Raw genomic sequence first — 52,588 nt, 5'->3', positions numbered from 1 at the left:
GAAGCGGGCAAAGCGCGCCGAATACGAGAACATGCAAGCGCCCGCCGTCGGCGGCGTGCGGCTGCCGCGCGGCAACGGCGAGATCATCCGGCTCGCCCGCGGCGCCTCGCTGTCGGACTTCGCCGAGAAGATCGACGCGAACCCGGCCTCGCTGGTGCAGGCCCTGTTCAACCTCGGTGAGATGGTCACCGCGACCCAGTCGGTGAACGACGAGACCCTCGAGCTGCTCGGCAGCGAGATGAACTACGTCGTGCACGTGGTCAGCCCCGAGGACGAGGACCGCGAGCTGCTGGAATCGTTCGACCTCAGCTACGGCGAGGACGAAGGCGGCGAGGAAGACCTCGAGCAGCGGCCGCCGGTGGTGACCGTCATGGGTCACGTCGACCACGGTAAGACCCGACTGCTGGACACCATCCGTAAGGCCAACGTCCGTGAGGGCGAGGCCGGCGGTATCACCCAGCACATCGGCGCCTACCAGGTGATGACCCACCTCGGTGAGGACGATCGCCTGATCACCTTCATCGACACCCCGGGTCACGAGGCGTTCACCGCCATGCGTGCCCGTGGCGCCAAGGCCACCGACATCGCGATCCTGGTGGTCGCCGCCGACGACGGCGTCATGCCGCAGACGGTGGAGGCGATCAACCACGCCCAGGCGGCCGACGTGCCGATCGTGGTCGCGGTCAACAAGATCGACAAGGAAGGCGCGAACCCGGAGAAGATCCGGCAGCAGCTGACCGAGTACAACCTGGTGGCCGAGGAGTACGGCGGCGACACCATGTTCGTCGACATCTCCGCCAAGCAGGGCACCAATATCGACGCCCTGCTGGAAGCGGTGCTGCTCACCGCGGACGCGGCGCTGGACCTGCGGGCCAACCCGGATATGGACGCCCAGGGTGTCGCCATCGAAGCGCATCTGGACCGCGGTCGCGGCCCGGTCGCCACGGTGCTGATCCAGCGCGGCACGCTGCGCGTCGGCGATTCGATCGTGGCCGGCGACGCCTACGGTCGCGTGCGCCGGATGGTCGACGAGCACGGCGAGGACGTCGAGGCGGCGCTGCCGTCACGGCCGGTCCAGGTCGTCGGTTTCACCTCGGTGCCCGGCGCCGGTGACAACCTGCTCGTCGTCGACGAGGACCGCATCGCCCGGCAGATCGCCGACCGGCGCAACGCGCGCAAGCGCAACGCGCTGGCCGCACGCAGCCGCAAGCGGATCAGCCTGGAAGATCTGGATGCCGCGCTGAAGGAGACTTCGGAGCTGAACCTGATCCTCAAGGGCGACAACTCCGGTACCGTCGAGGCCCTCGAAGAGGCGCTGCTCGGTATCGAGGTCGACGACGAGGTGCGTCTGCGGGTCATCGACCGCGGTGTCGGTGGCGTCACCGAGACCAACGTCAACCTGGCCTCGGCGTCGAACGCGATCATCATCGGGTTCAACGTCCGGGCCGAGGGCAAGGCCACCGAGCTGGCCAACCGCGAGGGTGTCGACATCCGGTACTACTCGGTGATCTACCAGGCCATCGACGAGATCGAGAAGGCCCTCAAGGGCATGCTCAAGCCGATCTACGAAGAGGTCGAGCTGGGCCGCGCGGAGATCCGGGCCATCTTCCGGTCCTCGAAGGTCGGCAACATCGCCGGCTGCATGGTCACCTCGGGTTCGGTCAAGCGCAACGCCAAGGCGCGTCTGCTGCGCGACAACGTGGTCATCGCCGAGACCGTCACCATCTCCTCGCTCAAGCGGGAGAAGGACGACGCGACCGAGGTCCGCGAGGGCTTCGAATGCGGTATGACGCTCACCTACTCCGATATCAAGGAAGGCGACGTCATCGAGGCCTACGAGTTGCGCGAGAAGCCGCGCGACTGATCGTGACGAACACCGGGTGACCGGCGGATTCGACAATCCGCCGGTCACCCGGTCGCGTCGCTCGAAACTGGAGGTTGTGTGTACCTCGGTGCACTCGAGTTCGACATCCTGCTCGGAGACGTGCATTCGCTGAAAGAGAAGCGTTCGGTGATCCGGCCCATCCTGGCCGAGTTGCAGCGCTTCGGGGTGAGTGCCGCCGAGGGCGGGGAACATGATCGCTACCGCCGCTCGTTGCTCGGAGTAGCCATGGTCAGTGCCGGAATGGACCATCTGACCGAGGTGCTCGACAAGTGTGAACGGCATGTCGCGGCACGTCCGGAGTTACAGTTGCTGGCGGTACGCCGCCGGGTCTTCGGACCTGAAGATTGACCTAATTGTCAGTGAGGAAGGAGCGGCCATGGCGGATCAAGCCAGGGCACGCCGACTCGCCAAGCGGATCTCGGCGATCGTGGCCACCGCGATCGAATACGAGGTGAAGGATCCGCGGCTGCGGTTCGTGACCGTGACCGATGCGAAGGTGACCGGCGATCTACGGGACGCCACCGTGTACTACACGGTGATGGGCGAAACCGTCGACGCCGAACCGGATTACACCGCCGCGGCGGCGGGTCTGGAGAAGGCCAAGGGCGTGCTGCGCTCGAAGGTGGGTGCGGGCACCGGGGTGAAGTTCACTCCGACGCTGTCCTTCGTCCTCGATACCGTGCCGGATGCGGCGCGGCAGATGGAGGACCTGCTGGCCAAGGCCAGGGCGGCCGATGACGAGGTGGCGAAGGTGGCGGCCAACGCGACCCACGCCGGTGAGCCGGACCCGTATAAGGACTCCGATGAGGACTAGGCCGCGGCGGTCGTCGCGGGCCGATCGTCGTCAGCGCACCCCGCGCTCGCGGGGATGATCCGGACTCGCGGTAGGCGATGACGACAACTGGACAGCGGGCCGGAGCGGGCGGCCCGGCCCCTGAACCGGCGGACGGCTCGGATGACGCGCGCCCCGGTGCCGCCGATTTCACGGCGGCGGCGCGGGCCTTGGCGGCTGCCGCATCGGTCACCATCCTGTGCCATGTGCAGCCCGACGCCGACACCATCGGCAGCGGGCTAGCGCTGGCTCAGGTGCTGCATCGGCGTGGGGTCGACGTGCGGGTGTCGTTCGCTGAACCCGCGCAGCTGCCGGTATCGATGAGTTCACTGCCCGGCGCACAACACCTGGTGGCGCCGGCCGAGGTCCCCGATGCGGTGGACCTGCTCGTCGCCGTCGACTGCGGCAGTGCCGCGCGGCTGGGTGGGCTGGCCGACCGGCTCGCCGGCGCCCGCACCACGCTCGTCATCGACCATCACCGCTCCAACACCCGCTTCGGCACCATCAATCTGATCGACCCGTCGGCCGAATCCACCACGAGCGTGCTCACCAGGCTGTTCGACGCCTGGGGTGAACCCATCGACCGGCCCGTCGCGCACTGCCTGTACGCGGGTCTGGTGACCGATACCGGGTCGTTCCGCTGGGTCCGCCCCGGCACCCATGAACTGGCCGAACGGCTACTCGCCACCGGCATCGACGGCGCCGAGATCGCGCAAACCCTGCTCGACACCCATCCCTTCGGCTGGCTGCCGATGCTCTCGCGGGTGCTCGGCTCGGCCCGGCTGGCGCCGGAGGTGCACGGCGGCGTCGGCCTGGTGTACGCGTTCGTCCGGCGCGCCGATCTGGACGGGGTGACGCAAGAGGAAGCCGAGAGCGTCGTCGATATCGTGCGCACCACGGCCGAGGCCGGGGTGGCCGCGGTGTTCAAGGAATCTGCCGAGCCCGGCCGCTGGACGGTGTCGCTGCGCTCCAAGGACAGCGGCCCGGACCGCCACGACGGCCTCGACGTCTCCGCCGTCGCCTCCGCGCTCGGCGGCGGCGGGCACCGGTACGCCGCGGGTTATACCGCGCACGGAACACCGGAGGAGATCGTCGCCGAATTGCTGGCGGGGCTGGGGTGAGTGCGTCCGGCGATCCGGCGAATCCCGCGGCTGACGACGTGCCGGGCTCGCATACCGAAACCGCTGCGCGCCGGCCGGAGCGGGTGACCGATGACGGCGACGCCCCGCCGGATCAGGTGACCGATCCCGCCGACGCCGGTCCGCGACGCATCCTCGCCCTCGCCCTGCCCACGCTTGGTGTGCTGGTGGCCGAACCGCTTTATCTGCTGTTCGATCTCGCCGTAGTGGGGCGCTTGGGTGCGCTTGCGCTTGCGGGCCTGGCCGTCGGCGGATTGATTCTGGCGCAGGTGAGTTCGCAGCTGACCTTCCTCGCCTACGGCACCACGGCACGGGCGGCGCGCAGGCACGGGGCCGGTGACGAGCGCGGGGCGGTAGCCGAAGGCGTACAGGCCAGTTGGCTCGCGGTCGGCATCGGACTGGTGATCGTCGCGGTGGTGCAGCTGTTCGCCGTGCCGATCATCGGGGCGATCTCAGGGGGCGGCGATATCGCGGACGAGGCCCTGGCCTGGGTGCGTATCGCGCTGTTCGGGGTGCCGTTGATCCTGCTGTCGATGGCGGGCAACGGGTGGATGCGAGGGGTGCAGCAGACGCGGCGCCCGTTGACGTACGTCGTTGCCGGACTGGCGTTGTCGGCGGTGCTCTGCCCAGTGCTGGTGCACGGGCTCGTCGGTGCGCCGCGGATGGAATTGCCCGGTTCGGCGGTGGCGAATGTCGTCGGGCAGGCGGTGACCGCCGCCCTGTTCGTATCGGCGCTGGTGCGCGAACGGGTCGAGCTGCGGCCGCACCCGTCGGTGATGCGGGCGCAGCTGGTGCTCGGCCGCGATCTCATCGCCCGCAGCCTCGCCTTCCAGGCCTGCTTCGTTTCGGCGGCCGCGGTGGCCGCGCGGTTCGGTGCGGCGTCGGTCGCCGCGCATCAGCTGGTGTTGCAGCTGTGGAACTTCCTGGCCTTGACCTTGGATTCGCTGGCCATCGCGGCCCAAACGCTGGTCGGTGCGGCGCTCGGTGCGGGCAACGCCTCGGGCGCGCGGGGCCTGGCCCGCCGGATCACCGGGTGGTCGGAGATCTTCGCGCTCGGACTGGCCGCGCTCTTCGCCGCCGGCGCCGCGGTGATTCCGCCGCTGTTCACCGACGATCCCGCCGTGCTCGACCGCACCGGGGTGGTGTGGTGGTTCTTCGTTGCGTTGATTCCGGTGGCGGGCATCGTCTTCGCGCTCGACGGTGTGTTGCTGGGTGCCGGCGATGCCGCCTACCTGCGCACGACCACTCTCGGTGCGGCGCTGCTCGGCTTCCTGCCCGCCATCTGGTTGTCACTGGTCTTCGACTGGGGGATCGCCGGTATCTGGTCCGGTTTGGTGGCGTTCATGGTGTTGCGGCTGATTGCCGTCGTCTGGCGCGCGCTGTCCGGGCGCTGGGCGAGGGTCGGCGCCGAGGTGCCGCGTGCCGCACGCTGAGATCGACCCGCTGGAATCCGGCGTGATCCGGCGGCTTCCTGCCGTGCCGACCGGCCGCCGTGTTGCTGCCACGGTGGTCCCCGCACGCCCGCATCGCACCGGTATGCCAAGGTGGGTGTGGTGATACCCAAGTTGATGGCGGTGAGCGACATCCATGTCGGGCACCAGGGCAATCGTCCCGTCGTCGAACAGATCCGGCCCGACTCGCCGGAGGACTGGCTGATCGTCGCCGGTGATGTCGCGGAGAAGTCCGACGACATCCGGTGGGCGCTGGAACTGCTGCGCAGCCGCTTCAAGACCGTGATCTGGGTGCCGGGCAACCATGAACTGTGGACCACGGCCAAGGATCCGGTGCAGATGCACGGTCTCGCGCGCTACGAGTACCTGGTGTCGATCTGCCGGGACCTGGACGTGCTGACCCCGGAAGACCCGTTCCCGGTGTGGCGCGGTGCGGGCTCGGAGCCCTACGGCGGTGCGGTCACCTTGGCGCCGATGTTCCTGCTCTATGACTACTCGTTCCTGCCGGAAGGCACCAAAACCAAGGCCGAGGGGCTGGCGCTGGCCAGGGAACGCAATGTGGTGGCCACCGACGAGTTCCTGCTCTCACCCGACCCGTACCTGACCCGCGACGCCTGGTGCCACGCCCGCGTGCAGGTGACCCAGCGCAAACTCGATGCGCTGCCCGAGGGCACACCGCTGGTGCTGATCAATCATTTCCCGCTGGTCCGCGAACCCACCGATGTGCTGTTCTACCCCGAATTCGCGCTCTGGTGCGGCACCGACCTGACCGCCGACTGGCATATCCGCTACAACGTGGTCTGCTCGGTCTACGGGCATCTGCACATCCCGCGCACCACCTACTACGAGGGCGTGCGTTTCGAAGAGGTCTCGCTGGGTTATCCGCGGGAATGGCAGCGCCGCGGCATGCCCGAGCGTCTGCTGCGCCAGATCCTGCCCGAGCCGGAGTATCCGCCCGGCACGCTCAACTCCTGGGGCGGGCATTTCAAGGTCACCCCGGAGATGGAGGCAGCCGCCGCCGAGATGCGCAGCAAGGCGCAACGCCGCCGGGGGATCTAGCGCCGGGCTGCGACCGGAGCACCGTCCGCACCTACTAGGCTCGGTCGCGATGATCGAGAACATTCTGCCCGCCGGGGTCGCGTCGGCCGAGCTGCTGACGTACCCGGAGGGCCTGCGGGCGCATCCGGCCGAAGAGCATCTGATCGCGAAGTCGGTGGACAAGCGCCGTCGCGATTTCATCGGGGCGCGCCACTGTGCCCGGCTCGCGCTGGCGCAGCTGGGAGAGCCGGAGGTCGCGATCGGTAAGGGGGAGCGGGGGGCCCCGGTGTGGCCGCGTGGGATCGTCGGCAGTCTCACCCACTGCGACGGGTACCGCGCCGCCGCGCTGGCGCACAAGCTGCGTTTCCGCTCGATCGGCATCGACGCCGAACCGCACGACACCCTGCCCGAGGGCGTGCTCGATTCGGTGAGCCTGCCCGCGGAGCGGGAATGGTTGCGGGCCACCGGCTCCGACTTGCACCTGGATCGGCTGCTGTTCTGCGCCAAGGAGGCCACCTACAAGGCGTGGTTCCCGCTGACGGGGCGCTGGCTGGGTTTCGAGGACGCCCACATCACCTTCACCGTCGACGATTCCTCCGACAAGGCTTCGGGCACCTTCCGCAGCGACCTGCTGGTCCCCGGTCAGGTCACCGACGGCGGTATGCCGCTCACCTCGTTCGACGGCCGCTGGCAGATCGCCGACGGCCTCATCCTCACCGCGATCGTGCACGCCTGATGGCCGCCGACAAGCCGGTGCTCGGCCCGGACGGGCTCGGCGGTCTACTGATCGTCGACAAGGACGGCGGGCTGACCAGCCACGATGTCGTCGCCCGCTGCCGGAAGCTGTTGCGCACCAAGAAGGTCGGCCACGCGGGCACGCTCGACCCGATGGCGACCGGTGTGCTGGTGCTCGGGGTCGAACGCGCCACCAAACTGCTCGGCCTGCTCACCTTGACCACCAAGGCCTATACCGCGACCATCCGGCTCGGACAGGACACCACCACCGACGACGCCGAGGGCGAGATCGTCGCCACCGCACCGGCGGGCGCGGTCACCGATGCCGATATCGCCGCCGGGATCGCCGCGCTCACCGGCGAGATCCAGCAGATCCCCGCCACCGTCAGCGCCATCAAGGTCGACGGTGAACGCGCCTATGCCCGCCACCGTGCCGGCGAGGAGGTACGGCTGGCGGCCCGGCCGGTCACCGTGCACCGCTTCGACCTGCTGGCTCGGCGGGCCGCCGGAGATTTCGTCGACCTCGATGTGGTCGTGGAATGCTCCTCGGGTACCTACATCCGGGCGCTGGCCCGCGATCTGGGCGCCGCGCTCGGGGTCGGCGGTCACTTGACCGCGCTACGCCGTACCCGCGTCGGGCCGTTCACCCTGGACCATGCCCGCACCCTCGACCAGCTCGCTGACGATCCTGGCCTGAGCCTCGATATCGACGCCGCCGTCCGCACCGCGTTCCCGCACCGCAGCATCGATGAGGCCCAGGCCGAATCGCTGCGCGACGGCCGCTGGCTCGATCCGATCGGCCTGTCCGGGGTCTATGTGGCGCTGACCGAGGACGGCACCGCCATCGCGTTGCTGGAGGAGAAGGGCAAACGCGCCGCTCCCGTCATGGTGGTCCGTCCACGCGGACTGGTCTGACTCGCGCGGCGGTCGCCTCACGGTCAGCGCGGCGGCTGCGGTGCCCGGCCCAGCAGCGGTTCGAGGGCGCCCAGTAACGCGCCGACGCTCACCTGACGCATCTGCTCGCGGGTCAGGGAGCGGTTGTCCAGCCAGTCGATCGTCAGCACCCGCACGTACGTCAGCCAGGACATCAGCACCGCCGAGGTGGCCTCGCGGAGTCGGCCCTCGACACCGAGCACATCGAGCAACCGCCTGCGCAGTTCGCCCAGTTCACCGGAGATGATCGCCTGGATGGCCGGGTCGGTGGCGAGCACCCGGTTGGCGGCGATCACCGAATGGGCATTGGCCTCGAAGTAGTCGAAATGGGCGTCCAATCCGGCGGCCAGCTGTTCGGCGAAGGGTTTGCTCGCGTCGAGTTCGGTGGCCACCAGCAGGTCGGCGGCCGCCTGCTCGTAGACGGCGGCGAACAGTTCACGCTTGGTGGGGAAGTGCCGGTAGAGCAGGGCGCGTGACACTCCCGCCGCCGCGGCGACGTCGTCCATGAGCACCGCGTCGTAGGGCCGTTCGGCGAACAGGCGCGCACCGGCCTCCACCAGCAAGCGGCGGCGTTGCTCCGGGGCGAGGCGGCGGCGAGTGCTCATCCACACAGCTTAGTTGACGCGTGTCTACCAACGATCGTATGGTCGTAGTAGACGTACGTCTACTACGGCGCCGGGTGGAAAAGCACGTGGCGCGGCAACCGAATTCGCGCCGGCGACGGCATGCTGATCGGAGGGTCCCCATGACTCGCGCACTCACCTGGCTGACCTGGACGATGGGCGTCGCCTGTGTCGCCATCGGCTGCTATCACCTGGGCCTCGGCAAGGATTCGGTGCCCGATATGGAATGGAACGGCGTGACCGCCGACAGTCAGACCCGGTTCTTCGGCGCGATCTTCGTCGGCTACGGGCTGGCCTGGATCTGGGCGGTGCGTCAATCGCCGATCAACCTGTGGGCGGTGCGCTGGCTGGCCGGGATCTTCGCCCTCGGCGCGGTGGGGCGGTTGATCTCGCTGGCGGTGCACGGGTGGCCGCACTGGTTCCAGATCGTGCTCACCGTCATCGAGCTCGTGCTGCCGCCGGTGTTCTTCGCGTTGGCGGCAGCGGTCGAGCGCCGAGCCCAACCGGTGCCCGCGCCCGCGTGATCGGCGGTACCGTCTCCGTGCTCCTGGCGAGTCAGCGGTGCCGAGTTCGGGATCCACTGTTGTGCAGCGACTCTGCCCGGCGGGATGATGGAGCGATCGTGGACGCCGCTCGGTGACCTACCCGCGAGGCGGTAACTCCCGGCGACGGGCCCGCGATAGGCGGGATAACAACCGGTCGACCACAGGCGGTGACCATGCGCAGGATCACGCACACGGTATTCGGCCTCGCCGCCGCGGCGGCGTTGCTGACCGCCTGCGGCGATGACGGCGGCACGACCAGGCCTGCCACCGCTGTCGCTCCCGTAACCGCGCACCCCGGCGCCTCGGTGACCGTGCGCGACGGCACCGAGCGCAGCCCCGCCGTCGCCTCACCCGCGCCCCTGCGTATTCCGCCGATCAACAGCGCACCGGAACCCGCACGGCCACAACAGCCGCCGGGCACGCCGGCGCAACCGGCTCCGCCGCCGGCCCAGGCCGCCGGCACCGCTGTCATCCGCACCCAGACCCTTTCCGGTGTCGGGGTGCCCGGTGTGCCGGTCAACGTGCGCCTGGTCCAGCCCTGCGATCCGGCCACCCGCGATATCCCCGTCGGCACCACCACCGAAGTGCTGCGGCGCGACGGTATCACCGACGCCAGCGGCGTGATCAGCTTCGAGGTTCCGGTCGGCTGCTACTACTTCGGCATGGACCCACCGCCCGGCACCACGCCGGTGCCGGAGGGCATGCACAGCCTGTTCATCACTCGCGCCGGTGAAACCGTGGTCGGGACACTGCGTTTCGAAGATCCCGGCCTATCACCGCCGTGCGCCGCCGACACCATCGAGCGCGATCTCGGCGTCGGACCCGATTTGGCGAACGCGTCCGCGACAGTGAGCGACTGCGACGGCCAGTGGGCGATCATCGTGTGGGATACCCCTGGCGACAGCCAACGCCTGGTGCGCCACGACGGGACTACCTGGACCACCTACGTCGCCTTCCCCCATGAGATCTGCTGGTCGCAGGCGGTCGCCGACGGTGTGCCGTCCCGCTTCGAGCGCTACTTCCCGGACTGCTAGCGATGGCGGTGTCTCACTCCGCGTAGCGATCCCGCAATCTGCGGACCGCGTCGTCCATATGCTCGGCGAGCAGGGCATGGGCTGTGGTGGCGGGCGCCGACTTGATGGCTTCGCGGAGCTCGATGTGCTCGCGCGCCTGTTCGCGCAGGTCGGGGTAGGTGGTTTGGAGCGCACCCAGACACATCCGGGTCTCGATGAGCAGGGTGCGGGCGGCGCGCACCAGGCGCGGGCTGCCCGAACTCTCGACGAGGGCTTCGTGGAAAGCCTGGTCGGCATCGGAGACGGCGGTCGCCTCGCCCTGTTCGGCGTGCGCGAGCATGGCGGTGACGCTGGGTTCCAAGGCCTGATAGGCGATCTCGCGGCGGCCGTCGAGGATCAGCGTGAGCGCGCCGCCTTCGAGGGCGGACCGCGCGCGGTAGATGTCGACCAGATCGTCGAGGGTGAGGTCGACGACGAAGATGCCGCGATTGCGGATGCTGGTGGCCAGGCCCTCCGACACCAGCCGCTGCATGGCCTCGCGCACCGGCCCGCGCGATACCCCGAAGCGGGCGGCCAGCTCGGACTCACCGAGCTGATCGCCCGGCGCCAGCCCGCCACGCATGATCGCCTCACGCAACCGGTCGGCGATCATCTCGGCGGTCGACTGCCGGTTCACCGGCTCGAAATCAATGACGGGCATAACGAGACCTTTCGGTATCCGTCCGGGGCGTGCCGGTGAACAGTGCGCCGAATTCGGTGCTGCTGCGCAGTCCGCCGCTCAATCGCAGCCCCTCCCAGACCGTGACCTGATTCGCGGTGAGCACCGGTTTGCCCAGCGCCGCTTCCAGCTCGGGGAGCACGCCGAGGGTGTGCAGAGCGGTATCGGGGATCAGCAGTGCTTGCGCCTCGGGGTGATCGTTGCTCACCGCCAGGTCCAGGACCTGGCCGGCGGTCAGGGTGCCGACTTCGGCGGCGGTGCCGATCCCCGCGCTCGCCATCGCCGCCACGGTGATGCCCGCGTCGGCGAGGAACTCCATGAACAGCCGCGCTATCTCGTCCGGATAGCTGGCGGCCACCGCGACCGTGCGCACTCCGAGCGCTCGCGCCGCCTCGACGAACGCGATGCTGGTGCTGGAGGCCGGCACCCCCGCATACGCCGCCAACTGCCGTACCTGTTCGCGGGCGCCCTGTGGCCCGAACACGAAACTGCCCGAGGTGCACGCCCATACCAGCGCGGCCGGCCGGTGCCAGGCCAGCAGCCGGGCACCGTGGCGCAGCTTGTCCGCACTGCCCAGATCCAGTAGTTCCGGCACCGCATGCAGGTCGGTGCCGTAGATGTGGGCGACCTCGAGCCGCACGCCCAGCGCGCGGGCGGCCAGGACGTAATCGTCCTCGGCGGCGTGGTCGGGGTAGATGAAACCTACGGTCGACGTTCGCATCCGCCACCTCTTTCCGGCCGGAGATCGATCTCAGAACACATCGAGCAACCACTTTCCCGGGCCCATCATCGGCAGCTTCATCCGGCCGAGGCAGGCCCACATGGTGAGTTGATTCGCGGTCAACACCGGTTTGCCGAGCGCCATTTCGAGTGGCTCGATGATGTCGTAGGTCGGCAGGTTGGTACAGCTGACGAAGATCGCCTCGGCCTCGGGATGATCGGCGCCGAAGATGCGCTCGGCGATGGTGCGGTAGTTGACCTTCCAGATGCCGCCGCCGAGTCCGAGGTGATCCGAACGCGCCACCGTGCATCCGGCTTCGCCGAGGAATTCGTGCAGTTTGCCGGTCAGTACCTCGTCGTAGGGGGTGATGACCGAGATGCGCGAGACACCGAGATGCCGGATCGCCTCCATCAGCGCACCCGAGGTGGTGACCGCATCCTGCGCGCCGGCGCGGCAGATGATCTCGCGCAGCATCCGCTCGTGCGCCAGGCCCTTGATGAAGCTGCCCGAAGTGCACAGGTAGGCAACGACTTCGGGCTCCACGTGCAGCACATCGCGGGTGGCGGCGGTCAAATGTGCCGGGTTGGAGACCAATTCGGCCATGGCCAGCGATACCGGGACCGGCTCGTAGGGTGTGCGGGCCAGGTGCAGGCTCACCTCGAGCGGGGCCCAGCGCCACAGTTCGCGTTCGAGCGCGAGGTCGAACGGTGCGATAATGCCGATTCCCCGTTGTGCGACCGGGCCTTCGATATCGGGGAAACCGATGTCCACTGCGGCCCCTCTCGCGCTCAGCTGGGTAGACCTCCGAACCCGATCGGATTGTTGACAATCATACGATGTGATCGTACGGTGTCAATGTGAAAGAGGGCCCTATTGTCGCCGTCTTGCACAGTGACAGTGTGCCCGACTCGGAATTGATGGCCGGGGTCAGCGCCCGGGCCACAGTGCGCTACACGGAGGCATCCGGGCTGGCCGAGGCACTGCGCGGGGCAGAGGCGCTGTTCGTCTACGACTTCCTGACCCGGGCGGTGCCCGGCGCCTGGCACGCGGCCGACCGGCTGCGCTGGCTGCATATGGGCGCCACCGGCGTGGACCCGGTGATGTTCCCCGAGTTGAGAGCGAGCGAGGTCGTGGTCACCAATACCCGCGGCGTTTTCGATGCGGCCATCGCCGAATACGTGCTCGGCCAAATCCTCGCCTTCGCCAAAGACCTGCCCGAATCGGTCCGGCTGCAACAACGCCACGACTGGCGGCACCGCGAGTCCGAGCGAGTCGCGGGCGCCACCGTGCTGATCGTCGGCACCGGCGCCATCGGGCGCACCATCGCGCGGATGCTGCGTGCGGTGGGGATGCGCGTGCGCGGGGTCGGCAGGCGAGCTCGCGGTGACGACCCGGATTTCGGCAGCGTCGGAGTGGACCTGCACGCGGAACTGCCGTGGGCCGACTACGTCGTCGCGATCGCGCCGCTGACCGAGCAGACCAGGAAGATGTTCGACGCCAGGGCCTTCGCCGCGATGAAACCGCATGCCAGGTTTGTCAATGTCGGGCGCGGGGAACTAGTGGTTACCGACGATCTGGTCGCCGCCCTCGGTGACGGGACGATCGCCGGGGCGGCGCTGGATGTGGTGGATCCGGAGCCGCTGCCGCCGGGACATCCGCTGTGGGATATGCCGAATGTGCAGATCACCCCGCACAATTCGGGCGACGTCATCGGGTGGCGTACCGAGGTCGTCCGGGCGTTCACCGCGAATTTCGATCGGTGGATGGATGGCCGTCCGCTGCACAACGTGGTCGACAAGACGCTGGGGTACGTGCCCGGCTGAAGGAGGGCCAAGCCATGAGCTACCCCGATATCAACCGTCCCACCGATCCCGCCGCGATGACGGCGGTGGAACTGGTGTCCGCCTACACCGCGGGCGCGCTGTCACCGGTCGAGGCCACCGAGGCGATCCTGGCCGCGATCGCCGAACGCGACGGCGCACTCAACGCCTACTGCCTGGTCGATCCGGATCGCGCGCTGGTGCAGGCCAAGGAATCAGAAGGTCGCTGGCAGGCCGGGCATGCGCGCGGGCTGCTCGACGGCGTGCCGATCTCCATCAAAGATGTGTTCCTCACCGAGGGCTGGCCCACCCGGCGCGGTTCCACCTGCATCGATGCGGCCGGTCCGTGGCCGGTGGACAGCCCGGTGGCCGCGCGGCTGCGCGAGGACGGGATGGTGCTGCTGGGCAAGACCACCACGCCGGAGATCGCGTGGAAGGCGGTGACCGACAGCCCGCTCACCGGCGTCACCCGCAATCCGGTCGACCCCGCGCTCACCGCGGGCGGCTCCTCCGGCGGCAGCGCGGCCGCGGTCGCCGCCGGACTCGGCCCGGTCTCGGTGGGCACCGACGGCGGTGGCAGCGTGCGGATTCCCGCCTCGTTCTGCGGGATCGTCGGATTCAAGCCGACCCACGGGCGCATTCCGCTCTACCCGGCCAGCCCGTTCGGGCCGCTGGCCCATGCCGGGCCGATGGCGCGCACCGTGGAAGACGCCGCGCTGCTGATGGACATCCTGTCGCTGCCCGACCCTCGCGACCCCACCGCACTGGCCCCGACCCTGACCACCTTCCGTAGCCAGGTGCAGCGCGACGTGCGTGGTATCACCGTGGCGTGGTCGCCGACGCTCGGGTTCGCCGATGTCGACCCGGAGGTCGCGGCGATTGTGGAACGCGCGGTATCGCGCCTCGGCGAGGCCGAATTGCGGGTCGTGCCTGCCGATCCCGGCTTCGACGATCCGCGCGTGGCGTTCGAGGTGCTGTGGGCGGTGGGCGCGGCGGCCATGCTCGCATCGTTCCCGCCGGATGCGCGGGAGCAGGTCGACCCCGGTTTGCGGCAGGTGTGGGAGCGCGGCGAAACGGTGAGTGGGGTGGAGTATCTCGCCGCGCGTGAGGTCGCCGCGTCCGTCGGCATCGCGATGGGGTTGTTCCACACCGCCTACGACGTGCTGATCACGCCGACCATGCCGATCACCGCCTTCCCCGCGGGCCACGACGTCCCACCCGGGAGCGGGTTGACCGGCTGGCCACAGTGGACGCCGTTCACCTACCCGTTCAACCTCAGCCAGCAGCCCGCCATCAGTATCCCGGTGGGAACCACCGCCGACGGGTTGCCCGTCGGGTTGCAGATCGTCGGCCCACGTCATTCCGATGACCTCGTGCTCGCCGTCGCCCGCTACGCGGAGTACGTGCTCGGGTCTTGAGCGTCCGCCGCAGGGGCCCGAGTCCGCGCCGCGAACCGTTGCCGCGCTACGCCCTCGCGAACGCGAGCGTTTCCCCCTCGACGCCATAGCGCCATAGATCGTTGCAGGCGGCGGCGATCTCGGCGAGCCCGTCCTCGATGGTGGCGAAGACATTGCCGGGGACCCAGCCGAGGTCGCCGTTGATCAGCAGATTGTTGCGGCCGTAGAAGATCGCCAGATCGGTGGCGCCCTGGTTGTGGTGGGCGGTGGAGTCGGATTCGTAGCCGTAGGCGGGGTTGCCGATCTCCCAGGGCTCGAAGTCGAACAGGCAGACGTCGCCGGGAATGGGGGTGACGGTGGGGTTCTCGCGATGCGGTGCCGCGGTGATCCGCGGGACCAGGGTGTAGACCTCGTTGCGGGCGTATTTCGCGTGATACGCGTCGCCGGCCTGTGGCAACGCATCCCAGACCGCCGCGCAGGTCAGCGGAGCCTCGGCGTCGAGCAGCCGGGCTCGGCAGCCGACACCGGCCTTGGTGAGGGTGATGGTGATGTAGCGGTCCATGACGTCTGCTCTCTGATCGCGCGGCACGGGCTAGGGCTGGGCGGCGGCGGGAAGTTCGGCCAGCACCCGCGCCCAGATCTCGAGGGCGTCGTCGATCTGTTCCCGGCTCACCACCAGCGGTGGAATCATCCGCACCACATTCATGTGCGCACCGCAGGTGAGCAACAGCAGACCCTGTCGCACCGCGAGCTGCTGTGCCCTGGTGGCCGTCTCGCGGTCGGGTTCGCCTGCTGCCGTGACGAATTCCGCGCCGACGAGCAGGCCGAGCCCGCGCACATCGCCGATCACCTTGCTCTCCAGCTCGCGCATCCCGGCCAGCAGTTGGGCGCCGCGTTCGGCGGCGTTGTGCACCAGGCCCTCCGATTCGATGACCTCCAGCGTGGCGATGGCGGCGGCGCAGGCCACCGCGTTGCCGCCGTAGGTCCCGCCCTGCGACCCGGGCCAGGCCTTGGCCATCAGTTCGTGCGAGGCGGCGATCCCCGACAGCGGGAACCCGCTGGCCAAGCCCTTGGCGATGGTGATCACATCGGGGGCGACGTCGAAATGCTGGTGGCCGAAGAACTTTCCGGTCCGGCCGAACCCGGTCTGGATCTCGTCGAGCACCAGAATGATGCCGTGACGGTCGGCGCGCTCGCGCAGGCCACGGAAGAACGTGCGGTTGCCGGGAACGTAGCCGCCCTCGCCGAGCACCGGTTCGACGATGAAGGCCGCGGTCTCCTCCGGCGCGCTGAGCGTCGCGAACAGGTAGTCGAGTTCCCGCAGCGCGAAAGCCGTGGCCTCCTCCTCGGTCCAGCCGTAGCGGTAGGCCGTGGGGAACGGCGCCACGTGCACGCCCGCCATCAACGGGCTGAAGCCCGCGGAGAACCGGGTGCCCGAGGTGGTCATGGAGGCGGCGGCGACGGTGCGGCCGTGGAAACCGCCGTGGAAGACGATGACATTGGGCCGCCCGGTCGCCTGCCGCGCCAGCCGCAGCGCCGCCTCGATCGCCTCGCTGCCCGAGTTGGCGAAGAACAGCGAATCCAGCCCTTCGGGCAACACCGCACCCAGCCGCTCGGTGAGTTCGAGCAAGGGACGGTGCATGACGGTCGTGTACTGGCCGTGGATGAGCCGCGCGACCTGGTCCTGCGCAGCCGCGACCACATGAGGGTGGCAGTGACCGGTGCTGGTGACGCCGATGCCCGCGGTGAAATCCAGATAGCGGCGGCCGTCGGTGTCGTAGAGGTAGCAGCCCGTGCCGTGGTCGACGGTCACCGGAGTGGCTTGTTTGAGGATGGGCGATAACGCGGTCATGGTGCTCGGCCTCCCGGGCGTTGCGGGCCGGCGCCCGCGTCCGATGATCGTCGGGTTGTAGGATTGTTGACAATATGCATAACATGGTCGCCGGGGTCGCAGCAATGGATCGGGCGGCCTCGTTCGCGATGAGATCTCTTCCGCCCGAACAAGGGAGTTCGCGTCGATGCTCACCGAAGCAAGTACCGACCAGGCCCAACGCACTGCCGTCGGTTCGGTACCCACCGGCCTGTTCATCGGCGGCCAGTGGCGCGCGACCGTTGCCGAGCTGCCTGTGCTCGACCCCGCCACCGGCCAGGTCCTGTGCGTCGTCGCCGATGCCGGCCCCTCGGACGGCCTGGACGCTCTCACCGCCGCCGCGGACGCGCAGCCGGACTGGGCCCGCACTCCCGCCCGCGACCGCGCCGACCTGCTCATGCGCGCCCACCATGCCCTGCTCGACGACACCGAGCGCCTCGCCTTGATCATGACCCTGGAAATGGGCAAACCGCTGGCCGATGCTCGGGGCGAAATCGCCTACGCCGCAGAGTTCTTCCGCTGGTTCGCCGAAGAAGCCGTCCGCATCGAAGGCGGCTACCGGCCGGCGCCGCGCGGCGGCTCCCGATTCCTGGTGACGCGCCAGCCGGTCGGCCCGAGCCTGCTCATCACGCCGTGGAACTTCCCGATGGCCATGGGCACCCGCAAGATCGGCCCGGCGTTGGCTGCCGGCTGCACCTGTGTGATCAAACCGGCCGCGCAGACGCCCTTGTCGACCCTGGCGCTCGCCGAGATCCTGCGCGTGGCCGGCCTGCCCGACGGCGTGGTCAACGTGGTCACCACCTCCGATCCCGGCGCGGTGATGGCACCGATGATCCGGGACAGCCGCTCGCGCAAACTCTCGTTCACCGGATCCACCGCCGTGGGCAAGACACTGCTCGGGCAGTGCGCCGATACCGTCATGCGCACCTCGATGGAACTCGGTGGCAATGCCGCGTTCCTGGTCTTCGACGACGCCGATCTGGACGCCGCGGTCGAGGGCGCGATGGCGGCCAAGATGCGCAATATCGGGCAGGCCTGCACCGCAGCCAATCGCTTTCTGGTGCAGCGCAGTATCGCCGTCGAGTTCGCCGATCGGCTCACCGCGCGCATGGCCGCGCTGCCGATGGGCCCCGGAACCGAGCCGGGAGTCGTGGTCGGCCCACTGATCGACGAAGCCGCGGTCGCGAAGGTGCAGTCCCTGGTCGACGATGCCGTCGGACGCGGCGCGACGCTCCGCACCGGCGGTGCGCCGATCCAGGGCCCCGGCACCTTCTACCCAGCGACCGTCTTGACCGACGTGGGCGAGGACGCGCTGCTCACCCGCACCGAAATCTTCGGCCCGGTCGCGGCCATCTCGGTCTTCGACACCGAGGACGAAGCGATCACCCGCGCCAACGACACCCCCTACGGCCTCGTCGGCTACGTCTTCACCGAGAACCTGCGGCGCGGGCTGCGGGTGTGCGAGGCTGTGGAGACCGGCATGGTCGGCCTCAATCGCGGTGTGGTCTCCGATCCGGCCGCCCCGTTCGGCGGGGTCAAGGAATCCGGGCTCGGCCGCGAGGGCGGCACCTGCGGTATCGACGAATTCCTGGAAACCAAATACATCGGAGTCGACCTGTGACCTATCGGATCGCGACCATCCCCGGCGACGGCATCGGCGTAGACGTCACCGCGGAGGCGGTCGCGGTCGTCGACGCGGTGCTGCCGGGGGTCGAGTGGACCGAATTCGACTGGTCCTGCGAGCAGTACCTGCGCACCGGCGCGATGATGCCCGCCGACGGCGTGGACCGGTTGGCCGGATTCGACGCGATCCTGCTCGGTGCCGTCGGCTTTCCCGGTGTGCCGGACCATATTTCGCTGTGGGGCTTGCTGATTCCGCTGCGCCGCGCTTTCGGTCAGTACGTGAACCTGCGGCCGGTGCGGCTGCTGCCGGGCACCACCTCCGCGCTGCGCGATCGCAGCGCCGCCGATCTGGATCTGTTGATCGTGCGGGAGAACTCCGAGGGCGAGTACTCCGAGATCGGTGGTGTGCATCAGCGCGGGCGTCCCGGCGAATTCGTGCTCCAGGAATCGGTGTTCACCAGGGCCGGCTGCGAACGCATCATCCGCTACGCCTTCGACCGGGCCCGCGAGCGCGGCAAAGGGCTGTGCTCGGCGACCAAATCCAACGGCCTCATCCATTCGATGCCCTACTGGGACAGCATCGTCGAGCAGGTCGCGGCCGACTATCCGGAGGTGCCGGTGCGGCATATGCACGTCGATGCCCTCGCGGCGGAGATCGTGCTGCATCCGGACCGCCTCGACGTCATCGTCGGGTCGAATCTGTTCGGCGACATCCTCTCCGATCTGGCGGCCGCGGTCACCGGCGGACTCGGCCTGGCCCCCTCGGGCAATATCAACCCCGACGGCACGGCGCCGTCGATGTTCGAAGCCGTGCACGGCAGCGCTCCCGATATCGCCGGTCAGGGCATCGCGAACCCGGTCGCGCAGATCCTGGCGGCAGCGATGATGCTCGAGCATCTGGGCGAGCGGTCGGCCGCCGCCGCGATCGACCGGGCGGTCTGCGAGGTACTCGGCAGCGCCGCCGTACTGACGCCGGACCTGTGCGGCACCGCGACCACGAGCGAGCTCGGCGCGGCCATCGCCACGGCGGCCGCGGCCGCACTGGCGCGCGGGTAGGTCAGAGCGCGGTCAACCAGATGGCGTCGGCGGCCGGGGTGCCCAGATCCACCGCCTGATCGCCCGCACCCACCCGGATGGCGATGGTGCCGGCGAAATCGCGCCGCTCCACCACCGTGATCGGGGTGTCGAGGGCGATGCCGACCTCGTCGAAATAGCGCAGCATGGCCGGATCGGAATCGGAGATGCGCGCCACCCGGCCGCCTTCGCCGTCACCGAAATCGCTGAGCTGGCGGGCCGGGGGAGTGGGGACCGCGCCGTCGACCGACGGAATCGGATCACCGTGCGGATCGCGATCCGGGTACCCGAGTTTCGCGTCGATGCGAGCCATCAGCAGATCCGAGACCGCGTGCTCGAGCACCTCGGCCTCGTCGTGCACCTCGTCCCAGCCGTACCCGAGTTCGTTCACCAGGAACGTCTCGATCAACCGGTGCCTGCGCACCATCGCCACCGCGGCCAGCCTGCCGTGCTCGGTCAGGGTGATCGCGCCGTAACGGGCGTGCTCGACCAGACCCTGATCGGCCAGCTTGCGTACCGCCTCCGACACCGTCGAGGCCGACACTCCGATGCGCTCGGCGAGCAGCTTGGTCGACACCTTCTCCTGCGACCACTCCTGTGCGGTCCAGATGACCTTCAGGTAGTCCTGCGCCACCGACGACAGCACCGGTGCGATCGTGGTCGCACCGGCGTGGCTCGCGTCGGGGTTGCCGGTGAGGGCATCGGCCAGTTCCCGCCGGGTGGCGACATCTCGTTTACCGGGCACATCATCGAGCTTAGGCATAGGAGCAGCGATACACACATCACGCCATGCGCGAGAAACCCGCTATTCGCCGGCACCTCACCGCGGCTACACCGGGCCGGTGCGATGAGCATGCCGGAATACTGTTCGACACCGGATTTGCGTAGGCTGCGCACTGTGCAGAGATGGCGAAGTCTCGACGAAGTTCCCGCGGACTGGGGCCGGTGTGTGCTCACGATCGGCGTATTCGACGGGGTCCACCGTGGGCACGCCCAGCTGATCAGTCGCGCCGTCAAGTCGGCTGCCGCACGCGGGGTTCCGGCGGTGCTGATGACCTTCGACCCGCACCCGATGGAAGTGGTGCGGCCCGGTTCGCATCCCGCCCAGCTGACCACGCTGACCCGCCGCGCCGAGCTGGCCGAGGAACTCGGCGTCGACGTCTTCTGCGTCATGCCCTTCACCCAGGAATTCATGAAGCTGACCCCCGCCCGCTATGTGCACGACCTGCTGGTCGAGCGGCTGCATGTGGCCGAGGTCGTGGTCGGCGACAACTTCACCTTCGGCAAGAAGGCCGCGGGCACCGTGGAGACCATGCGCGAACTCGGCAAGCGCTTCGGCTTCGAGGTCGACGCGGTGACGCTGCTCGGCGAGCATGCCGTCACCTTCTCCTCCACCTACATCCGGGCCTGCGTCGACGCCGGTGACATGGCCGCGGCCGCCGAGGCGCTCGGGCGCCCGCACCGGGTCGAGGGCGTGGTGGTGCACGGTGACGGGCGCGGCCGCGAGCTCGGCTTCCCCACCGCCAATGTCGCACCGCCGATGCACGCGGCCATCCCGGCCGACGGCGTGTACGCGGGCTGGTTCACCGTGCTCGGACCCGGGCCGACCATCGGCACCGTCACCCCGGGTGAACGCGCCATGGCCGCCATCTCCGTCGGCACCAACCCCACCTTCTCCGGCCGCGCCCGCACCGTCGAGGCCTACGTGCTCGACGGCGAAGCCGACCTCTACGGCCAGCATGTGGCCGTCGACTTCGTCGAGCACCTGCGCGGCATGCAGAAGTTCGACTCGCTCGACGATCTGATCGAGGCCATGCGCCGCGACGTCGCGAACGCGCGCAAGGTGCTCGGCGGCACCGAGGCCTGAGCCGGCGAGCACCCGATTCGGTCCGGCGCGCCCGGTCGGGTAGGGTGGATCCTCGGGTTTGCTGCGGTCCGCGGTGGCACCCCACCGGTTCGCCGGATCCTCGAGCGCGGAACTGAGAAACAGGAGTGGATGCCCCATGGCGTTGACCACCGAGCAGAAGAAGGCGATTCTCGCCGAGTACGGCCTGCACGAGACCGACACCGGTTCGCCGGAGGCGCAGATCGCGCTGCTGTCCAAGCGCATCTCCGACATCACCGAGCACCTCAAGACGCACAAGCACGACCACCACACCCGCCACGGTCTGATGGCGCTGATCGGTCGCCGCAAGCGCCTGTCGAAGTACCTGGCCGACAAGGACATCACCCGTTACCGCTCGCTGATCGAGCGTCTCGGCCTGCGGCGGTAATTTCTTGCGGCGCCTGCGGCGCCGCGTGTTCGCGGCCCTTGTGTGTCTCGCGCTTCCGCTACCGCTGCTTGCCTCCGGCGTGCGCAGCGGCAGCGGAACCGCGAGACGGCCCGCGAACCGAGATGCTCGGTCTCGCTTCGCTCGAAAATGTGGGCGAACCCACCGTTGTCTATGGTCGCCGCCGCTGCTGTCAGCCCTGTTCCAAGGACCGACACGCTGTTCTGCTGGCCAGTCGACACCCCTGCCAACGTGGAGGCTTACAATCTCCCCGTTGGCTTTTTCGTGCCCGGGGGAGGAATAACCCCTGCACGACAACACAGCCGTATGCACCCGTCCTCGTGGCGTCGGTCTTCGGTAGTGGCTTTTCGGCCGGTGGTATACCGCCGGAGGGCTTCGATCGATGACCGCCTCCGCGTCGCCGTATCCAAGGGGATACCGGCCGGGTGTGCGCGTCGCAGCCAGGAGGGCTGCCGCGTGCCCCGTCAGGTACGGCTGACACAGCCGGATCGCGCCAATGGGCGCCGGGTCCGGCGAGACGAGAGGTTGAGAGAAGAAAAATGTCCGAAACCACCGAACGCGCGCACAGCACGGCCGTCGAGGTCGAGCCCGGGGTCTTCGAATCCGTCGCGCTGATCGACAACGGGAGCTACGGCACCCGCACCATTCGCTTCGAGACCGGCCGTCTGGCCCGTCAGGCCGCCGGCTCGGTCGTGGCCTACCTCGACGACGAGACCATGCTGCTGTCGGCCACCACCGCCGGTAAGCACCCCAAAGACCAGTTCGACTTCTTCCCGCTGACGGTCGACGTCGAAGAGCGGATGTATGCCGCCGGCCGCATCCCCGGTTCGTTCTTCCGCCGTGAGGGCCGTCCCTCCACCGACGCGATCCTCACCTGCCGCCTGATCGACCGGCCGCTGCGCCCGTCGTTCGTCGACGGCCTGCGCAACGAGATCCAGGTCGTGGTCACGGTGATGAGCCTTGACCCCAACGACCTCTACGACGTGGTCGCCATCAACGCGGCCTCGGCGTCCACCCAGATCGCCGGGCTGCCGTTCTCCGGCCCGGTCGGCGGCGTGCGCGTCGCCCTGATCGAGGGCCAGTGGGTCGCGTTCCCGACCGTCGAGCAGCTCGAGGGCGCGGTGTTCGACATGGTCGTGGCCGGTCGCGTGGTCGACTCCGGTGACGTCGCCATCATGATGGTCGAGGCCGAGGCCACCGACAAGGTCATCGAGCTGGTCGAGGGCGGCGCGCAGGCGCCCACCGAGGCCGTCGTGGCCGAGGGCCTCGAAGCCGCCAAGCCGTTCATCGCCCGGCTGTGCCGCGCCCAGGCCGATCTGGCCGCGCTGGCCGCCAAGCCGACCGGTGAGTTCCCGCTGTTCCCGCCGTACGAGGCCGATGTCTTCGAGGCCGTGGAGGGTACCGCCAAGCGGGAGCTGAACGAGGCGCTCAGCATCGCCGACAAGCAGGAGCGCGAGGCGAAGATCGACGAGATCAAGCTCGAGGTGCTCTCGCGTCTGGGCGAGGACTTCGTGGGCCGGGAGAAGGAGCTGGGCGCCGCGTTCCGTTCGGTGACCAAGAAGCTGGTGCGGCAGCGCATCCTCACCGAGGGCTTCCGCATCGACGGCCGTGGCCTCGCCGATATCCGCGCGCTGTCCGCCGAGGTCGCGGTTGTGCCGCGGGCGCACGGCTCGGCGCTGTTCGAGCGCGGTGAGACCCAGATCCTCGGCATCACCACCCTCGACATGGTCAAGATGGCCCAGCAGGTCGACTCGCTGGGCCCCGAGACCAGCAAGCGCTACATGCACCACTACAACTTCCCGCCGTTCTCCACCGGTGAGACCGGCCGCGTCGGCTCGCCCAAGCGCCGCGAGATCGGCCACGGCGCCCTCGCCGAGCGTGCGCTGATCCCGGTGCTGCCGAGCCAGGAGGAGTTCCCCTACGCCATCCGCCAGGTGTCGGAGGCGCTGGGTTCCAACGGCTCCACCTCGATGGGTTCGGTGTGTGCCTCCACCCTCGCGCTGCTCAACGCCGGTGTGCCGCTCAAGGCGCCGGTCGCCGGCATCGCCATGGGCCTGGTGTCGGACACCGTCACCAACGACAAGGGTGAGGACGAGGTCCGCTACGTCGCGCTGACCGACATCCTCGGCGCCGAAGACGCCTTCGGCGACATGGACTTCAAGGTCGCGGGCACCCGCGACTTCGTCACCGCGCTGCAGCTGGACACCAAGCTCGACGGCATCCCCTCCAAGGTGCTCGCCGGTGCGTTGAGCCAGGCGCACGACGCCCGCAACACCATCCTCGACGTGATGGCCGAGGCCATCGCCACCCCGGACGAGATGAGCCCCTACGCCCCGCGCGTCACCGCGATCAAGATCCCGGTCGACAAGATCGGCGAGGTGATCGGGCCCAAGGGCAAGGTGATCAACCAGATCACCGAGGAGACCGGCGCCAACATCTCCATCGAGGACGACGGCACCGTGTTCGTCGGCGCCACCGACGGCCCCTCGGCACAGGCCGCGATCGACCAGATCAACGCCATCGCCAACCCGCAGCTGCCCAAGGTGGGCGAGCGTTTCCTCGGCACGGTCGTCAAGACCACCGCCTTCGGCGCGTTCGTCTCGCTGCTGCCGGGCCGCGACGGTCTGGTGCACATCTCCAAGCTGGGTAACGGCAAGCGCGTGGCCAAGGTCGAAGACGTGGTCAACGTCGGCGACAAGCTGCGCGTGGAGATCGCCGATATCGACAACCGTGGCAAGATCTCGCTGATCCCGGTCGAGGAGAGCACCGAAGAGACCACCGGCGATGCGGATGCGCCCGCGGGCGAGTAGTACTTGACGGTGTGACGAAGCAGAACTCGGCAACCCCCTTGCTCCTGAACGGGCAAGGGGGTTCGTCATCGAATTGGCGGGTGAACAAAACGGAGACGGCGACTGGGACCGGAGTCCGGCGCACGGTGCTGCCCGGCGGTTTGCGGGTGGTGACCGAGCATCTGCCCGGGGTGCGTTCGGCCTCGATCGGCGTATGGGTCGGTGTCGGTTCGCGTGACGAGGGCCCGACCGTGGCCGGCGCGGCGCACTTCCTCGAGCACCTGCTGTTCAAGGCGACGCCCACCCGCACCGCGCTCGATATCGCCGAGGCGATGGACGCGGTGGGCGGTGAGTTGAACGCGTTCACCGCCAAGGAGCAGACCTGCTACTACGCCCATGTGCTCGACGAGGATCTGCCGCTGGCGGTGGAGCTGGTCTCCGATGTGGTGCTCAACGGACTGTGCCGGTCGGAGGATGTGGACATCGAGCGGCAGGTGGTGCTCGAAGAGATCTCCATGCGCGACGACGACCCGGAAGACCTGGTCGGCGACGCCTTCCTGACCGCGCTGTTCGGCGATCACCCGATCGGCCGTCCGGTGATCGGCTCGGTGGAGTCGATCGAGGGTATGCGTGCCGCGCAGTTGCGCTCGTTCCATCAGCGCCGCTACCGGCCCGACCGCATGGTGGTCGCGGTGGCAGGCAATGTAGAGCACGAACACACCGTGGAGTTGGTGCACCGGGCCTTCGCCGACCGGCTCGATCCGACCGCGGAGCCGATGCCTCGGCGCGAGGGCCGGTTCCGGACGCGGACGGCGCCGCAACTGCACTGGAGCCACCGCGACAGCGAACAGTCGCATCTGGTGTTCGGCGTGCGCGCCTTCGGCAGGCATGAGGGCGAGCGCCGCTGGCCGCTGTCGGTGCTCAACACCGTGATCGGCGGCGGGCTGAGTTCGCGGCTGTTCCAGCGCATCCGGGAGGAGCGCGGCCTGGCGTATTCGGTGTATTCCAGCGTGGACACCTTCGCCGACACCGGCGCCTTCTCGGTGTACCTCGGATGCCAGCCGGAGAACCTGGCCGAGGTCGCGGCGCTCGCACGCGGGGTGCTGGAAGAGGTCGCCGCCGATGGCATCACCGACGCCGAATGCGCCCGCGCCAAGGGCTCCCTGCGCGGTGGGCTGGTGCTCGGGCTCGAGGATTCCTCGTCCCGGATGAACCGCATCGGCCGCAGCGAACTCAGTTACGGCAACCACCGCAGCGTCTCCGAGACGCTGGCCCGCATCGACGCGGTGACCACCGAGGAAGTCAGCGATATCGCGCGCACGCTGCTGGCGCGGCCGTTCGGTGCGTCGGTGGCCGGGCCGTATCGGCGTACGCGGGATTTGCCGGCGGCGGTGCGGCGGCTCGTCGAGGGCTGATCTCGGACGGCCGCTGCGTCGATCCGCGCGGCCTGCGCTTGGATCGTCGCACCGGATCACCGAGCGGTTGCGTCGGCTGCGCTCTCGTTTGCGACGGCCCCAGACAGAATGGTTCGGGGCAGTGGCGGTGCCGGTCCTGTTTCCCCCGGCGGCCGGGTGCTTCTTGCTGATGGTGCAAGTCTTCGCCGCGGCCGGAGGTTGGCTATTGCGTGCCCTGAGCCCGGTTGGCCGCCTCGACGACCGAGGCCAGCAATCCGGGCAGCGCCTCGTCGAGGGCGTCGGTGCGCAACCGCTGGCAGGTCTGCCCGTCGATCACCAGCCGTTCGATGACCCCGGCCTCCCGCAGGATCTTGAAATGGTGGGTGGCGGTCGACTTGTTGATCACGTCGTAGAGCGCGCCGCAGCGCACCGCGGTGCCCGCATTGCTGAGCCGGCGCACCATCTCGAGGCGCACCGGATCCTGGAGCGCACCGAGCACAACGGGCAGTGCCGCCACGGGGTGGACCTCGGTGCCGGTGACCGCTGTGGTGTCCGTCATGAGCTACCTCACTGGGGGGTTTGATGATCGTCGTACCGTGCGTTATGGTCGATTCGGTTCGATCATTATCAAACTTACCTGATCGGGGTTTCGATGGCAGCGACAACGGCAGTGCCCGCCCAGGAGCGGGCCGCGCAGTCGTGGGCATACGCTCTGGTGCTGGCCGCCAGTGGCGTCGCGCTCGGGGTGTCGGGGGTGCCCGCACCGCTGTATGGCATCTATGAGCGGGAATGGCATCTGTCGCCGCTCACCACCACCATCGTGTTCGCCGTCTACGCGGTCGCGGCACTGGGCGCGGTGCTGGTCTCCGGCCGGATCTCCGACGTCGTCGGGCGCAAGCCGGTGCTGCTCGGCGCGTTCGCCACGATGATCGCCGGGCTGGTGGTGTTCGTGCTGGCCGATACGGTGCCGATGCTGTTGCTGGCGCGGGCGCTGCACGGATTCGCGGTCGGCGCGACGGTGGTGGCCGGCGCGGCGGCGTTGCTGGATCTGCGTCCGCATCGCGGCGCGCGCTCGGGTCAGCTCACCGGTGTCGCGTTCAATGTCGGGATGGCGGTGGCGATCCTCGGTTCGGCGTTGCTCGCGCAGTACGCGCCGAACCCGCTGCGCACGCCGTATGTGGTGATCAGCGTGATCTGCTTGATCATCGGCGTCGGCGTGCTGGCGTTGCGCGAACCGCATGTCGCGCGGGTGGCGGGACGGATCCGGATCGCCAAGCCAGCGGTGCCGCAAGAGATTCGCGGCGATTTCTGGTTCTCCGCGATCGGCGTGATGGCGGCCTGGTCGGTGCTCGGCGTGCTGCTGTCGCTGTATCCGTCGCTGGCCGCGGAGAAGACCGGCATCCACAATCTGGTGTTCGGTGGGCTGGTCGTCGCCTCGACCGCGCTGTCGGCGGCGCTGGCGCAGCTGTTCGCCACCGGCGTGCCCGCGCGCGCGGCCGCCATCATCGGCGATATCGGGATGGCCATCGCCCTGTTGCTCACCGTTCCCGCCCTCGGCACACACAACTGGGTCGCGGTGATCGGCATCGGGCTGGCCCTCGGCGCCACCTTCGGCCTCGGGTTCGGCGGTTCGCTGCGCCACCTGTCCAACGTCGTGCCGCAGCACAAGCGCGGCGAGACCATGTCGGCGTACTACCTGCTGGCTTACTCGGCGATGGCCTTGCCCACCGTCGTCGCCGGCTGGGCGGCGACGACCTGGGGCTTGAGCACGGTGTTCCCCTGGTTCGTCGGCGCGGTCGCGGTGGCCTGCCTGATCGCGGCGGGCCTCGGTGTTCGCCGTGGACGGGCCGAAATGGCGGCCGCGGCCTGAGCCGCGGCGCGCTCAGTCGGCGGCGAGCGGAGTTTCGTGGACGGTCAACCACTGCAGGCCGGGCTCACCGCCGGCCGGCACGAGCAGTGCCGTCACCCGGCGACGCGATATCTGTCCGGCATGGTGGTGTGATTCCAGGAATCGCACCACTGTGTCGGATCCACCGGCGAGCTCTTCGAATTCGCTGATAACGATGCGCATTCCGGGGCTGGTATTGCGCGCGCCACGGAGTCCGTCCAATAGTTCACTTCGCCGAAGGATTTCGCCCGATGTCGTCACCATCGAGAACGATCGGTGCTGAGCGGCGGCGAAACGCTCGAAAACCGAATCGTCCGCTTCGGACCCCAGCCAGGTGGCCAGATCGACGTGCAGTTCTTCGACTGCGGACCTGAGATCGGTGCCCATCGGTATCCATTTCTTCGCATACTGAGTTGTCACGATGGCGCTTCCCGATGCCACCGTGAGAGGCCGTCGAACGAGTAGTACGCGAAAGGGCCGGGTGTTGCCACCCGGCCCTGCCCACTACTGGGGCCAGCCGCCGTACGGGACGGTGATCAGTTCCATGTAGTGCCCACTCGGGTCGAGGAAGTAGATACCTCGGCCACCATCGTTGTGGTTGATCTCGCCCGGATGGCGCTGGTGCGGATCGGCCCAGTACTCCAGTTGGTAGCGCTGGATCTTGTCGTAGGCCGCGTCGAATTCGGCCTCCGACACCAGGAACGCATAATGCTGGGGTTGGATATCGCCGATATGCGGTGGGACGTTGGCGAAATCGAAGGTGACGCCATTACCGGTGGCGACCGGAATGAACGGGCCCCATTCGGTGCCGATGTCCACACCGAGGATGTCCGCCCAGAATTCGGCGGATACGCGATTGTCTTTACATCCGACAATGGTGTGATTGAACTGTACTGACAGGGGAGTTTCTCCTCGAGTAGTGACGGTCCCGACCCCGGGCTCGGTACAAGGCGGCCAACGGGAGCACCGTCACGACAGATCACATTAACGTTTGTTCCGCGGTGCTGCCAAGCCCCGATTTCGCTTGCGCCACGGTCGCATCGGTGACTGTGATCAGGGCCGCAGGTGGGCCCGCCGACCGCGCCGCACCGGAACGTTAGGCTCGGCGGAAACAGCCGGACGAGAAGTAGGGAGACCAATCGTGACCGCACCGATTCGGGTGGGTGTGCTCGGCGCGCAGGGCAAGGTCGGACAGGCGATCTGCGCGGCGGTCGAGGCCGCCGCCGATCTGGAGCTGGTCGCTGGCGTCGACAAGGACGATCCGCTGGAGAAATTCCTGGAGACCGGCACCCAGGTCGTGGTCGACTTCACCCACCCCGATGTCGTCATGGGCAACCTGAAGTTCCTCGTCGAGCACGGCATCCACGCCGTCGTCGGCACCACCGGTTTCGACGCCGCCCGGCTCGACGAGGTGCGCGGCTGGCTGGCCGGCAAACCGCACGTCGGCGTGCTGATCGCGCCGAACTTCGCGATCGGTGCGGTGCTGTCGATGCGGTTCGCCGAGCAGGCGGCCCGGTTCTTCGAATCGGTCGAGGTCATCGAACTGCATCACCCGAACAAGGCTGACGCGCCCTCGGGCACCGCCTACCGCACCGCCGGACTGATCGCCGAGGCCAGGGAGAAGGCGGGTGTGGGCCGCAGCCCCGACGCCACCAGCACCGAACTCGACGGCGCGCGCGGCGCCGACGTCGACGGCGTGCGGGTGCATTCGGTGCGCCTGGCCGGGCTCGTCGCCCATCAGGAGGTGCTCTTCGGCACCCAGGGCGAAACGCTGACCATCCGCCACGACTCCATCGACCGGTCCTCCTTCGCCCCCGGCGTCCTGCTCGGCGTGCGCCGCATCGCCGACCGCCCCGGCCTCACCGTCGGGCTCGACCCGCTGCTGGACCTGTGAGCACGCAGGACCCGGCCGAATCGGCCGGTGCCGGGCCGAGCCGGGATGTGGTGAAGATCGTCGCCATGGTGGCGGCGCTGGTGCTGGTGCTGGTCTTCTATTTCCTGCTGCTCGGCAAGATCGCCATCAGCCTGATCGGCTCCGGTGACGGCGCCGCGGTCGCCATCGGGATCGGCGTGCTGATCCTGCCGGTGCTCGGCGTCTGGATCGTCTACGCCACCGTGCGGGCCGCGCTCGCGCATCAACATCTGGCCCGGCGCATCCATGAGGAAGGCCTCGAATTGGATGTGTCCGAGTTGCCGCGCCGGCCGTCCGGTCGCATCGAACGCGCCGCGGCCGACGAGCTGTTCCTGAAGGTCAAGCAGGAATGGGAAGCCGATCCCGACAACTGGCGGGTCTCCTACCGGCTGGCCCGCGCCTACGACTACGCCGGCGACCGCGGTCGCGCCAGGGCCACCATGCGCCGCGCGGTGGAGCTGGAACGCCACGAACGCGAACAGCGCGGATAGCACCGGGATACCCTCGTCGTCGTGTCGCGACTGCTGATCATCCATCACACCCCGTCGCCGTTCATGCAGGCGATGTTCGAGGCGGTGGTCTCCGGCGCGACCGATCCGGAGATCGAGGGCGTGGAGGTGGTGCGGCGCGCCGCGCTCGCCGTCACACCGTCCGACGTGCTGGAGGCCGACGGCTATCTGCTCGGCACCCCGGCCAACCTCGGCTACATGAGCGGTGCCCTCAAGCACGCGTTCGATGTCATCTACTACCCCTGCCTCGATTCCACGCGCGGACGGCCATTCGGTGCGTACTTCCACGGCAACGAGGGCACCGAAGGCGCGGAGAAGGGCGTCACCTCCATTACGACGGGGCTCGGGTGGGTGAAGACGGCTGAGTATGTGGTGGTGTCGGGCAAGCCGTCCAGGGGCGACCTTCAAGCGTGCTGGGAGCTAGGCGCAACGGTGGCCGCTCAGCTGATGGGGGAGTGAGCTGTGGGCGAGGTCAGAAAGCTGCACCACACGGTGCCCAAGTTCTACCTGCGTGGTTTCGCCGACCATCGGGAGTGGATTACAACCGTGCGATTGCCGGGAGAAAAGAGCTACACGCAGTCCATCGACAAATCCGCCGCTATCAACCACTTCTATTCGATCGACGGCCATCCCGACGGGCCGGATGTATTCGAGAAGGCGTTGTCAGAACTGGAGGGAAGCGCCGCGACCGTTCTCCGGGCGATCGAAGCTGGTGAATGGCCGTTGTCGGAGGAACAGCGAGCGACGTTTGCGCTGTTCTTGGCAGTGCAGACCTTGCGAGGGCCGGATCACCGCCGGTCGATGGAATACCTCGCGGCCCATATTGCGCGGCTTGAGGTTGAAGTTGGTGGACGTGACAACGTCAAACAGTGGGTTCAGAACCGGTACGGGGTGGAGCTGGACGAAGACGAGGCCGAGACGGTATGGCAGCAGGCTACCCAACCCGACGGACCCCCGATCACCTTTACACCCTTCGCGCACATTGAGCAGATAGTGAACACGGCTGTCGAGCTGCTGCCGTACATAGTTTCTCGGCCGTGGCAGCTGGTCCGGTTCACCCGACGCTCGCTGGTGACCTCCGACTCGCCTGTGGGCCTAATAGCTGCTGAGGACAGCCAGCCTTGGGACGGGCTCGGATTCGCGACTGCGTGGGGCATTACGTTTCCGCTGACGCGGAAACTTGGTCTGATCATGTCCGACGTTAAGCCGATGATTGAGAACGGCTACCCGGTGGAGCAAGTTCGCGCAGGCCGTCTCGATTCAGTCGAACGAGGGACGACGGCACTTGCGCAGTTCATCAATGAACGCACGGTGTACTCCGCCAGCGAGTACGTATATCGACACCCGGACGACCAGGCTGCCCTGCCTGCTCGATTGCCCGAGCCGCGATTGAGCAATCTGGCTATCGCGGGTCAGGGCGAACCTGGATTCCGATTGCCAGCCGAGTAATACGCTGGGCCAGACCATCCTGAATCGGCCCGGGTGCGCTACGCAGCCCCCGCACGCCGCTCCAGCCACGCACCATGAGCGTTCGGTCGGTGTCGTCAGCGAGAATAGCGAACGTCGCCTTATGCAGAAGGGAGATCTCCGAGGGCCAGGTGATGGTCAGTTCGGCGCTGACGGTCTTGGTGATCGGACCAGCACCGGCTTGCCGGCGGGGGCGGTGTTGTGATGATCGTGGACACAACGCCGGACGGGCATTGGCTTGCACATTTTCCCTTGATCACAGCTCTGGGCGCGGCGCGGTGAAGGTAGCTCTCAATGCGTGCTCCGCCCACCGTCGCGGAAAGGGCTCGCCGCCAGCGAACGGCTGGCAGGCCAGACGGCTTCGAGAGTCGATTCGATCTCACAGGCTAGCCCGCCGCCGAGTTCGGTCAGCTCCTCACCGTCGCAGGATCCCGCCAGGGCAGCCTGGATATCGGCGAACACCGGGTGAGACCCGTGCATGTAGCGCCTCGGCCCACCGCTCGCGTGTGTGGTGGTCCTAAGGGCGCCACGTCGGTCACGACCGGACTCGTTTGGTCGAAGTCTGCCGACTACGCGGCGGTCTCCGGCAAGCCGAGCACGAGTGACATCGAATGGCGTTGGGGCTCGGAGTGACCGTCGCAGCTCGGCTCCTGGCCTAGTGCTCGCAGTGCACTCACCTGCGCGGAAGCGCTGATTGTTGTCACCGGGAGATGATCCAATGGGATGAGGAGGCCTCATGCTCATTAAATGCGCCGATTGCGACACGATGTTCGATTCTCGGCCCACAGGGCGTGGGCCGAGCCGTCAGCGATGCGAGGAACACGTCAAGCGCCGCAAGGCCGAGTTGATCCGGGCTCGTGACGCGCTCAACCGCGCGAAGGGGTGGGGGGTTGAGACGGAACTTGTCATCGCGCGAGAGGTGTTCGAGCGGGACGGCTGGGTATGCCACCTGTGCGGCGAGCTGATCCCGGAGTATTTGCGGACAACCCGAGTTCTTGGCGGCAAACATGACCCACTGTCTCCGGTCGTCGACCATGTGATTCCTCTGTCTAGGGGTGGCCCCCACACGATGGAGAATTGTTGCGCTGCTCATTGGACGTGCAATGCGCGCAAATTCAACATCGAGCGAGCCGAGAACAGCGCGCAGCTACCTGCTGACCGATCCGCTCCGCGTGTTCCGGTGGGGGGTGATGAATGCAAGCTCGATGGGTGCCCGCGTCCAGCCGCTGGGCGTGGACTGTGCCAGGCGCACCTTCGGCGCCTGAAGAAATACGGTGACCCGAACAAGGTCAAATGCGGTTGCGGGTGCGGTGAATTGCTAACGGTCGCGGCCAGTGTAGCTGTCGCTGTCGTATATCTCGACGGTCACGGCGTCGCGACCGGACCTTCGGTTTCTCCGGCAGTGAAGTTGAGGAGGGGGCTTGTTCCTCAGCCGGTTTCGGAGCGCGGCAAGACCTTGTATGGGCTCACGGGCGACTGCCAAGTGTGGACCGGCTCAAAGAATGAGATGGGATACGGGCGCATGTATATGCGTGTGCCGGGTCAGAAGCGTAAGGGGCGCGTTATTCAGGTTCACCGCCTCGCGTACGAGCTCGCGAACGGTGAGAGCTCAGCGCTCAATCTCACGATTGACCACTTGTGCGGTGTCCCGTTGTGCTGCAATCCCCGGCATCTTGAGGCGGTGACAATTGGTGAGAACCTGAGGCGCGCCGCAATGGTGATCCTCGCTTGCCCACAAGAACACACCTACGACGACGAGAACACGGACTACAGCCCGGACGGCCATCGGCGGTGCCGCCAGTGCAACACGGACCGGTACCACCTCGAAAAGCACGGGCATGAATTTGTTGCTGACCCTGAGAATGCGAGCGATCTGCGCCGACGGTGCCTCGTCTGTCGGGCACGTGAGGAAGCGACGCCGCAGTTCTGCCCTCAGGGGCATGAGTACACGCCGGAGAACACGCGAGTCGGCAGCGACGGAAAGCGGTACTGCCAGCAATGTACTTGGGATAGAACACATGTCCCGAACTACGGACACTCGTTCGTTCCGGACCCAGGCGGACCGCTCAAGAAGCGGCGTTGCCTCACCTGTCGCAAGTTGAATCCGCCCTCGACGCATTGCGTCAACGGTCACAAGTTCACCAAGGCGACAACGGAATACACTGCAAAGGGTTGGCGCAATTGCGTGCTATGCCGCCTCAATGCTGATCATGTTCCGAAGCATGGGCACGAGTACCTGATTGACACGAGCAATCCGACGACAGTGCGCCGTTGCCGCGTGTGTTTTCTGGCGAAACATGCGGTATCTCGGTTCTGTCCGCACGGCCATGAATTCACACCGGAGAACACGAGGCTGAAGAATGGGTGGCGCAACTGCCGGACGTGTGAACGAAACAGAGGGCACCGTAAGTTGTTCAATCACGATTTCCTACTCGATCCACGCAGTGGAAAGCAGGCGCGCTGTCTGACCTGTGCGCAAGCTCGCGCGGCGCGCTAGAGACTCCTCGACGGCGGAATCGTTCGATGCTCCAGCGCTCGCATGATGAGCGCTCGGGCGGCGTCGTTGTAGGCGGCCTGGTCGGCGAGCACGGCGAAGGTCTTCTCGTGCAAAGCGATCTCGGACGGCCGGGTGATGGTCAGTTCGGCGCTGACGGTCTCGGTGAGCACTCGGGAGCGGTCGTAGATGACGAAGTTCGTCGCCGGGGCGCGGTACTCGGCGTCGAGCGGGATCACACCGAGACGAAGGTTGGGGCGATCCAGCTCGCCGAGGAGGTGTTCGAGCTGCCCAACCATCACTGCGTTGTCTCCGACTGTCGGATAGAGCGCGGCCTCGCCGATCAGGATGTGGAAGCGGTGTCCGCGGCGCTGAAGGACGTTCTTGCGGGCCATCCGCATCGCTACGGCGTCTTCCAGGTCGTCACGGCCGCCGATCATGGAGATACACACGCGCAGGATCGCGCGGGCGTAGCCCTCGGTCTGGAGCAGGCCGGGCATGGTGTCGGGGTCGTACCAGCGGATGAGTCTGGTCTGCCCTTCGAGCTCGATGGACTGGCGCTGTCGGTGCGCGTGGCCGCCGGCCAGGGTGCGCTGCCACTCCAGGTACATCGCGCGCAGGTTGCGCAGGCTCGCTACCAGGTCGTCCAGAACGTTTAGCGCGCCGCATGCCTCGCACCAGGCCGCGAGGTCTGCTTCTGACGGGGCTTGCTTGCCGCGCTCGATGCGGCTGATTTTGCTGGAATGCCAGCCGCATCGAGCGGCGAGATCGACGCCGGACAGGTTAGCGGCTCGGCGCAGCTCCCGAAGGCGCGCGCCGAGCGCGGACCGTGCGTCATCGACAGCTCTCACGGCGCGTGCGCGTACTCACTGTCCGTGTACAGCGCGTGGTCGATACCTTTCGGCCACAACGTTGCTCGTGCCTTCACGCACAGCCCGACGATTCCCGGATCAGAGGTGATGGACAGGCCCATGAACTCTCCCGTCTCGGCGAACGTCGTGAATGCCACCGTGTCGTCATCGAATAACCAGTAGTCATCGCCCGGCACCTCGGCTGGGTCGGTGAGGTGGCGCGGCAGCCACCGTACCGCCTCGCCGACTTCCACGTTGTTGGCTGTCTCGCTGAGCAGCCACCTGGTGTACGTCGAGTGCGGGACCGTTACCACGCGCAGCCGTTCGAGCGCGACGCCGCGGCCGGCCGTCTCGATCATCAGGTCGTCCCAGGCCTTCCACGACGCGGGATGTTCCTCGGGTTCGTACGTCTGTCCGGCTTCCCAGCGGCGCAGTGCTTCGACTTCATCGGCCACGCCGTAGGTGTCCTGCACCTCCAGATGAAACGCATATCGGCGGGCCGCACGGAAGAGCGGCTCGAATACTGCGTCTCCGACAACGTGGAGCATCAGCGCACCACTACTGCCGTCTCATGGTCGGCGAGGCGCAGCTGCGCAAGGACTTCCGGCGCGGTGACCTGCTCGCCACTTACCAGGAAAATCCCGGCAGCGTCGGTCGCCTCGACAGGCAGCGTCATGCCCGGTTCCAACCAGTCGAGCAGGGCGTAGGGCACCCGTACGGTACCGGCCCTGTCGGTGATGTCGCCTTGTACGACCAGCTCGCCTGTCTCGGCCGCATACACGGCCGGGCAGGTGCCGCTCTTCGAGCCGGAGCCGAGCAGACGCAAAGCGAGGTGTGCGTGCATAGCGGTGCCATCCTTTGCAAATTGAGCGAACATGTCTCGCAATCGTCCCTGTATTACGTGTGGTTCACAAGACAGTGCGCAAAGGTGCGCAAAGTTGTATCAGCTCCCGGCGATCCTCCCCGAGGATTCCGTCATGCCTAGCCGCAGAGTCGAACACTGATTCCTCTGCGGCGGGTGCAAGTCACAGGGAGACGACGGCAGGGGACGCGATGAGGCCGACAGCGTTGGGATGGATCGATCACGACGCCAGCACTGCGCCGGAGTGGGATCGAGCACAGGTGTGCAGGCTGGCACGGCGACTCGGCTACCGAGTGGTGTGGCCGGATGAACATTCGCTATTGCCGGTGGCCGACCAGGCGCGCGCCACCGGCGTAGATGCGGTGATCGTGCCTGCGCCAGGGCATATCGGACCGCTGGAACTCAATCGGGCAATGGATATCGCCGATGTGGAGACCGTCGTTCCCCGATTGTCCTTCGCTCGATGGCGTGTGGCCGGGGCGGTGCGGTGATCGCAGCCGGGTGGGTCGTAGTGATCGGCCTGCCGCTCGTGGTGTGTCTGTGGGCAGTGTGCTGGCCGCAGGACGATATGACGGAGTTGTCCAGCGAAGAGCCGGACGCGTCCGACCCCTCGCGCCTAAACGCGCCCCCGAATATTGGTGGCTGACCATCCCCGGCTTCGGCGGGCATACTGCTGAAGTACCAATGTGCGGTCCGCGGTGGACCGGTTGCTCGGGATGGGAGTTGTCGAGGTGACGTGGGCCGAAGGGGTCGAAAGCACTCCACGCCGGATAGGGCTGGTCGAAGACCATGAATCGGTCGCGATCGGCTTGGCGGCGATGCTCGCCCCGCATCCCGATCTCGACCTGGTGGCGACGGCGGGCACGGTCGCCGAACTGCTCGCCGATCCGGCGTTGGCCGAACCGGTGGATCTGGTGGTGCTGGACCTGCGGCTGGCCGACGGCTCGACCCCTGAGGACAATGTGCGTGCGCTGCGCGAGCGCGGCATGGAGGTGCTGGTGTTCACCGGCGCGGACAACGCCTTCCTGGTGCGTTCGGCGGCGCGTGCGGGTGTGCTCGGGGTCGTCCGCAAATCCGAGGACGTGCCCACCGTCGTGGCCGCGGTCCGCCGGGCCGCCTCCGGCGAGCAGGTCGTCACCACCGACTGGGCCGCCGCCATCGATGGCGACCCACAGCTGTCGAGTGTGGGGCTGAGCCCGCGTCAGGAAGAGGTGCTCACCCTCTACGCGTCGGGGGAGAAGGCCTCGCGAGTGGCCCGGCTCACCGGGCTGTCGGAACAGACCGTCAACGACTACCTGGGCCGGATCCGGCAGAAGTACGCCGACGCCGGCCGGCCCGCGCCCACCAAGACGGATCTGTACAAGCGCGCGGTGGAGGACGGATGGCTGCCGGTCCCCGAGCGGCATCCGCACCCGTGACCGCGGCAGGCTTGCTGGACACCGCCGCGCCCACGCCGACCCCGCTCGACCGAGTTCGCGCGGCCCGCTGGTGGCGTGGCCTGGCCGCGGTGTCGCGAGACCACGCCGGCGACGGCGCCTCCGAACGCATCCTGCGCCGTTTCGGACTGGTCGTCGGTTTGGCCGGGGTGATCGCCGCCCTGGTCGAGCTGCCCGAGATCGCCGATCAGAGCCGCGATATCGCGCCCGGCTGGACGATCACCGCGGTGCTGCTGGCCTTCGGCATGTTCCCGGCGCTGGCCTTCGTCTCCATCGGTGCGCGACCACGGACCATTCGCCTGGTCAGCGGTGCTGCCGCGATCAGCTTCCTGGCCGCGATGGTGGTGATCATGCTGGCTTACTCGCAGCCCACCGACGCCGTCGGCTCGGTGTGGGTGTACCGCGTGCTCGCCCTCGGTGTGCTCGCGGCCGCTTTGGCCTGGCCAACCGTGCCCGCGATCGGTTACCTGTTCATCGGTTCAGCACTGTCGGCCGTGGTGAATCTGTTCGTCGTGCCCGATGTCTCCGCGTTGACGTCGGCGGGCGATTTCGCGCGGGCGGCCGGGCTCTGCGCGCTGTTCCTGTGGTGTGTGGTCTACGCCCGCGAGGCAGGCATCCGGGTGGACCGGGAATCGGAGGTCGCCGGCCGCCGGGCCGCCGCCGTCGCGGGCGCCGCCGCCCGCGACCGGGAACGCGCCCGATTCGCCGCTCTCATCCACGATGCGGTGCTGTCGACCCTGCTGGATGCCTCGCGCGGCGGCACCGAATCACCGGTGCTGCGCCGTCAGGCCGAACGCACCCTGGAACAGCTCGACGAATCGCGGGCAGGCAGCACCGATCCGGACCATCTGGATGCGCAGTCGGCGATCGGCTTTCTGCGTTCGGCGGTGCACGAAGTGAACCCCGGTATCGAATTCACCGCCCGCCGCACCGCCGGATTCGATGATCTGCGGCTGCCGGTGAGCGCCGCGAGCACGATCGCCGCGGCCCTGGCCGAGGCCGCGCGCAACAGCCTGCGCCATGCCACGGTGCCCGGCCGCGAGGTGCGCCGCTGCGTCACCGTGACGGTCAGCGCCGGCGGTATCCGCACCGAAATGCGCGATGACGGCGCCGGATTCGATCAGAACGTGGTGCCGGTGGATCGGCTGGGCATCTCGGTCAGCATTCTCGGCCGGATGCGTCAGCTCGCCGGCGGTGCCGCGTTCGTGGAATCGCAGCCGGGCGAGGGGACCACGGTGACCTTGGTCTGGGGTGGCGATGGCTGAGACGAGCGCAGATTTCGGACTGCGCGACCTGCTCGGCTTGCGCGGCGCCGCGGGCTGGCTGTTTCTGGCCATCCTGGAACTGACCATCGTGCTGTACATGGTGCGCAACTTCAGCGAGGCCTCGCCCGTGCCCGCCACGGCCGCGCTGGTGCTACTGGTGGTGGCGGGCGTTGTGGTGCTGATGGCGCCGCATGAGCCACTGCCCTGGCCCGCGACCGCCTACATCGTGATCGCTGGACCGCTGGCCACCGCGTTGACCACCTTCGACGTGCAGGAGTACGCGTCGAGCCAGGTGTGGACGGCCTTCGCGTCGTCGTATGTGCTCGCGGTACTGGTGCTGCGCGGGCGGATGGGCGCGGCCTGGCTCGGCGTCGCCGGAGTGGCCGTCGTCGTCGCGGTGGTCGGCGCGGTCGCCGGGCTCTCGGCGGGGGTGATCGTCGGCTCGATCGTGCCGGTCGCCACCGTCGCGGGCGTATCGGTGTGCGCGCTGATCATGCGGCCCACACAGCGGTCGCTGCGACTGCTGCGCGAGGAGGCCACCATGCGGGCGGCCGCCGAAGCCACGATGGCCGCAGAGAACGGTGAGCGTGATCGTCAGCTGGCCCGGCTGGACAAGGTGGCGCGCCCGATCCTGGAACGCATCGCCGACGGCGTCGAACTCACCGCCTACGAGCGTGAACAATGCCGGCTGCTCGAGGCCGAATTGCGGGATGGCCTGCGGGCGCCGCAGCTGGCCACCGATGAGCTCAACAGCGCCGCCCGAGGCGCGCGCGCCAGGGGAGTCGAGGTGGTGTTGCTCGATGACGGCGGATTCGACGGAGTGCCGCGTTCGGTGCGTCGTCGCGTGATCGAGGCCGCCATCCGCGAGTTGGACGCGGCCAACGCCGGCTCGGTGACCGTGCGCATCCTGCCGACCGGCCGCCGCATCCTGGCGACGGTGCTCGCGAACGCGCCGGACGAGGACCGTCGCACCGAGATCGATCTGGCCGGGCAGGTCACCGTCTCCACCTGACTCGCTCCGCCCACTCGCGGCGGTGCCAGGTCGGCTCGTCCGGCTTCCGCACATACGCGTTCTCGCGGGAGGCCGGGAGGGATCGGCGGACGACGGTGCGCCGTTCACAGTCGGTACCTGTCGTACCCCCATGGCAGGGTACGAGTATGCGGACGATGAGTGCGGCGGCGGCGCGGCGGACGGCCCTGGCGGCGCAGGGGTTCGGCAAACCGAGGCCGGCCAAGGCGACCCGGCGCACCGTTGCCGGAGTGTTGGGCAGAACCCAACTGCTGCAATTGGATTCGGTCTCGGCGGTGGTCCGCGCGCATTACGCACCGGTGTTCAGCCGTATCGGCGCCTACGACCGCTCGCTATTGGACGAGGCCGCCTGGCACACCGACACTCGCCGCCCTCGAACTCTCGTCGAGTACTGGGCGCATGAGGCGGCGCTGATACCGGTCGAGGACTGGCCGCTGATGCGCTGGCGCATGCAGCGCTACCGGCATGGGCGCTGGGGTGGTGCGCGCGCGGTGCTCGAACGCAATCCCACCCTCGGTAAAGACATCCTCGACGTCATCGCCGAGGTCGGTGCGGCCAGCGCCGGTGAGGTGGAACGGCACCTGGAGTTGGACAAACCGCGCCCGCCGGGTTCGTGGTGGAACCTCAGCGACACCAAGATGATCTGCGAGCAGCTCTTCGCCGCCGGTGAACTCTCGGTCGGCCGCCGGGTGGGGTTCACTCGTCATTACGACCTCGCCGAGCGGGTTCTGCCCTCGTCGGTGTTCGAGCGGTCGGTCCCCGAAGACGAGGCCGTCCGGGAACTGGTGCTGCGCGCGGCCACCGCACTCGGCGTGGCCACCGAGCCCGACCTGCGCGACTACTACCGGCTGGCCGGGGCGCAGACCAAACCCGCCATCGCCGACCTCGTCGACGCGGGCGAGCTGATCCCGGTCGATATCGCCGACTGGGGAGCGTCGGCCTATCTGCGGGCCGGCGCCACCACACCGCGCCGGATCGGCGGCGCCGCCCTGCTGTGTCCCTTCGACCCGCTGATCTTCTTCCGGGCCCGCACCGAACGCGTCTTCGGCTTCCACTACCGGATCGAGATCTACACCCCGGAACACAAACGGGTGCACGGGTATTACGTGTTTCCCTTCCTGCTGGACGGCGAACTCGTCGGCCGCGTGGATGTCCGCGCCGAACGTGGCGCCGGACGGCTGCTGGTGCCGGGCGCCTTCGCCGAACCGGGCCACTGCGACGCCCGCACGGCACAGGCGTTGTGGACGGCGCTGCGGGAGATGGCCGATTGGCTGGAGCTCGACGACATCGTCATCGGTGAGCGGGGCGAGCTGGCGCCGCTGTTGCACAGGGCCGGCTGACACAACCGGGGCCGGCGCTTGCCCCGGTCGTCGCCAGGGCGGTGGCCCGGCGCCGCGGGTCCCGGCCGTCGCGGGGAATCGCCTGCGTTGTGGTCTCGGTGAGGCGGCAGCCGCTGGGCCCGAACCCGCCGCTGTCAGTCGGAACTACCGGTGCTTCGGTCGGAATCCCGGCCGTCACCGCCGGCATCGCGGTCGGAGCCGGAGCCCCTGGACTCACCGCCGGAACCGCCGGTATCGCGAGTGGTGCTGGTATGCCGCTTGGGTCCGCCTCCGTATCCGCCGTACCCGCGCATCTGATCGCGCAGCGCTCCCGACACCACGCCGGACATCCACGAGTTCAGCGATTGCCCGCTCTGCGCGGCGGCCTCCTCGGCCCGGGATTTCAACTGCTCCACCAGGCGCAGCGTGACCCGGCTGATATCGCCGGTCATCTCCTCGAAGGTGGGGTGCTCGGATTCGGTCGCCGGATGGTTGCGCACATCGACGGTGGCGTCGGTGCCGTCCATCGATACGTGCACGGTGCGGTCGGCGAGTGCCGCGCTGACCTCGGCGGCCATCTCCGACAGCGCCGACAACAGCACCAGCCGCGTCGAACTCTCCACGGCCGCGGCCAGGGCGGCGGCCGTGGCCTGGGTCTTTTCATCGCCGAGCGCTGCCGCCGCGATCAGATCCGCGCGTAATCGGGCGGTGTATTTGTCCAGATCCATGACATCAGTGTGACGCCACCAATGATGTCTTTCAAGCAACGATCTGACGTCACCAAGCCGCCATGAGACGGGTATCATGTGCCCGCCGTCTCCGAACGGCGACGAGGGTGTCGAGGGTGTGACCCGGACCGGGTAGCCTTTCTGACCATGACGAACGGTGAATCGACGCCGACACCGCGGTGCGAGGCGCAGGCCCGGAGGCGGCAGCATGCGTAACCACCCAGGGCCCGGCAGCGTCGGCGATTCGAGTCGGCTGCGTGCCTCCGGCACGGTCGGCGTCGCGATGGTGACCCCCTTCAGTGCCGAGGGCAAGCTCGACGTCGATGCCGGCGTCGCGCTGGCGGCCCGCCTGGTCGACCGTGGGGTCGATCTGCTCGCGATCTCCGGGACCACCGGTGAATCGCCAACCACCACCGAGTCGGAGAAGGCCGATCTGCTGCGCGCGGTCGTCGACGCCGTCGGCTCGCGCGCCACCGTGATCGCAGGCGCCGGAACCTACGACACCGCGCATTCGGTGGAGCTGGCGCGCAACGCGCAGCGCGCGGGTGCTCACGGTTTGCTGGTCGTGACGCCCTACTACTCGCGGCCCACTCAGGAAGGGCTGATCGCGCACTTCACCGCGGTCGCCGACGCCACCGATCTTCCGGTCACCCTCTACGACATTCCGCCGCGCTCGATCGTGCCGATCGCCTCCGACACCATCCGCCGCCTGGCCGAGCATCCGCGCATCGTCGCGGTCAAGGATGCCAAGGGCGATCTCAATGCCGGCGCCGAACTCATCGCGACCACCGGCCTGGCCTTCTACTCCGGTGACGACACGCTGAACCTGCCGTGGTTGTCGGTCGGCGCGACCGGATTCATCAGCGTCATCGGCCATCTGGTGCCGGAGCGGCTGCGCGAACTGGTCGACGCCTACACCGCGGGCGACGTGATCCGCGCCCGTGAGATCAACGCCGGCCTGGTGCCGTTGAACGCCGCGATGGCGCGCCTCGGCGGTGTGGCCATGTCCAAGGCCGGCCTGCGCCTGCTCGGCATCGATGTCGGCGAGCCGCGATTGCCGCAGCTCATGCCGGGTCCCGATCAACTCGACCTGCTCAGCGCCGATCTGCGCGCGGCAGGAGTGCTCGGATGACGGCCCCGCTAGGCCGTCGTCCCCGCCGTTCCGCCAGCCGCGGCGCAGGCCCGGCCGCGCCGCGTCCGCCGCAGCCGCCCGTCGCACCGGAAAAGCCCGCTGACACACCTCCTCCCGCGCCGAGCGAGGCGGAGGCTCCAGCTGCGCCCGTGCAGAAGACCGCGCCGGAGCAGACCACACCGGCGAAGGCCACCGCGCCCGCGAAGGCCACCGAATCCCGTACCGGCCAGGACCGCCAGCGCAAGCAGGGCCGTTCCCGGCAGGGCGGCCGTGGCCGCGGCGACCAGTCCGCGCCCCAGCCCGACCCGCGCGCCGCGGTCGCACCGCAGGATCGTCTCGGCACTCCGCCGAAGGCGCCGAGCAACGGCCTGCGGGTCTTCGCCCTCGGCGGTATCGGCGAAATCGGCCGCAACATGACCGTTTTCGAGTACGGCGGCAAGCTGCTCATCGTCGACTGCGGCGTGCTGTTCCCCGAGGACCAGCAGCCCGGCGTCGACCTGATCCTGCCCGACTTCCGCCCGATCGAGGATCGGATGGACGACGTGGTCGCGGTCGTGCTCACCCACGGCCACGAGGACCACATCGGCGCCGTGCCGTTCCTGCTGCGGTTGCGCCCCGACATCCCGGTCATCGGATCGAAATTCACCCTGGCGCTCGTCGCGGCCAAATGCCGTGAGCACCGCCAGCATCCGAAGCTGGTGGAGGTCACCGAGGGCCAGCACACCACGCACGGGCCGTTCGGCTGTGAATACTTCGCGGTCAACCATTCGATCCCGGACGCACTCGCCGTCGCCATCCGCACCCCGGCCGGCGTCGCGCTGCACACCGGTGACATCAAGCTCGATCAGCTGCCGCTGGACGGCAGGCTCACCGACCTGGCCGGATTCTCCCGCCTCGGCGACGAAGGCGTCGACTTGTTCTTGGTCGACTCCACCAACGCGGAGGTCCCCGGCTTCGTCACCCCCGAACGCGAGATCGGCGGTGTCCTCGACACCGTGATCGGCAAGGCCAAGGGCCGGGTGATCGTGGCCTCCTTCGCCAGCCACGTGCACCGCATCCAGCAGGTGGTCGACGTCGCCCAGAAGTATGGCCGCCGCATCTGTTTCGTCGGCCGTTCGATGGTCCGCAATATGCAGATCGCCCAGGACCTCGGCTATCTGACGGTGCCCGACGGCCTCGTCGTCGAACTCGATCAGGCCGCCACGCTGCCCAGCGACAAGCTGGTGCTGATCTCGACCGGTTCACAGGGTGAACCGCTGTCGGCGCTGTCGCGGATGGCGCGCGGCGACCACCGCCAGATCAACATCCGCGCCGACGACCTGGTCGTGCTGGCCTCGTCGCTGATCCCGGGCAACGAGAACTCGGTGTTCACCGTCGTCAACGGCCTGGCCCGGCTCGGCGCTTCGGTGATCACCCAGCAGAGCGCGAAGGTGCACGTCTCCGGGCACGCGTCCGCGGGTGAGCTGCTCTACCTGTACAACGCGGTCCGGCCCACCAATGCGATGCCCGTGCACGGCGAATGGCGGCATCTGCGCGCCAATGCCGCGCTCGCGGTGGCCACCGGTGTGCCGGAGGACCGGGTCGTGCTGGCCGAAGACGGCGTCGTGGTCGATCTGGTCGACGGCATCGCCTCGATCGTCGGCCGGGTGCCGGTCGGCCACGTCTACGTCGACGGCCTGTCGGTGGGCGATGTGGGCGAATCGACCCTGTCGGACCGGCTCGTGCTCGGTGAGGGCGGTTTCATCGCCATCACCGTCGCGATCGACGAGACCACCGGCAAGGCGGTCAGCACGCCGGAGGTCAGCGGTCGCGGCTTCTCCGACGATCCCACCGCGCTGTCGGACGCCGCACAGCTCGTCGAATCGGAACTGCTGCGCCTGGCCGGGGAGGGCATCACCGACACCCATCGCATCGCCCAGGGCGTGCGCCGGGTGGTCGGGCGCTGGGTGGCCGACACCTATCGGCGTCGTCCGATGATCGTGCCGACGGTCATCGGGGTCTGAATCTCGCGGTGGAACCCGCCGGACGAGCGGTCGTCCGGCGGGTTTTCTGTTGCCGACCGCATGACGGCGTCGGTGTGTCGGCGTGTCCCGCGTCGCGGTCGGGTGCATGATGAACCGCATCACCTGGGCATTCGCCCCGCTCATCAGCACAAGTTACAGGCGATACCAGTGTTGCGGATGGTCCAGATGGTGCGTTTGCGGCTAGCCTGAGGTCATGGCAGGTAAGTCCCGCAGCACCACTACGACACGTGCGCGGGCGGGATCGGCACGGGGGCGGACAACGGCGGCCTCCACTCGTTCGGCGACGAACCCATCTCGTTCGGCGACTCGCACCGGTTCGGCCGCCCGCGGCCGCACCTCGGCGGCCCGCGGTCGCGCTTCGGCAGGCCGGGTTCGAGCCTCTGGCGCGCGCCGCCCGGCGCACACCCGATCCAACACCGCACCACTGGCGGTCATCGGGCGTGGGATCAGCGGTGGCTGGACCATGCTGGCACGCGGACTGGGCGCCACCACCCGCACGCTCAGCCGGGCGGGGGAGATCGAACACGGGCACCGCCGCGACGGGATCGCGCTGGCGTTGATCGCGCTCAGCGGCGTCATCGCGGCGGCGGTCTGGCTCTCGGCCGGCGGCCCGATCGGGCACTTCGTCGAAGACGCGATCCGCGCGGTGTCCGGATCGGCTTCGGCCGCATTGCCGTTCGTGGCGGCCGGTATCGCCCTGGTGCTGATGCGCACCGAACCACATCCGGAGATCCGGCCCCGGCTGGTGCTCGGCGGCTTGCTCGTCGGGCTGCCGATGCTCGGGCTCTGGCACATCGCCGCAGGCGCACCGACCGACGCGCACGGACGTTCGCGCGCCGCCGGTTTCGTCGGGTTCGTGGTCGGCGGCCCACTCACCGACGGGCTGACGGCCTGGCTGTCGGTGCCGATCCTGTTGCTGGCCATCGTCTTCGGCGTGCTGCTGGTCACCGGCACCACCGTGCGTGAGGTGCCCGCGCTGTTCCGGCACTACTTCGGCACCGCCAGCGGCGGCGACGAATACGACGACTATGACCCCGAATTCGCCTCCGGTGGCTACGACGAGGACGGATTCCCGCTCACTCGCGGCGGTTCCCGTCGACGCGGCCGCACACCCGAGGAGAACTATCCGACCGACGAGTTCGCCGGATCCGACGCCGTCACCGAATCGCTGGGCGAACCGCCGCTGCGCGACGCCAAGCCGATCGCCACCGAAGTCCCGGCCGAACCGGCCAAGCCGAAACCCAAGCCGAAGCCGGCCAAGGCCGTCGATCAGACGCCGCCGCCGCCGAAGGAACCGGAGTTCGTCACCGACCGGGTGATCGAAGGCGATTACACGCTGCCGCCGATGAGTCTGCTCACCGACGGTGAACTGCCCAAGAAGCGCAGTGCCGCCAACGAATCGATGATCGAGGCGATCACCGAGGTGCTGGTGCAGTTCAAGATCGACGCCGCGGTCACCGGTTTCGTGCGCGGGCCGACGGTCACCCGCTACGAGGTCGAACTCGGCCCGGGCGTGAAGGTCGAGAAGATCACCGCCCTCGCCCGCAATATCGCCTATGCGGTCGCCACCGAGAACGTCCGCCTGCTCGCGCCGATTCCCGGCAAGTCGGCCGTCGGCATCGAGGTGCCCAACTCGGACCGCGAACTCGTCCGCCTCGCCGACGTGCTCAAGGCCCCCTCGACCCGCAACGATCACCATCCACTGGTGATCGGGCTCGGCAAGAACATCGAAGGTGAATTCCTGGCGGCGAACCTGGCGAAGATGCCGCATCTGCTGGTGGCCGGTTCCACCGGCTCCGGTAAGTCGAGCTTCGTGAACTCGATGCTGGTGTCGCTGCTGCAGCGGGCCACCCCGGAGGAGGTCAGGATGATCCTGATCGACCCGAAGATGGTGGAACTGACCCCCTACGAGGGCATTCCGCACCTGATCACGCCCATCATCACCCAGCCCAAGAAGGCGGCGGCCGCGCTGGCCTGGCTGGTGGAGGAGATGGAGCAGCGCTATCAGGACATGCAGGCCAACAAGGTCCGTCATATCGACGACTTCAACAAGAAGGTGAAGTCCGGTGCGATCACCGCGCCGCTGGGCAGCGCACGGGTCTACCGGCCGTACCCCTACATTCTGGCCATCGTCGACGAGCTGGCCGACCTGATGATGACCGCGCCGCGTGACGTCGAAGACGCCATCGTGCGGATCACCCAGAAGGCGCGCGCGGCGGGCATCCACCTGGTGCTGGCGACCCAGCGCCCGTCGGTCGACGTGGTGACCGGCCTGATCAAGACCAATGTGCCCTCGCGGCTGGCGTTCGCGACCTCCTCGCTCACCGATTCGCGTGTCATCCTCGACCAGCCGGGCGCGGAGAAACTGATCGGTATGGGCGACGGCCTGTTCCTGCCGATGGGTGCCGGCAAGCCGACCCGTCTGCAGGGTGCCTACATCAGCGACGAAGAGATCCACGCCGTCGTCGAGTTCACCAAGAACCAGGCCGAACCCGAGTACACCGAGGGCGTCACCGCGGCTAAGGCGGGGGAGAAGAAGGACGTCGATCCCGACATCGGCGACGATCTCGACCTGTTCTTGCAGGCGGTGGAGCTGGTGGTCACCTCACAGTTCGGTTCCACCTCGATGTTGCAGCGCAAGCTGCGGGTCGGGTTCGCCAAGGCGGGCCGGCTCATGGACCTGATGGAGACCCGCAATGTGGTGGGTCCGAGCGAGGGCTCCAAAGCGCGTGACGTGCTGGTGAAACCGGATGAGCTCGAAGGGCTGCTGTGGTCGATTCGCGGTGGTGGCGACGAGCCGCCGGCGGAGGCGCAGGACTGATCGGCGGGCTCTTGTCCGGAAGGTTTGCTCTGGCCGATCCGCTCGCTTGGACCGCAGGCGGGATCGGACGAGGAGTGACCTCCGTCGGAGCTCACCGTGGAGTCGAACCACGCGACCGGGGCTTATGAGACCCCGGCGGCAACCTGCGTGAGCCACGGGCCGAGTGCTGGACGGCACTCGGCCGGTGTGCGCTCGGGAGGATTCGAACCCCCAGCCTTCTGAGTCGTAGTCAGATGCTCTGTCCGTTGAGCTACGAGCGCGAAAAACGCATGACAATTCCCGAATCGACCGCACCCGTAGAATTCGTCCGGTTTATCGGCCGGGCAACGGGCTGCAATTTGTCGTGCGAATACGAATAGGCACGAAAAAGGGGCCATTCCTGGCTTTCGCCCTGGAATGGCCCCTGCCGGATCCGGCATGGTCCGGCTAGGGGCTGCTCCGGGTGCGAGCGAGACTGTCGCAGTTCAGCACGGCCTCGGGCATGGCGAATTCACCGGCTCGGCGTGCGACGCCGAGCCGGCGCATCTGCCGCTCGTGAATGCGCTGCACGTTCATGATTCCGGCCTTTCGCCTGAGGTATTGGTACGTGAGTGGTTTCGATGACGGATACCACGGTAGCACCCGAATAATGTTCCGGAAAAGACCTTTTCGGCGGTGAATGATTTGCCTAGATGGAAATGCCTGTGCGGCGGTGGATCGTGGCCCGTGCGCGGCAGCGGGCCCCCCGGGTGTTCGCCTCCGGCGGCCCGAGCCTCGTCGTGCGATAGCCCGACGGGTCTGCGGGGACGCGTCCGCGAGACGAACCTCACGGGGCGCGGTGACCTGCGCGGGATGTGAAATCATGGTGAGCAACCAACCCGCAAGCCGAGTGAATCGGGCAAATCGGGCATGATTGACGACATGAGTCTTACTGCCGATCGGAGCGCACCGTGCAGGTGACCGCGCTGGAGTGGGGGATCACCGTCGCGGTGATCCTCGGTTTGTTCGTCTTCGACTTCTTCGCCCACGTACGCACCCCGCACGAGCCGACCTTCCGCGAGTCCGCCTTCTGGTCGGCGGTCTACATCGGCCTCGCGCTGGCCTTCGGTGGCTTCATCGCCTGGAAGTGGGGCGGGACCTTCGCCGGGGAGTACTACGCGGGCTTCGTCACCGAGAAGGCGCTCTCGGTGGACAACCTGTTCGTGTTCCTGATCATCATGTCCACCTTCGCGGTGCCCCGGATGTACCAGCAGAAAGTGCTGCTCATCGGCATCGTGGTGGCATTGGTCATGCGCGGTGTGTTCATCGCCGTCGGCGCCGCCGCGATCAGCGCGTTCAGCTGGGTGTTCTACCTGTTCGGCCTGTTCCTGGTCTACACCGCGGTCAAGCTGCTGCGGGAGAGCGGGCACGAGGTCGAGGAGGAACAGAAACGCGACAGCCGCATCGTCGCGCTGACCAAGAAGCTGGTGCCGACCACCGACGAATACGACGGCGACAAGCTGCTCACCAAGATCAACGGACGTCGCGCGGTCACCCCGATGCTGCTGGCACTGCTGGCCATCGGTTTCGCGGACCTGCTGTTCGCGCTCGACTCCATCCCCGCCATCTACGGCCTGACCGAACAGCCCTACATCGTGTTCGTGGCCAACGCCTTCGCGCTGATGGGCCTGCGTCAGCTGTACTTCCTGATCGGAGGACTGCTCGACCGGCTGGTGTACCTGTCCTACGGGCTCTCGGCGATCCTGGCCTTCATCGGTGTGAAGCTGGTGCTGCACGCCCTGCACGAGAACACGCTGCCGTTCATCAACGGCGGTGAGCACGTCTCGGTGCCGGAGATCTCCACCGCGTTCTCGCTGTCGGTCATCATCGGCATCCTGGTGGTGGCGACGGTGGCGAGCCTGGTGCGTACCAAGCAGACCAACCGAGCGGCAAAGTAGCGGCAACCAGGTGGCGCCGGTCCGTTTGCGGGCCGGCGCCACCGGTGCTCAGGCCTCGCTCATCGCTCCGAAGATGGGCAGCCATTCCTGCACCCGAACCTCGGTGATCAGGTCCTTCCGGGCGAACGGGTCCTCGGCCAGCAGTGCGCGCAGCGCGGGCTCGTCCTCGGCCCGGAACACCAGCAGGGCACCCGAGCCGTCCGGATACGGGCCGCTGGTCAACAGCGCGCCCTCGGCCAGCCGGTCGGCCAGCCAGCCGCGGTGCTCGGGGCGATGCTCGTCGCGACCCGGCACGGTCTCGGCGGTGTAGGTGTAGTGGACGGCGAACAGCGGCACGTCGGATCGCTTTCTGTCGAAGGTGGGCAGGAGCCGCTCAGAGGGTGAGCAGCATCCGAGTGTTGCCGAGGGTGTTCGGCTTGACGTAGCTGAGGTCGAGGAATTCGGCGACACCGGTGTCGTAGGACCGGCACATCTCGGCGTACACCTCTGCCGTCACCGGTGTCCCATCGATCTCGACGAACCCGTGCCTGGAGAAGAACTCCACCTCGAAGGTCAGCACGAACACCCGGCTCAGCTCCAGCTCCCTGGCCACCTCGATCAGCCGGCGCACGATGAGCTTGCCCACACCCTGGCCCTTCACATCCGGGTGCACCGCGACCGTACGGACCTCACCCAGATCCGCCCACAACACGTGCAGCGCGCCGCAGCCGACCAGCCGGCCGTCCTGTTCGGCGACCCAGAATTCCTGTACGGCCTCGTAGAGATTGACCAGATTCTTTTCCAGCAGGATCCGGCCCGAATAGACGTCCACCAGGGCTTTGATCGCGGGGACGTCGGAGGTTCGGGCACGGCGCACCGTCGGGACACGATCAGGCGAGCCTGCCGATGCGGTGGCGGGCGCGTCGGACGGCGCCGCGCCTGCGGGATCGGCGGGCACCGCGGCGGGTGCGTCGCTGGTCGAACCACTCAGTGGTCCCCGTGAGGTCATGGGGTGCACAGTAGTCGGCCCCGCTACCGATAGTCTGGAGATGTGCCGCACACCCAGTCGTACCGCTCAACGCATCGCGCCGGGCAGCGCGACTGGATCAAGAGGCGGCCATGAGCGTGCAACCCGAGGAAATGGATCGCGGTTGGTCCGGTCCCGCGCCGCTGCGCCCGGGTCTGGTGCCGCCCCCCGCCGAGCCCGCTGTTCCGCTGTGGAACATCGCGAACGTGCTGACCATGGCCAGGATCGCGCTCGTGCCGCTGTTCGTGCTGGCACTCTTCGCCGGCGGCGGTCACGACACCGCGTGGCGGATCACCGCCGCGGCACTGTTCGGGCTTGCCGCGATCACCGATCGCTTCGACGGGCAACTGGCCCGCAAATACGGTCTGGTCACCGACTTCGGCAAACTCGCCGATCCCATCGCCGACAAGGCCCTCATCGGTTCCGCGCTGATCGGGCTGTCGATCCTGGGTGATCTGGCCTGGTGGATGACGATCGTGATCTGCGGCCGTGAACTCGGCATCACACTGTTGCGGCTGGTTGTGGTGCGTCGCGGCGTCATCCCGGCCGGTCGCGGCGGCAAGCTGAAGACCCTGGTGCAGTCGCTGGCCATCGCGGTGCTCGTACTGCCGCTGGCCGGTGGATTCGCCACCGCGGGGATGGCGCTGATGTGGCTGGCGCTGGTGCTGACGGTGGCCACCGGGCTCGATTACGTCGGCCAGGCGGCCCGGGTGTGGTTCGCCGGATCCCCCCGTCACCGCAGCGGATGAACGATCCGCTCACCCCGCAGGTGCCCGCGGCCGAACTGGTGGCCGCGCTGGCCGCGGCCGGACAGACCGTCGCCACCGCCGAATCGTTGACCGCAGGCCTGCTCAGCGCGGCCATCGCCGGGGTTCCCGGCGCCAGTGCGGTGCTGCGCGGCGGCCTGGTGGTCTACGCCACCGACCTCAAACACAGCCTGGCCGGCGTCGGCGCCGAAGTGCTCGACACCGAAGGGCCGGTGGCTGCCAGCACCGCAGAACAGCTGGCCGTGGGCGCGCGCACGCGCTGCGGCGCCGACTGGGGTGTCGCCCTGACCGGCGTCGCCGGCCCGGACCCGCAGGGCGGATACCCGGTCGGCACGGTCTTCCTCGGAGTGGCCGGTCCAGGGCATACCGAGGTGATGCGGTTGAAACTGTCCGGCGACCGGTGGAACATCAGACTCGGTGCGGCTCGAACGGCGGTCGCCGAACTCCTGCGATGTGTGCGGGCTCCGGCGGCGGCGGGCTGAATTCGCGGCGAGATCTCTCGCTCGGGAACCAACCGGACGCACCTGGACGTTGTGCCAGAAAGCGGCGCATGCGCGCCGACGCCTGGAGACAGGGAGTGAGGAGACCGAGATGACGCTGCTGCGAGAAGCGATCGGTGACAGTCTGCGGCGTGCGCGTCTCGCCCAGCAGCGAACTCTGCGGGAGGTGTCCACATCCGCGCGGGTCAGCCTCGGCTATCTGTCGGAGGTCGAACGAGGCCGCAAAGAGGCCTCCAGTGAGCTGCTGGCCGCGATCTGCGAGGCCTTGGATGTTCCGTTGTCGCGAGTGCTGTGGGACGTGAGCACGATCATGGCGGGCGTGGACGATGTGCGTGAGCCTGCCGTCGCGGTGCCCGCGGGCCCGGCCGAGGCGCCTGCGCTCGCGGACGAGGCCGAGGCCGGGTCCGCCGAACCCGCCACCGCCACGATGTCGGTGGCCGGCGCCGAGGTGCGCCCGCATATCGACGGCGACACCAGGATCGTCATCCCTGCCCCGCGTTCGGACACCCTGGTTCTGGTGAGGAGCGCATGAGCCCCGAATCAGCGGTGTGCCGTGGCAACGCTGCGGGCCACCGGCAAGAGCGGATAGATTCGTCATAGGCGGCGGAAGCGGACCGTGGCGGAACCTACTCGCTGGGTTGGCCCGGTCCAGGCGCCACATGGTGGAGGATAGGCACATATCGGGTGCGTGACGGTCGCGCACTGGAGTCGCGCACAGCGGCGCAGCAGATGGAGGCGGGATCAATCGATGGCTAATCCGTTCGTCAAGG

The 52,588-nt window shown here is 68.1% G+C and carries 52 protein-coding genes and 1 tRNA gene; 36 read left to right on the top strand and 17 right to left on the bottom strand.

All coding sequences use genetic code 11. The annotated features are described in order from the left end of the window. The 8 genes from infB to truB all read left to right on the top strand — a co-directional run. A partial coding sequence (infB, locus tag RJ05_RS16410) for a translation initiation factor IF-2 (protein WP_217999007.1) occupies nucleotides 1-1,864 on the top strand: 1,864 nt, incomplete at its 5' end. Between the two features lie 78 nt (nucleotides 1,865-1,942). After that, nucleotides 1,943-2,233, top strand: a complete 291-nt coding sequence (locus RJ05_RS16405) for a DUF503 domain-containing protein (RefSeq protein WP_014351998.1) — start codon at nucleotides 1,943-1,945, stop codon at nucleotides 2,231-2,233. Nucleotides 2,234-2,261: 28 nt separating this feature from the next. After that, nucleotides 2,262-2,699: a 30S ribosome-binding factor RbfA gene (rbfA, locus tag RJ05_RS16400; RefSeq protein ID WP_036538203.1), complete on the top strand. Its 438-nt coding sequence runs from the start codon at nucleotides 2,262-2,264 to the stop codon at nucleotides 2,697-2,699. Between the two features lie 77 nt (nucleotides 2,700-2,776). Beyond that, complete coding sequence (locus RJ05_RS16395; protein ID WP_036538202.1) at nucleotides 2,777-3,838, top strand: DHH family phosphoesterase; 1,062 nt, start codon at nucleotides 2,777-2,779, stop codon at nucleotides 3,836-3,838. 116 nt (nucleotides 3,839-3,954) lie between these two features. Further along, nucleotides 3,955-5,289: an MATE family efflux transporter gene (locus RJ05_RS16390; protein WP_085996228.1), complete on the top strand. Its 1,335-nt coding sequence runs from the start codon at nucleotides 3,955-3,957 to the stop codon at nucleotides 5,287-5,289. Nucleotides 5,290-5,409: 120 nt separating this feature from the next. Beyond that, entirely contained in the window at nucleotides 5,410-6,366 is a 957-nt protein-coding gene (locus tag RJ05_RS16385; protein WP_085996227.1) for a metallophosphoesterase family protein, read from the top strand. 49 nt (nucleotides 6,367-6,415) lie between these two features. Further along, nucleotides 6,416-7,081: a 4'-phosphopantetheinyl transferase Npt gene (npt, locus tag RJ05_RS16380; protein ID WP_036538200.1), complete on the top strand. Its 666-nt coding sequence runs from the start codon at nucleotides 6,416-6,418 to the stop codon at nucleotides 7,079-7,081. Then, complete coding sequence (gene truB, locus RJ05_RS16375) at nucleotides 7,081-7,995, top strand: tRNA pseudouridine(55) synthase TruB (protein WP_085996222.1); 915 nt, start codon at nucleotides 7,081-7,083, stop codon at nucleotides 7,993-7,995. Before npt ends, truB begins: the two co-directional genes overlap by 1 nt. 23 nt (nucleotides 7,996-8,018) lie before the next feature. Here truB and RJ05_RS16370 read toward each other — a convergent pair whose 3' ends face one another. Beyond that, complete coding sequence (locus RJ05_RS16370; protein ID WP_036538198.1) at nucleotides 8,019-8,618, bottom strand: TetR/AcrR family transcriptional regulator; 600 nt, start codon at nucleotides 8,616-8,618, stop codon at nucleotides 8,019-8,021. Between the two features lie 140 nt (nucleotides 8,619-8,758). Between RJ05_RS16370 and RJ05_RS16365 the strand changes: the two genes are divergently transcribed. Further along, nucleotides 8,759-9,160, top strand: a complete 402-nt coding sequence (locus RJ05_RS16365) for a DUF4345 domain-containing protein (RefSeq protein ID WP_036538196.1) — start codon at nucleotides 8,759-8,761, stop codon at nucleotides 9,158-9,160. A 194-nt stretch (nucleotides 9,161-9,354) separates the two neighbouring features. Beyond that, the gene (locus tag RJ05_RS16360; RefSeq protein WP_249040431.1) at nucleotides 9,355-10,215 is read left to right on the top strand and encodes a hypothetical protein; all 861 of its coding nucleotides are present in this window, start codon (nucleotides 9,355-9,357) and stop codon (nucleotides 10,213-10,215) included. 13 nt (nucleotides 10,216-10,228) lie between these two features. Here the strand turns inward: RJ05_RS16360 and RJ05_RS16355 are convergent, their stop codons facing one another. The 3 genes from RJ05_RS16355 to RJ05_RS16345 are packed head-to-tail and all read right to left on the bottom strand — an operon-like array spanning nucleotide 10,229 to nucleotide 12,404. After that, nucleotides 10,229-10,894 (bottom strand): GntR family transcriptional regulator, encoded by a 666-nt coding sequence (locus RJ05_RS16355; protein ID WP_036538195.1) that lies wholly within the window; start codon nucleotides 10,892-10,894, stop codon nucleotides 10,229-10,231. After that, complete coding sequence (locus RJ05_RS16350) at nucleotides 10,881-11,633, bottom strand: maleate cis-trans isomerase family protein (RefSeq protein ID WP_051016630.1); 753 nt, start codon at nucleotides 11,631-11,633, stop codon at nucleotides 10,881-10,883. The genes RJ05_RS16355 and RJ05_RS16350 overlap by 14 nt, the downstream gene beginning before the upstream one ends. Nucleotides 11,634-11,663: 30 nt before the next feature. After that, entirely contained in the window at nucleotides 11,664-12,404 is a 741-nt protein-coding gene (locus RJ05_RS16345; RefSeq protein WP_036538191.1) for a maleate cis-trans isomerase family protein, read from the bottom strand. Between the two features lie 86 nt (nucleotides 12,405-12,490). Between RJ05_RS16345 and RJ05_RS16340 the strand changes: the two genes are divergently transcribed. Together RJ05_RS16340 and RJ05_RS16335 are read left to right on the top strand one after the other, a co-directional pair. Continuing rightward, on the top strand, nucleotides 12,491-13,456 hold the full coding sequence (locus RJ05_RS16340) for a D-2-hydroxyacid dehydrogenase (protein ID WP_036538190.1): 966 nt from the start codon (nucleotides 12,491-12,493) through the stop codon (nucleotides 13,454-13,456). 29 nt (nucleotides 13,457-13,485) lie between these two features. Further along, on the top strand, nucleotides 13,486-14,871 hold the full coding sequence (locus tag RJ05_RS16335) for an amidase (protein WP_199780159.1): 1,386 nt from the start codon (nucleotides 13,486-13,488) through the stop codon (nucleotides 14,869-14,871). A 46-nt stretch (nucleotides 14,872-14,917) separates the two neighbouring features. Here RJ05_RS16335 and RJ05_RS16330 read toward each other — a convergent pair whose 3' ends face one another. Further along, complete coding sequence (locus RJ05_RS16330) at nucleotides 14,918-15,412, bottom strand: DUF3830 family protein (RefSeq protein ID WP_036538188.1); 495 nt, start codon at nucleotides 15,410-15,412, stop codon at nucleotides 14,918-14,920. Between the two features lie 30 nt (nucleotides 15,413-15,442). Then, complete coding sequence (locus RJ05_RS16325) at nucleotides 15,443-16,702, bottom strand: aspartate aminotransferase family protein (protein WP_036538187.1); 1,260 nt, start codon at nucleotides 16,700-16,702, stop codon at nucleotides 15,443-15,445. A gap of 166 nt (nucleotides 16,703-16,868) precedes the next feature. On the opposite strand from RJ05_RS16325, the gene RJ05_RS16320 reads away from it, so the two are divergent. Both RJ05_RS16320 and RJ05_RS16315 read left to right on the top strand, forming a co-directional pair. Continuing rightward, complete coding sequence (locus RJ05_RS16320; protein ID WP_036538186.1) at nucleotides 16,869-18,341, top strand: NAD-dependent succinate-semialdehyde dehydrogenase; 1,473 nt, start codon at nucleotides 16,869-16,871, stop codon at nucleotides 18,339-18,341. Next, nucleotides 18,338-19,399 (top strand): tartrate dehydrogenase, encoded by a 1,062-nt coding sequence (locus tag RJ05_RS16315; RefSeq protein WP_036538185.1) that lies wholly within the window; start codon nucleotides 18,338-18,340, stop codon nucleotides 19,397-19,399. The genes RJ05_RS16320 and RJ05_RS16315 overlap by 4 nt, the downstream gene beginning before the upstream one ends. A 1-nt stretch (nucleotide 19,400) precedes the next feature. Here RJ05_RS16315 and RJ05_RS16310 read toward each other — a convergent pair whose 3' ends face one another. Next, nucleotides 19,401-20,180 (bottom strand): metal-dependent transcriptional regulator, encoded by a 780-nt coding sequence (locus RJ05_RS16310; RefSeq protein ID WP_036538184.1) that lies wholly within the window; start codon nucleotides 20,178-20,180, stop codon nucleotides 19,401-19,403. A gap of 135 nt (nucleotides 20,181-20,315) precedes the next feature. On the opposite strand from RJ05_RS16310, the gene RJ05_RS16305 reads away from it, so the two are divergent. The 4 genes from RJ05_RS16305 (at nucleotide 20,316) to RJ05_RS16290 (ending at nucleotide 25,912) form a co-directional block, all read left to right on the top strand. After that, nucleotides 20,316-21,284, top strand: coding sequence for a bifunctional riboflavin kinase/FAD synthetase (locus RJ05_RS16305; RefSeq protein WP_174343940.1), 969 nt, complete (start codon nucleotides 20,316-20,318; stop codon nucleotides 21,282-21,284). 136 nt (nucleotides 21,285-21,420) lie between these two features. After that, nucleotides 21,421-21,690 carry a 30S ribosomal protein S15 gene (gene rpsO, locus RJ05_RS16300; RefSeq protein WP_036538181.1) on the top strand — a complete coding sequence of 90 codons (270 nt, stop codon included), beginning with the start codon at nucleotides 21,421-21,423 and terminating at the stop codon, nucleotides 21,688-21,690. A gap of 557 nt (nucleotides 21,691-22,247) precedes the next feature. Next, complete coding sequence (locus tag RJ05_RS16295; RefSeq protein WP_036538180.1) at nucleotides 22,248-24,518, top strand: polyribonucleotide nucleotidyltransferase; 2,271 nt, start codon at nucleotides 22,248-22,250, stop codon at nucleotides 24,516-24,518. A gap of 80 nt (nucleotides 24,519-24,598) precedes the next feature. Further along, entirely contained in the window at nucleotides 24,599-25,912 is a 1,314-nt protein-coding gene (locus tag RJ05_RS16290) for a M16 family metallopeptidase (protein WP_036538178.1), read from the top strand. 202 nt (nucleotides 25,913-26,114) lie between these two features. Here RJ05_RS16290 and RJ05_RS16285 read toward each other — a convergent pair whose 3' ends face one another. Next, the gene (locus RJ05_RS16285) at nucleotides 26,115-26,450 is read right to left on the bottom strand and encodes an ArsR/SmtB family transcription factor (RefSeq protein ID WP_036538176.1); all 336 of its coding nucleotides are present in this window, start codon (nucleotides 26,448-26,450) and stop codon (nucleotides 26,115-26,117) included. A 93-nt stretch (nucleotides 26,451-26,543) separates the two neighbouring features. On the opposite strand from RJ05_RS16285, the gene RJ05_RS16280 reads away from it, so the two are divergent. Then, nucleotides 26,544-27,761 (top strand): MFS transporter, encoded by a 1,218-nt coding sequence (locus RJ05_RS16280; RefSeq protein WP_051016629.1) that lies wholly within the window; start codon nucleotides 26,544-26,546, stop codon nucleotides 27,759-27,761. Nucleotides 27,762-27,773: 12 nt separating this feature from the next. On the opposite strand, the gene RJ05_RS16275 is transcribed toward RJ05_RS16280, so the two are convergent. Beyond that, complete coding sequence (locus RJ05_RS16275; RefSeq protein ID WP_036538173.1) at nucleotides 27,774-28,166, bottom strand: hypothetical protein; 393 nt, start codon at nucleotides 28,164-28,166, stop codon at nucleotides 27,774-27,776. 117 nt (nucleotides 28,167-28,283) lie between these two features. Further along, the gene (locus RJ05_RS16270; RefSeq protein WP_036538171.1) at nucleotides 28,284-28,679 is read right to left on the bottom strand and encodes a VOC family protein; all 396 of its coding nucleotides are present in this window, start codon (nucleotides 28,677-28,679) and stop codon (nucleotides 28,284-28,286) included. 241 nt (nucleotides 28,680-28,920) lie between these two features. On the opposite strand from RJ05_RS16270, the gene dapB reads away from it, so the two are divergent. The 5 genes from dapB to RJ05_RS31945 all read left to right on the top strand — a co-directional run bounded on the left by dapB (nucleotide 28,921) and on the right by RJ05_RS31945 (nucleotide 34,164). Beyond that, nucleotides 28,921-29,673, top strand: coding sequence for a 4-hydroxy-tetrahydrodipicolinate reductase (gene dapB / locus RJ05_RS16265; protein ID WP_081597358.1), 753 nt, complete (start codon nucleotides 28,921-28,923; stop codon nucleotides 29,671-29,673). A gap of 65 nt (nucleotides 29,674-29,738) precedes the next feature. Then, nucleotides 29,739-30,182 carry a hypothetical protein gene (locus RJ05_RS16260; protein WP_036538216.1) on the top strand — a complete coding sequence of 148 codons (444 nt, stop codon included), beginning with the start codon at nucleotides 29,739-29,741 and terminating at the stop codon, nucleotides 30,180-30,182. 21 nt (nucleotides 30,183-30,203) lie between these two features. Then, nucleotides 30,204-30,659 carry a flavodoxin family protein gene (locus tag RJ05_RS16255; RefSeq protein ID WP_036538169.1) on the top strand — a complete coding sequence of 152 codons (456 nt, stop codon included), beginning with the start codon at nucleotides 30,204-30,206 and terminating at the stop codon, nucleotides 30,657-30,659. Between the two features lie 3 nt (nucleotides 30,660-30,662). Beyond that, on the top strand, nucleotides 30,663-31,649 hold the full coding sequence (locus RJ05_RS16250) for a DUF4238 domain-containing protein (RefSeq protein WP_036538167.1): 987 nt from the start codon (nucleotides 30,663-30,665) through the stop codon (nucleotides 31,647-31,649). Nucleotides 31,650-32,403: 754 nt separating this feature from the next. Then, entirely contained in the window at nucleotides 32,404-34,164 is a 1,761-nt protein-coding gene (locus RJ05_RS31945) for an HNH endonuclease (RefSeq protein ID WP_036538166.1), read from the top strand. Here the strand turns inward: RJ05_RS31945 and RJ05_RS16240 are convergent. Genes RJ05_RS16240 through RJ05_RS16230 form a run of 3 tightly spaced genes read right to left on the bottom strand, consistent with a single transcriptional unit; the run spans nucleotide 34,161 to nucleotide 35,889 of the window. After that, nucleotides 34,161-35,012 (bottom strand): helix-turn-helix domain-containing protein, encoded by an 852-nt coding sequence (locus RJ05_RS16240; RefSeq protein WP_036538165.1) that lies wholly within the window; start codon nucleotides 35,010-35,012, stop codon nucleotides 34,161-34,163. The genes RJ05_RS31945 and RJ05_RS16240 overlap by 4 nt on opposite strands. Next, the gene (locus RJ05_RS16235; protein ID WP_036538164.1) at nucleotides 35,009-35,560 is read right to left on the bottom strand and encodes a DUF6879 family protein; all 552 of its coding nucleotides are present in this window, start codon (nucleotides 35,558-35,560) and stop codon (nucleotides 35,009-35,011) included. Before RJ05_RS16235 ends, RJ05_RS16240 begins: the two co-directional genes overlap by 4 nt. After that, complete coding sequence (locus RJ05_RS16230) at nucleotides 35,560-35,889, bottom strand: hypothetical protein (RefSeq protein ID WP_051016628.1); 330 nt, start codon at nucleotides 35,887-35,889, stop codon at nucleotides 35,560-35,562. The genes RJ05_RS16235 and RJ05_RS16230 overlap by 1 nt, the downstream gene beginning before the upstream one ends. A 176-nt stretch (nucleotides 35,890-36,065) precedes the next feature. Between RJ05_RS16230 and RJ05_RS16225 the strand changes: the two genes are divergently transcribed. From RJ05_RS16225 to RJ05_RS16205, 5 genes are all read left to right on the top strand, one after another. After that, the gene (locus RJ05_RS16225) at nucleotides 36,066-36,365 is read left to right on the top strand and encodes a hypothetical protein (protein ID WP_036538163.1); all 300 of its coding nucleotides are present in this window, start codon (nucleotides 36,066-36,068) and stop codon (nucleotides 36,363-36,365) included. 225 nt (nucleotides 36,366-36,590) lie between these two features. Further along, complete coding sequence (locus tag RJ05_RS16220) at nucleotides 36,591-37,292, top strand: response regulator transcription factor (RefSeq protein WP_051016632.1); 702 nt, start codon at nucleotides 36,591-36,593, stop codon at nucleotides 37,290-37,292. After that, complete coding sequence (locus tag RJ05_RS16215) at nucleotides 37,256-38,575, top strand: ATP-binding protein (RefSeq protein ID WP_228828708.1); 1,320 nt, start codon at nucleotides 37,256-37,258, stop codon at nucleotides 38,573-38,575. Before RJ05_RS16220 ends, RJ05_RS16215 begins: the two co-directional genes overlap by 37 nt. Continuing rightward, nucleotides 38,568-39,587 carry a DUF8320 family protein gene (locus RJ05_RS16210; protein ID WP_036538207.1) on the top strand — a complete coding sequence of 340 codons (1,020 nt, stop codon included), beginning with the start codon at nucleotides 38,568-38,570 and terminating at the stop codon, nucleotides 39,585-39,587. The genes RJ05_RS16215 and RJ05_RS16210 overlap by 8 nt, the downstream gene beginning before the upstream one ends. A 146-nt stretch (nucleotides 39,588-39,733) precedes the next feature. Beyond that, nucleotides 39,734-40,945 (top strand): winged helix-turn-helix domain-containing protein, encoded by a 1,212-nt coding sequence (locus RJ05_RS16205; protein WP_036538157.1) that lies wholly within the window; start codon nucleotides 39,734-39,736, stop codon nucleotides 40,943-40,945. A 134-nt stretch (nucleotides 40,946-41,079) separates the two neighbouring features. On the opposite strand, the gene RJ05_RS16200 is transcribed toward RJ05_RS16205, so the two are convergent. Further along, entirely contained in the window at nucleotides 41,080-41,652 is a 573-nt protein-coding gene (locus RJ05_RS16200) for a hypothetical protein (protein ID WP_036538155.1), read from the bottom strand. A 208-nt stretch (nucleotides 41,653-41,860) separates the two neighbouring features. Here RJ05_RS16200 and dapA point away from each other — a divergent pair, with 208 nt between their 5' ends. The 3 genes from dapA to RJ05_RS16185 all read left to right on the top strand — a co-directional run bounded on the left by dapA (nucleotide 41,861) and on the right by RJ05_RS16185 (nucleotide 47,629). After that, nucleotides 41,861-42,784, top strand: coding sequence for a 4-hydroxy-tetrahydrodipicolinate synthase (dapA, locus tag RJ05_RS16195; RefSeq protein WP_036538154.1), 924 nt, complete (start codon nucleotides 41,861-41,863; stop codon nucleotides 42,782-42,784). Continuing rightward, nucleotides 42,781-44,787 carry a ribonuclease J gene (locus RJ05_RS16190; RefSeq protein WP_036538151.1) on the top strand — a complete coding sequence of 669 codons (2,007 nt, stop codon included), beginning with the start codon at nucleotides 42,781-42,783 and terminating at the stop codon, nucleotides 44,785-44,787. Before dapA ends, RJ05_RS16190 begins: the two co-directional genes overlap by 4 nt. A 214-nt stretch (nucleotides 44,788-45,001) precedes the next feature. After that, nucleotides 45,002-47,629: a DNA translocase FtsK gene (locus RJ05_RS16185; protein ID WP_036538148.1), complete on the top strand. Its 2,628-nt coding sequence runs from the start codon at nucleotides 45,002-45,004 to the stop codon at nucleotides 47,627-47,629. A gap of 187 nt (nucleotides 47,630-47,816) precedes the next feature. On the opposite strand, the gene RJ05_RS16180 is transcribed toward RJ05_RS16185, so the two are convergent. Beyond that, nucleotides 47,817-47,889 (bottom strand) — tRNA-Arg (locus RJ05_RS16180). Between the two features lie 669 nt (nucleotides 47,890-48,558). Here RJ05_RS16180 and RJ05_RS16175 point away from each other — a divergent pair. Then, nucleotides 48,559-49,545: a TerC family protein gene (locus RJ05_RS16175; protein ID WP_036538142.1), complete on the top strand. Its 987-nt coding sequence runs from the start codon at nucleotides 48,559-48,561 to the stop codon at nucleotides 49,543-49,545. Nucleotides 49,546-49,593: 48 nt separating this feature from the next. On the opposite strand, the gene RJ05_RS16170 is transcribed toward RJ05_RS16175, so the two are convergent. Together RJ05_RS16170 and RJ05_RS16165 are read right to left on the bottom strand one after the other, a co-directional pair. Then, on the bottom strand, nucleotides 49,594-49,881 hold the full coding sequence (locus RJ05_RS16170) for a YciI family protein (protein ID WP_036538140.1): 288 nt from the start codon (nucleotides 49,879-49,881) through the stop codon (nucleotides 49,594-49,596). A gap of 37 nt (nucleotides 49,882-49,918) precedes the next feature. Beyond that, a complete protein-coding gene (locus RJ05_RS16165) occupies nucleotides 49,919-50,533 on the bottom strand; it encodes an amino-acid N-acetyltransferase (protein WP_036538139.1) in 615 nt (204 codons plus the stop codon). Between the two features lie 110 nt (nucleotides 50,534-50,643). On the opposite strand from RJ05_RS16165, the gene pgsA reads away from it, so the two are divergent. The 3 genes from pgsA (at nucleotide 50,644) to RJ05_RS16150 (ending at nucleotide 52,350) form a co-directional block, all read left to right on the top strand. Next, complete coding sequence (gene pgsA, locus RJ05_RS16160; RefSeq protein WP_036538138.1) at nucleotides 50,644-51,300, top strand: CDP-diacylglycerol--glycerol-3-phosphate 3-phosphatidyltransferase; 657 nt, start codon at nucleotides 50,644-50,646, stop codon at nucleotides 51,298-51,300. Further along, nucleotides 51,297-51,800: a CinA family protein gene (locus RJ05_RS16155; protein ID WP_036538137.1), complete on the top strand. Its 504-nt coding sequence runs from the start codon at nucleotides 51,297-51,299 to the stop codon at nucleotides 51,798-51,800. Before pgsA ends, RJ05_RS16155 begins: the two co-directional genes overlap by 4 nt. 109 nt (nucleotides 51,801-51,909) lie before the next feature. Further along, nucleotides 51,910-52,350, top strand: coding sequence for a helix-turn-helix domain-containing protein (locus tag RJ05_RS16150; protein WP_036538136.1), 441 nt, complete (start codon nucleotides 51,910-51,912; stop codon nucleotides 52,348-52,350). Nucleotides 52,351-52,588 lie beyond the last annotated feature (238 nt).

Origin of the sequence: Nocardia cyriacigeorgica NBRC 100375 (genome assembly GCF_000308555.1) — a bacterium.
In the GTDB taxonomy this organism is placed as follows: Bacteria; Actinomycetota; Actinomycetes; order Mycobacteriales; family Mycobacteriaceae; genus Nocardia; species Nocardia cyriacigeorgica.
This window is presented reverse-complemented; position numbering and strand designations above follow the sequence as displayed.

What these genes read in the sequence shown, in the direction of transcription:
- RJ05_RS16325 (WP_036538187.1), bottom strand. Translation starts at nt 16,702, where the DNA reads ATGACCGCGTTATCGCCCATCCTCAAACAAGCCACTCCGGTGACCGTC.
- npt (WP_036538200.1), top strand. Translation starts at nt 6,416, where the DNA reads ATGATCGAGAACATTCTGCCCGCCGGGGTCGCGTCGGCCGAGCTGCTG.
- RJ05_RS16200 (WP_036538155.1), bottom strand. Translation starts at nt 41,652, where the DNA reads ATGGATCTGGACAAATACACCGCCCGATTACGCGCGGATCTGATCGCG.
- RJ05_RS16310 (WP_036538184.1), bottom strand. Translation starts at nt 20,180, where the DNA reads ATGCCTAAGCTCGATGATGTGCCCGGTAAACGAGATGTCGCCACCCGG.
- RJ05_RS16260 (WP_036538216.1), top strand. Translation starts at nt 29,739, where the DNA reads ATGGTGGCGGCGCTGGTGCTGGTGCTGGTCTTCTATTTCCTGCTGCTC.
- RJ05_RS16330 (WP_036538188.1), bottom strand. Translation starts at nt 15,412, where the DNA reads ATGGACCGCTACATCACCATCACCCTCACCAAGGCCGGTGTCGGCTGC.
- RJ05_RS16190 (WP_036538151.1), top strand. Translation starts at nt 42,781, where the DNA reads ATGACGGCCCCGCTAGGCCGTCGTCCCCGCCGTTCCGCCAGCCGCGGC.
- rpsO (WP_036538181.1), top strand. Translation starts at nt 21,421, where the DNA reads ATGGCGTTGACCACCGAGCAGAAGAAGGCGATTCTCGCCGAGTACGGC.
- RJ05_RS16185 (WP_036538148.1), top strand. Translation starts at nt 45,002, where the DNA reads ATGGCAGGTAAGTCCCGCAGCACCACTACGACACGTGCGCGGGCGGGA.
- RJ05_RS16150 (WP_036538136.1), top strand. Translation starts at nt 51,910, where the DNA reads ATGACGCTGCTGCGAGAAGCGATCGGTGACAGTCTGCGGCGTGCGCGT.
- RJ05_RS16365 (WP_036538196.1), top strand. Translation starts at nt 8,759, where the DNA reads ATGACTCGCGCACTCACCTGGCTGACCTGGACGATGGGCGTCGCCTGT.
- RJ05_RS16370 (WP_036538198.1), bottom strand. Translation starts at nt 8,618, where the DNA reads ATGAGCACTCGCCGCCGCCTCGCCCCGGAGCAACGCCGCCGCTTGCTG.
- truB (WP_085996222.1), top strand. Translation starts at nt 7,081, where the DNA reads ATGGCCGCCGACAAGCCGGTGCTCGGCCCGGACGGGCTCGGCGGTCTA.
- RJ05_RS16225 (WP_036538163.1), top strand. Translation starts at nt 36,066, where the DNA reads ATGAGGCCGACAGCGTTGGGATGGATCGATCACGACGCCAGCACTGCG.
- RJ05_RS16355 (WP_036538195.1), bottom strand. Translation starts at nt 10,894, where the DNA reads ATGCCCGTCATTGATTTCGAGCCGGTGAACCGGCAGTCGACCGCCGAG.
- RJ05_RS16350 (WP_051016630.1), bottom strand. Translation starts at nt 11,633, where the DNA reads ATGCGAACGTCGACCGTAGGTTTCATCTACCCCGACCACGCCGCCGAG.
- RJ05_RS16395 (WP_036538202.1), top strand. Translation starts at nt 2,777, where the DNA reads ATGACGACAACTGGACAGCGGGCCGGAGCGGGCGGCCCGGCCCCTGAA.
- dapA (WP_036538154.1), top strand. Translation starts at nt 41,861, where the DNA reads ATGCGTAACCACCCAGGGCCCGGCAGCGTCGGCGATTCGAGTCGGCTG.
- RJ05_RS16155 (WP_036538137.1), top strand. Translation starts at nt 51,297, where the DNA reads ATGAACGATCCGCTCACCCCGCAGGTGCCCGCGGCCGAACTGGTGGCC.
- RJ05_RS16360 (WP_249040431.1), top strand. Translation starts at nt 9,355, where the DNA reads ATGCGCAGGATCACGCACACGGTATTCGGCCTCGCCGCCGCGGCGGCG.
- RJ05_RS16320 (WP_036538186.1), top strand. Translation starts at nt 16,869, where the DNA reads ATGCTCACCGAAGCAAGTACCGACCAGGCCCAACGCACTGCCGTCGGT.
- RJ05_RS31945 (WP_036538166.1), top strand. Translation starts at nt 32,404, where the DNA reads ATGCTCATTAAATGCGCCGATTGCGACACGATGTTCGATTCTCGGCCC.
- RJ05_RS16235 (WP_036538164.1), bottom strand. Translation starts at nt 35,560, where the DNA reads ATGCTCCACGTTGTCGGAGACGCAGTATTCGAGCCGCTCTTCCGTGCG.
- RJ05_RS16210 (WP_036538207.1), top strand. Translation starts at nt 38,568, where the DNA reads ATGGCTGAGACGAGCGCAGATTTCGGACTGCGCGACCTGCTCGGCTTG.
- RJ05_RS16285 (WP_036538176.1), bottom strand. Translation starts at nt 26,450, where the DNA reads ATGACGGACACCACAGCGGTCACCGGCACCGAGGTCCACCCCGTGGCG.
- RJ05_RS16230 (WP_051016628.1), bottom strand. Translation starts at nt 35,889, where the DNA reads ATGTTCGCTCAATTTGCAAAGGATGGCACCGCTATGCACGCACACCTC.
- RJ05_RS16295 (WP_036538180.1), top strand. Translation starts at nt 22,248, where the DNA reads ATGTCCGAAACCACCGAACGCGCGCACAGCACGGCCGTCGAGGTCGAG.
- RJ05_RS16275 (WP_036538173.1), bottom strand. Translation starts at nt 28,166, where the DNA reads ATGGGCACCGATCTCAGGTCCGCAGTCGAAGAACTGCACGTCGATCTG.
- rbfA (WP_036538203.1), top strand. Translation starts at nt 2,262, where the DNA reads ATGGCGGATCAAGCCAGGGCACGCCGACTCGCCAAGCGGATCTCGGCG.
- RJ05_RS16215 (WP_228828708.1), top strand. Translation starts at nt 37,256, where the DNA reads ATGGCTGCCGGTCCCCGAGCGGCATCCGCACCCGTGACCGCGGCAGGC.
- RJ05_RS16220 (WP_051016632.1), top strand. Translation starts at nt 36,591, where the DNA reads ATGGGAGTTGTCGAGGTGACGTGGGCCGAAGGGGTCGAAAGCACTCCA.
- RJ05_RS16205 (WP_036538157.1), top strand. Translation starts at nt 39,734, where the DNA reads ATGCGGACGATGAGTGCGGCGGCGGCGCGGCGGACGGCCCTGGCGGCG.
- RJ05_RS16165 (WP_036538139.1), bottom strand. Translation starts at nt 50,533, where the DNA reads ATGACCTCACGGGGACCACTGAGTGGTTCGACCAGCGACGCACCCGCC.
- RJ05_RS16280 (WP_051016629.1), top strand. Translation starts at nt 26,544, where the DNA reads ATGGCAGCGACAACGGCAGTGCCCGCCCAGGAGCGGGCCGCGCAGTCG.
- pgsA (WP_036538138.1), top strand. Translation starts at nt 50,644, where the DNA reads ATGAGCGTGCAACCCGAGGAAATGGATCGCGGTTGGTCCGGTCCCGCG.